This window comes from Paenibacillus sp. Y951 (genome assembly GCF_056786395.1).
On sequence record NZ_JBXCIY010000010.1, the window covers coordinates 115,343 to 173,013 of the forward strand.

General features: G+C 38.7%; 52 protein-coding genes (2 of these 52 running past the window's edge). 51 read left to right on the top strand and 1 reads right to left on the bottom strand.

The genetic code is table 11. From position 1 onward, the window contains the following. From AC1TPB_RS15565 to AC1TPB_RS15800, 48 genes are all read left to right on the top strand, one after another. Positions 1-66, top strand: partial view of a TDP-N-acetylfucosamine:lipid II N-acetylfucosaminyltransferase family protein gene (locus tag AC1TPB_RS15565; protein ID WP_482077340.1) — the 3' end only. 1,614 nt of this gene lie to the left of the window's left edge; only the last 66 of its 1,680 coding nucleotides appear in the window; its start codon lies beyond the left edge, outside the window; it ends in the stop codon at positions 64-66. A gap of 3 nt (positions 67-69) precedes the next feature. Next, the gene (gene rfbA / locus AC1TPB_RS15570; protein WP_482077341.1) at positions 70-945 is read left to right on the top strand and encodes a glucose-1-phosphate thymidylyltransferase RfbA; all 876 of its coding nucleotides are present in this window, start codon (positions 70-72) and stop codon (positions 943-945) included. Further along, positions 938-2,083 carry a dTDP-4-amino-4,6-dideoxygalactose transaminase gene (rffA, locus tag AC1TPB_RS15575; RefSeq protein ID WP_482077342.1) on the top strand — a complete coding sequence of 382 codons (1,146 nt, stop codon included), beginning with the start codon at positions 938-940 and terminating at the stop codon, positions 2,081-2,083. Before rfbA ends, rffA begins: the two co-directional genes overlap by 8 nt. 129 nt (positions 2,084-2,212) lie before the next feature. Then, on the top strand, positions 2,213-2,971 hold the full coding sequence (locus AC1TPB_RS15580) for a GNAT family N-acetyltransferase (protein ID WP_482077343.1): 759 nt from the start codon (positions 2,213-2,215) through the stop codon (positions 2,969-2,971). A gap of 1 nt (position 2,972) precedes the next feature. Continuing rightward, the gene (locus AC1TPB_RS15585) at positions 2,973-3,971 is read left to right on the top strand and encodes a TylF/MycF/NovP-related O-methyltransferase (protein WP_482077344.1); all 999 of its coding nucleotides are present in this window, start codon (positions 2,973-2,975) and stop codon (positions 3,969-3,971) included. 57 nt (positions 3,972-4,028) lie between these two features. Next, entirely contained in the window at positions 4,029-6,101 is a 2,073-nt protein-coding gene (locus AC1TPB_RS15590; RefSeq protein WP_482077345.1) for a glycosyltransferase family protein, read from the top strand. Between the two features lie 22 nt (positions 6,102-6,123). Further along, a complete protein-coding gene (locus AC1TPB_RS15595; RefSeq protein ID WP_482077346.1) occupies positions 6,124-7,392 on the top strand; it encodes a nucleotide sugar dehydrogenase in 1,269 nt (422 codons plus the stop codon). 74 nt (positions 7,393-7,466) lie between these two features. Further along, positions 7,467-8,441: a glycosyltransferase family 2 protein gene (locus AC1TPB_RS15600; RefSeq protein WP_482077347.1), complete on the top strand. Its 975-nt coding sequence runs from the start codon at positions 7,467-7,469 to the stop codon at positions 8,439-8,441. Positions 8,442-8,489: 48 nt separating this feature from the next. Further along, complete coding sequence (locus tag AC1TPB_RS15605; RefSeq protein ID WP_482077348.1) at positions 8,490-9,641, top strand: glycosyltransferase; 1,152 nt, start codon at positions 8,490-8,492, stop codon at positions 9,639-9,641. Between the two features lie 47 nt (positions 9,642-9,688). Further along, positions 9,689-10,429 (top strand): SDR family NAD(P)-dependent oxidoreductase, encoded by a 741-nt coding sequence (locus AC1TPB_RS15610; RefSeq protein ID WP_482077349.1) that lies wholly within the window; start codon positions 9,689-9,691, stop codon positions 10,427-10,429. Between the two features lie 29 nt (positions 10,430-10,458). Further along, positions 10,459-10,998 carry a UDP-4-amino-4,6-dideoxy-N-acetyl-beta-L-altrosamine N-acetyltransferase gene (pseH, locus tag AC1TPB_RS15615; RefSeq protein ID WP_482077350.1) on the top strand — a complete coding sequence of 180 codons (540 nt, stop codon included), beginning with the start codon at positions 10,459-10,461 and terminating at the stop codon, positions 10,996-10,998. A 22-nt stretch (positions 10,999-11,020) separates the two neighbouring features. Then, entirely contained in the window at positions 11,021-11,257 is a 237-nt protein-coding gene (locus AC1TPB_RS15620; RefSeq protein ID WP_482077351.1) for an acyl carrier protein, read from the top strand. Positions 11,258-11,367: 110 nt separating this feature from the next. Next, on the top strand, positions 11,368-12,354 hold the full coding sequence (locus tag AC1TPB_RS15625; RefSeq protein WP_482077352.1) for an acyltransferase: 987 nt from the start codon (positions 11,368-11,370) through the stop codon (positions 12,352-12,354). 95 nt (positions 12,355-12,449) lie between these two features. After that, the gene (locus tag AC1TPB_RS15630) at positions 12,450-13,799 is read left to right on the top strand and encodes an AMP-binding protein (protein ID WP_482077353.1); all 1,350 of its coding nucleotides are present in this window, start codon (positions 12,450-12,452) and stop codon (positions 13,797-13,799) included. Continuing rightward, the gene (locus AC1TPB_RS15635; RefSeq protein ID WP_482077354.1) at positions 13,796-14,863 is read left to right on the top strand and encodes a LuxE/PaaK family acyltransferase; all 1,068 of its coding nucleotides are present in this window, start codon (positions 13,796-13,798) and stop codon (positions 14,861-14,863) included. Before AC1TPB_RS15630 ends, AC1TPB_RS15635 begins: the two co-directional genes overlap by 4 nt. Next, positions 14,863-16,062, top strand: coding sequence for an acyl-CoA reductase (locus tag AC1TPB_RS15640; RefSeq protein ID WP_482077355.1), 1,200 nt, complete (start codon positions 14,863-14,865; stop codon positions 16,060-16,062). The genes AC1TPB_RS15635 and AC1TPB_RS15640 overlap by 1 nt, the downstream gene beginning before the upstream one ends. Positions 16,063-16,076: 14 nt before the next feature. Next, positions 16,077-16,799, top strand: a complete 723-nt coding sequence (locus AC1TPB_RS15645) for a cytidylyltransferase domain-containing protein (RefSeq protein WP_482077356.1) — start codon at positions 16,077-16,079, stop codon at positions 16,797-16,799. Further along, complete coding sequence (gene pseG / locus AC1TPB_RS15650) at positions 16,799-17,785, top strand: UDP-2,4-diacetamido-2,4,6-trideoxy-beta-L-altropyranose hydrolase (RefSeq protein ID WP_482077357.1); 987 nt, start codon at positions 16,799-16,801, stop codon at positions 17,783-17,785. Before AC1TPB_RS15645 ends, pseG begins: the two co-directional genes overlap by 1 nt. Further along, positions 17,778-18,824 (top strand): pseudaminic acid synthase, encoded by a 1,047-nt coding sequence (pseI, locus tag AC1TPB_RS15655; RefSeq protein ID WP_482077358.1) that lies wholly within the window; start codon positions 17,778-17,780, stop codon positions 18,822-18,824. Before pseG ends, pseI begins: the two co-directional genes overlap by 8 nt. Then, positions 18,821-20,002: a UDP-4-amino-4,6-dideoxy-N-acetyl-beta-L-altrosamine transaminase gene (gene pseC / locus AC1TPB_RS15660; protein ID WP_482077359.1), complete on the top strand. Its 1,182-nt coding sequence runs from the start codon at positions 18,821-18,823 to the stop codon at positions 20,000-20,002. Before pseI ends, pseC begins: the two co-directional genes overlap by 4 nt. Next, positions 19,995-21,341 carry a DUF4910 domain-containing protein gene (locus AC1TPB_RS15665; protein WP_482077360.1) on the top strand — a complete coding sequence of 449 codons (1,347 nt, stop codon included), beginning with the start codon at positions 19,995-19,997 and terminating at the stop codon, positions 21,339-21,341. Before pseC ends, AC1TPB_RS15665 begins: the two co-directional genes overlap by 8 nt. Then, positions 21,338-22,141 (top strand): formyl transferase, encoded by an 804-nt coding sequence (locus AC1TPB_RS15670; RefSeq protein WP_482077361.1) that lies wholly within the window; start codon positions 21,338-21,340, stop codon positions 22,139-22,141. Before AC1TPB_RS15665 ends, AC1TPB_RS15670 begins: the two co-directional genes overlap by 4 nt. 143 nt (positions 22,142-22,284) lie before the next feature. Next, a complete protein-coding gene (locus AC1TPB_RS15675) occupies positions 22,285-22,869 on the top strand; it encodes a hypothetical protein (RefSeq protein WP_482077362.1) in 585 nt (194 codons plus the stop codon). Between the two features lie 22 nt (positions 22,870-22,891). Then, complete coding sequence (locus AC1TPB_RS15680; protein WP_482077363.1) at positions 22,892-23,275, top strand: hypothetical protein; 384 nt, start codon at positions 22,892-22,894, stop codon at positions 23,273-23,275. A gap of 1 nt (position 23,276) precedes the next feature. Further along, positions 23,277-23,714 (top strand): protein-export chaperone SecB, encoded by a 438-nt coding sequence (locus AC1TPB_RS15685; protein ID WP_482077364.1) that lies wholly within the window; start codon positions 23,277-23,279, stop codon positions 23,712-23,714. A 226-nt stretch (positions 23,715-23,940) separates the two neighbouring features. Next, positions 23,941-24,138 carry a cold-shock protein gene (locus AC1TPB_RS15690; RefSeq protein ID WP_482064228.1) on the top strand — a complete coding sequence of 66 codons (198 nt, stop codon included), beginning with the start codon at positions 23,941-23,943 and terminating at the stop codon, positions 24,136-24,138. A gap of 199 nt (positions 24,139-24,337) precedes the next feature. Then, entirely contained in the window at positions 24,338-24,886 is a 549-nt protein-coding gene (gene hpf / locus AC1TPB_RS15695) for a ribosome hibernation-promoting factor, HPF/YfiA family (RefSeq protein WP_482064227.1), read from the top strand. A 210-nt stretch (positions 24,887-25,096) separates the two neighbouring features. After that, positions 25,097-27,607: a preprotein translocase subunit SecA gene (secA, locus tag AC1TPB_RS15700; RefSeq protein WP_482077365.1), complete on the top strand. Its 2,511-nt coding sequence runs from the start codon at positions 25,097-25,099 to the stop codon at positions 27,605-27,607. A 42-nt stretch (positions 27,608-27,649) separates the two neighbouring features. Continuing rightward, a protein-coding gene (gene prfB, locus AC1TPB_RS15705) for a peptide chain release factor 2 (protein ID WP_482077366.1) occupies positions 27,650-28,757 on the top strand; the annotation gives its coding sequence in 2 pieces (ribosomal slippage) (positions 27,650-27,721 and positions 27,723-28,757; 1,107 coding nt in all). 83 nt (positions 28,758-28,840) lie between these two features. After that, complete coding sequence (locus AC1TPB_RS15710; protein WP_482077367.1) at positions 28,841-29,719, top strand: YitT family protein; 879 nt, start codon at positions 28,841-28,843, stop codon at positions 29,717-29,719. 233 nt (positions 29,720-29,952) lie between these two features. Continuing rightward, positions 29,953-31,002 carry an N-acetyl-gamma-glutamyl-phosphate reductase gene (gene argC / locus AC1TPB_RS15715; protein WP_482077368.1) on the top strand — a complete coding sequence of 350 codons (1,050 nt, stop codon included), beginning with the start codon at positions 29,953-29,955 and terminating at the stop codon, positions 31,000-31,002. Between the two features lie 20 nt (positions 31,003-31,022). Then, positions 31,023-32,264: a bifunctional ornithine acetyltransferase/N-acetylglutamate synthase gene (gene argJ / locus AC1TPB_RS15720; protein ID WP_482077369.1), complete on the top strand. Its 1,242-nt coding sequence runs from the start codon at positions 31,023-31,025 to the stop codon at positions 32,262-32,264. Between the two features lie 20 nt (positions 32,265-32,284). Next, positions 32,285-33,073 (top strand): acetylglutamate kinase, encoded by a 789-nt coding sequence (gene argB / locus AC1TPB_RS15725; RefSeq protein WP_482077370.1) that lies wholly within the window; start codon positions 32,285-32,287, stop codon positions 33,071-33,073. Positions 33,074-33,149: 76 nt separating this feature from the next. Continuing rightward, positions 33,150-34,340, top strand: coding sequence for an acetylornithine transaminase (locus tag AC1TPB_RS15730; protein WP_482077371.1), 1,191 nt, complete (start codon positions 33,150-33,152; stop codon positions 34,338-34,340). Positions 34,341-34,622: 282 nt separating this feature from the next. After that, a complete protein-coding gene (locus AC1TPB_RS15735; RefSeq protein ID WP_482077372.1) occupies positions 34,623-34,880 on the top strand; it encodes a hypothetical protein in 258 nt (85 codons plus the stop codon). A gap of 139 nt (positions 34,881-35,019) precedes the next feature. After that, complete coding sequence (gene argF, locus AC1TPB_RS15740) at positions 35,020-35,979, top strand: ornithine carbamoyltransferase (RefSeq protein ID WP_482077373.1); 960 nt, start codon at positions 35,020-35,022, stop codon at positions 35,977-35,979. A 28-nt stretch (positions 35,980-36,007) separates the two neighbouring features. Then, complete coding sequence (locus AC1TPB_RS15745; protein ID WP_482077374.1) at positions 36,008-37,240, top strand: argininosuccinate synthase; 1,233 nt, start codon at positions 36,008-36,010, stop codon at positions 37,238-37,240. Positions 37,241-37,254: 14 nt separating this feature from the next. Then, complete coding sequence (gene argH, locus AC1TPB_RS15750) at positions 37,255-38,670, top strand: argininosuccinate lyase (protein ID WP_482077375.1); 1,416 nt, start codon at positions 37,255-37,257, stop codon at positions 38,668-38,670. Between the two features lie 368 nt (positions 38,671-39,038). Then, positions 39,039-39,725: a cell division ATP-binding protein FtsE gene (gene ftsE / locus AC1TPB_RS15755; RefSeq protein WP_482077376.1), complete on the top strand. Its 687-nt coding sequence runs from the start codon at positions 39,039-39,041 to the stop codon at positions 39,723-39,725. Next, complete coding sequence (ftsX, locus tag AC1TPB_RS15760; RefSeq protein ID WP_482077377.1) at positions 39,715-40,632, top strand: permease-like cell division protein FtsX; 918 nt, start codon at positions 39,715-39,717, stop codon at positions 40,630-40,632. Before ftsE ends, ftsX begins: the two co-directional genes overlap by 11 nt. 12 nt (positions 40,633-40,644) lie before the next feature. Continuing rightward, entirely contained in the window at positions 40,645-41,859 is a 1,215-nt protein-coding gene (locus tag AC1TPB_RS15765; protein WP_482077378.1) for a murein hydrolase activator EnvC family protein, read from the top strand. Positions 41,860-42,027: 168 nt separating this feature from the next. After that, positions 42,028-43,482, top strand: a complete 1,455-nt coding sequence (locus tag AC1TPB_RS15770) for a S41 family peptidase (protein WP_482077392.1) — start codon at positions 42,028-42,030, stop codon at positions 43,480-43,482. A gap of 100 nt (positions 43,483-43,582) precedes the next feature. Further along, on the top strand, positions 43,583-44,899 hold the full coding sequence (locus AC1TPB_RS15775) for a PDZ domain-containing protein (protein WP_482077379.1): 1,317 nt from the start codon (positions 43,583-43,585) through the stop codon (positions 44,897-44,899). Positions 44,900-44,903: 4 nt separating this feature from the next. Further along, positions 44,904-46,106, top strand: a complete 1,203-nt coding sequence (locus AC1TPB_RS15780) for a response regulator (protein WP_482077380.1) — start codon at positions 44,904-44,906, stop codon at positions 46,104-46,106. Between the two features lie 253 nt (positions 46,107-46,359). Further along, complete coding sequence (locus tag AC1TPB_RS15785) at positions 46,360-46,503, top strand: hypothetical protein (RefSeq protein ID WP_482077381.1); 144 nt, start codon at positions 46,360-46,362, stop codon at positions 46,501-46,503. A gap of 61 nt (positions 46,504-46,564) precedes the next feature. Next, the gene (gene uvrB / locus AC1TPB_RS15790; protein WP_482077382.1) at positions 46,565-48,547 is read left to right on the top strand and encodes an excinuclease ABC subunit UvrB; all 1,983 of its coding nucleotides are present in this window, start codon (positions 46,565-46,567) and stop codon (positions 48,545-48,547) included. 258 nt (positions 48,548-48,805) lie between these two features. Then, entirely contained in the window at positions 48,806-51,667 is a 2,862-nt protein-coding gene (uvrA, locus tag AC1TPB_RS15795) for an excinuclease ABC subunit UvrA (RefSeq protein ID WP_482077383.1), read from the top strand. A 213-nt stretch (positions 51,668-51,880) separates the two neighbouring features. After that, positions 51,881-52,105, top strand: a complete 225-nt coding sequence (locus AC1TPB_RS15800) for a hypothetical protein (RefSeq protein WP_482064210.1) — start codon at positions 51,881-51,883, stop codon at positions 52,103-52,105. Between the two features lie 59 nt (positions 52,106-52,164). Here AC1TPB_RS15800 and AC1TPB_RS15805 read toward each other — a convergent pair whose 3' ends face one another. Beyond that, entirely contained in the window at positions 52,165-53,133 is a 969-nt protein-coding gene (locus AC1TPB_RS15805) for a sugar phosphate isomerase/epimerase family protein (RefSeq protein WP_482064209.1), read from the bottom strand. 383 nt (positions 53,134-53,516) lie between these two features. On the opposite strand from AC1TPB_RS15805, the gene AC1TPB_RS15810 reads away from it, so the two are divergent. From AC1TPB_RS15810 to AC1TPB_RS15820, 3 genes are all read left to right on the top strand, one after another. Beyond that, the gene (locus AC1TPB_RS15810) at positions 53,517-56,033 is read left to right on the top strand and encodes a U32 family peptidase (protein WP_482077384.1); all 2,517 of its coding nucleotides are present in this window, start codon (positions 53,517-53,519) and stop codon (positions 56,031-56,033) included. A gap of 175 nt (positions 56,034-56,208) precedes the next feature. Continuing rightward, positions 56,209-57,417, top strand: coding sequence for an ATP-binding protein (locus AC1TPB_RS15815; protein WP_482077385.1), 1,209 nt, complete (start codon positions 56,209-56,211; stop codon positions 57,415-57,417). Continuing rightward, positions 57,417-57,671, top strand: partial view of a PD-(D/E)XK nuclease domain-containing protein gene (locus tag AC1TPB_RS15820; protein WP_482077386.1) — the beginning only. It continues 555 nt past the right edge of the window; only the first 255 of its 810 coding nucleotides appear in the window; its start codon is at positions 57,417-57,419; the stop codon falls past the right edge of the window. Before AC1TPB_RS15815 ends, AC1TPB_RS15820 begins: the two co-directional genes overlap by 1 nt.

Sequence of the window (57,671 nt, forward strand, 5' to 3'; positions counted from 1 at the left end):
TTAAGAAGGCATACGGAGGACATAGTAGAGATATATCAAAATCTATTTTTTAAAGAAAAGAGGTAAGACATGAAGGGAATTATTTTAGCAGGGGGTAGTGGTTCGCGCTTATACCCTTTAACTACAGCAACCTCTAAGCAACTGTTACCTATATATGATAAGCCAATGATATATTATCCATTATCAGTATTAATGCTTGCAGGAATAAGAGAGGTTTTGTTAATTAGTACCCTGCATGATATTCCTCGCTTTGAGAGCTTATTGGGTGATGGATCAAGATGGGGGATATCAATTGAATATGAAGTGCAAGAGGAGCCCAATGGGTTAGCAGAAGCCTTTATTATAGGGGAGAAGTTTATTGGTAAAGATTCTGTATGTCTTATTCTCGGTGATAATATCTTCTATGGCCAAGGTTTTACCCCTGTATTAAAACAAGCTGCTTTACTACAAGAAGGGGCAGTTATATTTGGGTATCAGGTAAGGGATCCACAGCGTTTTGGCGTTGTAGAATTTGATGAAAAAATGAATGTAGTTTCTTTAGAGGAAAAGCCAGTAAATCCAAAATCTAAATATGCAATAACAGGTCTATATTTTTATGATAATAGGGTTGTAGAAATTGCGAAAAAAATAAGTCCTTCTGCTAGGGGAGAAACAGAAATTACCGATATTAATAATGAATATTTGAAAATGGATTGTATAAAAGTACAATTACTCGGAAGAGGATTTGCTTGGCTTGATACAGGTACTTTTGAAAGCTTATTAGCAGCTGGGCAATTTGTTGAAACGATAGAAAAACGACAAGGATATAAGATTGCTTGTTTAGAAGAGATTTCTTTTAATCAAGGGTGGATCACAAAAACTGAAGTTTTATCAAAAGCATTACAATATAAAAATAATAGTTATGGAGAATATCTTCGCATGTTAGTAGGTGGAATAATTGATTAATTTTAATGTGCCTTCTGTAACCGGTAAAGAAATAGAGTATCTTAAGGATGCAATTAATTCAGGACACTTAAGTGGCGACGGTAAATATTCAAAACAGTGCCATCAATGGTTAGAGAAAACAGTAGGAACAAAAAAGGCATTGCTGACAACAAGTTGTACACATGCTTTAGAAATGGCTGCTTTGTTATTAAACATTCAGGCTGGTGATGAAGTAATTATGCCGTCATATACATTTGTATCCACTGCAAATGCTTTTGCCTTACGCGGGGCCAAAATAATATTTGTAGATATTCGACCAGATACAATGAATATTGATGAAACGAAAATCGAGGCAGCAATTACAAATAAAACGAGAGTGATAGTCCCTGTTCATTATGCAGGCGTTAGTTGTGAAATGGATACTATTATGGAACTTGCAAATAGATATAAAGTATTTGTTGTGGAAGATGCTGCACAAGGGATAATGTCAACATATAAAGGGAAAATGTTGGGTTCAATTGGACATTTAGGAACGTATAGCTTTCATGAAACAAAAAATGTTATATCTGGTGAAGGCGGAGCATTACTAATTAATGATGAGCGTTTTATAGAACATGCTGAGATTATTCGTGAAAAGGGAACAAATCGATCAAAGTTTATTAGGGGACAAGTTGATAAATATACGTGGCAAGATATAGGATCTTCCTACTTACCAAGTGAGTTAAACGCTGCATATTTATTTGCACAATTAGAAAATGCACAAGACGTTTTGCTAAAAAGACAATACTTATGGAACATATATTATGACAATTTGAAAAATATTAAAGAAATTGAGTTGCCGTATATTCCAAAAGAAATGACTCATAACGGTCATCTATTTTATTTGAAACTTAAGAATATTGAGAAACGCACTCAATTCATTAACTTATTAAACTCTTGTCATATACAATCTGTATTTCATTATATACCTTTACACAGCTCCCCTGCTGGAAAAAAATATGGTGAATTTAAGGGCGACGATATTTATACCACTCGTGAAAGTGAAAAACTGGTTAGATTACCACTATTTTATTCCATGACGAATGAACAAATTTATTGGATTATTGACAAAATAAAAATGGTTTTTGAAAATTTGCATGATATGAAAAATAAAGAGTGAGATTTCTGTAAAAGACAAAAATGAAAGAGATTGGTGAACAAATTGTTTTATTTTTCTGTAAGTATGGCTTTGAAAAGGTTGTTTTAGAATGAAGCTATAACATAGTTCTTAAATCATGGGAGGGTATCTATGATTACTAAATATATAGATAACAAGAGTTATTTCAAATGGAGACGAACTCCCTGGGATGAAAAAGCTTTTGGAAAAAAAACCTTGGAAATTACTGAAATTATGTACGAAAATATTGTGACTCTGAAAGAAATTTTTATGGAAATCTATGATCTAGTAGAGCTTGAGAAAATAGAACTTGTCTACTTCAGGTATAGTACATCAGATAATGATATAAAACGTGAAGCTTTTTTAAATGGATTTCAAATTGTGGAACACTCCTATCGTGTTAAACATTCCAATATAAGTAAACTTGCTCAAAGCGGAAAACGATTAGACTTCAGAAAAGTAACGCCGGAAGATACAGAAAGTGTTATAAGAATCGTAGCAGATTCTTTTTTACATGGTAGATTCCATGAGGATCCGAACATTGACCTAGAGATGGCTAAAGAAAGATATAAACAATGGATCTTACAGTTAATGAAAGAAACTGATTTTTTTGTATTAGAACTGAAAGGTGAAGTTGCAGGTTTTTTTAATTATGTAATTAATAATGATGTTATCGATTTGCCCTTATCAGGACTCAGTAAAAAGTATTCAGGTTTGGGTGGATTTATGTGGAAAGACATGTTTAAAGTTATTGATGAGCATGAGGATGTCAAGCAAGTAGAGATAATGATTTCGGCGGCTAATTTAGCTGTTTTAAATTTATATACTTCACTTAATTTTAAAATAACAGATTCTTTATTTGGTTATCATAAACATATTAGGAGAAATTAATATGGAAAAAATCTTTCTTTATGGAAATGGAATATTAAGTGCGACAATACAGGGATTACTTGATAAAAATAAGGTGGATTTAATCGGTATTGTTGTCGATAAAGAATATTGGCCTACTGAATATCAAAGCGATACACTAATGATTTCACCAGAAGAACTTATAAACTATGATTTTGATTACATTGTGATAGCTTCCAATTTTTACGATGAAATGAAAGGAAAACTGCTAAGTAACGGGATTAGTGACAAAAAAATTATTGCGACTGAAATACATAAAAGTAAGCAATATAAGAAATTTATAGATGAGGTACGAATTGATTTTGAAGATTGTTTCAATCAATCAAAGTTAAATCAATTTTTAATAAGTGATATTTATGAACCTATTAATTTAGCGTATACGAATCCATCTAACCGTGAGGGAAATATTACAATTAATAATCCTGACTATGTAAGATATGCTACATTAGAGCTAACAGCTAGCCGGATAAATGAAGCGGAAATCAAGGGTGAGGTTGCCGAAGTAGGTGTCTACAAAGGTGAGTTTGCTGCTTATATTAATCAGTTATTTCCTAATAAAAAGTTATTTTTGTTTGACACATTTGAGGGTTTTCCGCATGAAGATGTGGACATAGAAAATAAGTTTGGTTTCTCTAAAAATGTTAGTAAACAATTTAGTGACACTAGTGTTGAATTGGTTCTTAAAAAGATGTTAAATCCAGAAAATTGTATAGTGAAAAAAGGATATTTTCCTGAAACAGCTAGTGATATTAATTGTGATTTTGCATTTGTTAGTTTAGATGCTGATTTGTATCAACCAATTTATGATGGATTGCATTATTTTTATTCTAGGCTGAGCCAAGGTGGAGCCATCTTTATACATGATTATCTGAATAATAATTTTAAAGGTGTCAAGGCTGCGACGGATCAATTTTGCAGTGAAGAAAAAATAACTTTACAAATTTTAAGCGATTTTTATGGAACTGCAGTATTAGTGAAATAGAATGAAGTTTTTCGATTTTTATGCTAGAAGACGAATTTACAATTTACGGAATAAAGTGTGAAAGCTATTGGAGGTGGAAATTTGAATAGAGTATCAAAAGTTAAAGTAGCTTGTATATTGGATGAGTTTAGCTATGAATGCTTTAAATACGAGTGTGATTTATTGTATCTATCAAAGTCAACTTGGAAGGAACAGGTAGAACAATTCCGGCCTGATTTTTTATTTGTAGAGTCATTTTGGAAGGGACTAGACGGTAGCTGGGAAGGAGAAATCATTAAGTTTACAGAAAAAAAAAACTCGGAATTTATTGAATTACTAGCTTACTGTAAACAGGATAAAATACCTTTAGTATTTTGGAATAAAGAAGATCCACCAAACTTTTATTCGTTTATTGATGCCGCAAAATTATTTGACTACATTTTTACTACGGATGAAAATTGTATACCATTATATAAACAAATTGTTAACCATAATCGTGTTTACTCTCTTCTATTTGCAGCACAACCGAAAATTCATAATCCAATCGGAAAGCGAAATTCAGGTAAAATTTCTTTTGCAGGATCATGGTATCAGAAGAAACACTTTCTCAGACAGGTTGAAATGAGATATCTTTTAGATGGAGCAAAAGATTATCAATTAGATATATTCGATAGGCACTATGAAAATACTGAACATAAGTTTCCGAATGAATATAAGGAATATGTTCGAGGTGCTTTAGAATATGGTGAAATGGTCGAGACGTATAAGAGATATACTATCTTTTTAAATACAAATATTGTGTTTGATAGTCCGACCATGTTTTCGCGAAGAGTATATGAAATTACTGCATGCGGAACTAATATAGTAAGTGCTTATTGCCTAGGGATTGAGGAACAGTTCCCACATATTATTCCACTAGTTACTTCTACTGAAGAAACGAAGGAATGGATTTATAGGTTATTAAACGATGAAAGGCTCAGTAAGGAATTAAGTATATTGGGCATTAGAGAAGTTTATAATAAACATTTATATTCACATCGATTAGAAAAAATATTATATCACATAGGGTTAAATGAAAATGAGGGAAATGAATATAAGGTTCTCGTATTTGCAATTATAGCTAACTTTGAACAATTAGAAATTATTATTTCTAATTATAATAGACAGTCTCTAAACAAAAAGGAATTAGTAATACTAACAAACTTAATAGTCGATGAAGAGATAATCAAAAAATATAATATTACTCTTATAAGTGATCTTTCAGACTTATTAGTTCTGGTACAAGGTTTTCACTATTTGTCTATAATGTCTTCTAATTGTTACTATGGTGAACATTACTTATTGGATATGTACCATGCATCAATATATTCTGAAGCAGATATAGTGGGAAAACATTCGTATTATAAATATGATCAGGGTGAATTATCAACAGTTAATTTAAATAATGAAAATCTCTATACCTCATTAAATGATCTAGATAGAGATACTATTTTTATTAATTTACGGAAAAATCAACATATTCTAAACATAGAGGCCATGAAAGAGTGTTTAGATTTGACAGCTGGGAACAAGGGTTTGAATTTCAAATGTTTTTCAATTAATATGTATAGTTTTATAAAGGTAATAAATGAAAATGAGATGAAGAATCTTGATGGAAATACAATTTCCAAGGTTAACATTGAGAATGTGAAGCTTAAAACACCGATAATAACCCCGAAACAGTATAAAAATAGACTAATGGAAAACTTATATACTGAGGGTTACCCAGGCTTTATATCATTGTTTTCATCGAAAGTAACTGATAAAAGTCAACCTATTGTTATATACGGCGCTGGAGTTCATACTTTAAAAGCGATGCCTTTATTAATTAATGGTGGTTATAATATTATTGGAATTTCTGATCGTAATCGAGAACTGCACGGTCAATTTGTCTTAGACAAAGAAATTCAATCAATAAAGTATTGGGAGAAAATTAATGGGTTAGCAATTTATATTTCATCGTATGACTTTGAAGACATTATTTATGAAGAGTTAAGTTATGTCAAGAATAATGGTGTTAAATTAATTAATTTATATCATTTATTCAAAAGTTATTCAAAAGATATTTTTAAAGAACTATATTTAGAAGAGTTTACGATCGAAAATGCTTAATATAGAGCCTATGAGGTGAATTATGAAATCTAAAATATGTGTAATTGGATTGGGTTATATAGGATTACCTACTGCAGCAATGCTAGCTAAGGTGGGTTGGGATGTAACGGGTGTAGATATAAATCTGGATTTAGTTCGCAATCTAAATAATGGAATTATTAGTATTGATGAAATTGGTTTGAATGATTTGGTATGTGAAGCAATTAATAGTGGTTCCTTAAAGGCAGAAGGGATTCCTAATCATGCTGATTATTTTATTGTTTCGGTACCAACTCCGATCACAAGTGAAAAAAACGCAGATATGACCTATGTCATTGATGCTATTGATGCTATAATACCGTTTCTAGAAGAAGGAAATACGATTATTATTGAATCAACAATACCTCCCAATACATTAGATAAATTAATCGCACCACTTATTGAACAGGCGGGGTATAGTCCGGGTATTGATGTTTTTCTAGCCCATTGTCCTGAAAGGGTGCTTCCAGGAGATATTTTGAAAGAATTAGTTTATAACAATAGAATTATTGGAGGAATTAATGAGGAATCAACATTTAAAGCTGCAGAAGTTTATAAAAGTTTCGTGAAATCTGAAATTATCAATACTAGTGCCTTAACCGCAGAAATGTCTAAACTAATGGAGAACGTATATAGGGATGTAAATATTGCGTTAGCTAATGAACTAGTGAAAATATCGGAGCAGTTGTCAGTTAATGCTTTAGAAGTCATTAGGCTTGCTAATTTACATCCCAGGGTAAATATACTTGATCCAGGACCTGGAGTTGGTGGTCACTGTATTGCCATAGATCCATATTTTATAATAGAAAAGGCGCCACAGCAAGCAACATTAATATCCACTGCAAGAAAAGTTAACGATTCGATGCCAGCATTTGTAGTAGAACAGGTGAAGAAGTTACTACCAAAACGAAGTGAGAAAATTGCTGTTTTTGGATTATCATATAAAGGTAATGTAGGTGATATTCGCGAAAGTCCCGCGATTAAAGTGTTAGAAAAATTAAAGCAATTAGGCTATAGTTATAGCGTTTATGATCCATATGTTGATTCCAAAATGTATCCTTTAGACACGTTTGAAAAATGTCTTAATCAAGCTTCATTATTGTTAGTGTTAGTTGATCACAATGAATTTAAAAACATTGATGAAGACAAAATTATAAGAAATATGAAAAGTCCAACGGTTTTAGATACAAAAAACATTATTCGAGTGAATTCTAACGATATTAGAGTGTTTAACTTTTCGAACTTAGAAAACTCCAATGGTAATATTATTTGAACATGGAGACAATCAGCCAAATTTGAGACGAGATTCAAAGCCGACTACAACAGCTATAAGCTAAAGGAGGAGCAATGATGAAAGAAAAAAAAGTATCAATAATATTGCCTACATATAACAGAGGTTATCTATTATCAGACGCAATTGAAAGTTGTTTATCTCAATCACATAAAAATTTAGAGTTAATAATAATTAATGATGGATCTACCGATAATACAGAAGAAATTGTACAAAGGTTCTTGTCTGATAATCGAGTTAAATATTATGTGAAATCCAATGAGGGGTTACCTGTTGCATTGAATTTTGGACTTGATCAAGTTACTGGAGATTTTATTACATGGACTTCCGATGATAATTTATATAAAGAAGATGCAATTGAAAAGCTTATCGAAGTATTAAATGGAGTTGGGACTCCGGCTTTTGTATATTCTAATATGTCTTATATTGACGATGAAGGTAGCATAACATCCCTATTTGATTCAAATTGCCAAAATAGAATTTATATGCATAACTATATTGGTGGATGTTTTTTATATCATTACGAGGTGTTTAAAGAAGTAGGTTACTATGATTTAGATCTGAGACTTGTTGAAGATTATGATTATTGGATTCGTGTTTACGAAAAGTTTCCAATGTATCATCTGAGTGAAAAATTATACTTGTACAGATTACATGATAATAGCCTATCCTCAACGAAGAAGCAAGAAGTTCAAAATATGTTTCAATTAATATACGAAAAGCATCAAGTCTTTTCTAAAATAACGAAAGATATAACGGAAGAGTGCAATTTAGAAAACAAAAAGATATATATTTGGGGAACTGGTAGTTTAGCGAAACGAATGTACGATCATTTAAATCTGGATATTTTCGGATTCATTGAAGGGGTTAACAAGGAGATGACATTATTTTTGAATAAACCGATTACTTTTCCAGAGGAGATCGAGCATTTGAGAGATGATGTTTTTATCATTATTGCTTCTACATATAGAGCAGAAATTGAATTTATCTTGCGTAACTTGGGATGGAAGCCTAATCAAAATTACTACTAATCGATGAATATCACCATCAACTTGACGAAGGTAGCTGGAGGTAGCGACATGAATATTACCGCAGTAATTCCACTATACAATGCAGAAACATACATTAAAGAAGCATTGTATAGCTTAATAAATCAATCTCACCCATTAGATGAAATATTAGTTATAGATGACTACAGTACGGATCGTTCTCTAGAGCTAGTGAAGGAAGTTAGTAGACAGAGTTCTAAGATAAAAATTATAGAACTCCCATATAATCAAGGTGTTTCCGCAGCACGTAATCGTGGAATCATGGAATCAAGAAACGATTGGATTTTAATGATGGATGCAGATGATACAGTCCATTCAGACCTCATCCAATCTCAGATTACAAAATTAATGGAATATGCCACTGTTCAACCTAACCCTGTTTGTGTTCATCCAGCATATGCTCAGACAGATTCAAAGGGAAATGTATTGTCAGGCGGTGAATATTATGGTCAGCAATTACCGTTTAATGAAACCTTTGGCGCGTTATTAGTACGCAATTACATCATCACTGCTTCAGGGTTATTAATCAATCGTGAAGTAGCATTAAAAATAGGTGGTTACAATGTTAATATTAATTTATCGGAGGATTACGAGTTTCTTTTACGTTTATCTCGACAAGGAACCTTCGTTTATCTAGAGAAGCCATATGTATATTATCGTCGTCATATAAGTAATGCTTCAGCGAATTCAGAAAAAATGATGGTGGCAGGAAAAACAATTCTGAATATGTGTACTATGGATGTAATAAAAGAAGCTATCTTTTGTCGAAACTTTAGCGGGCAGAGGAACTTAATAGATTTTGTGACGCTTCTTTTTCAATATCAGCAATATGATGAGGGTTTTCGTCATCTGGCTGACGTTACAGCGGAAGAACTTAGAGGAACTAAATTATTTTACCAATCACTGTATTATATTGAGAAAAGTCAAACAGACGAGGCTATAAACTATTTAAACAAGTTAGTTGCAGTGGACGATGGGCATGGCGCAGCATTTAATAACCTGGGTGTGTTATATGCAAAGATGGGAAATAAAATCGAGGCAAATATTTTATTTGAGAAGGCGTTAACGCTGTTTCCAGGTTATATGGATGTAACCCACAACTTTGCTGCATTAAAAGAAGGAATTAATGATTATCATTTTACAAAGCGAGAATTACGTAAGAATCTTCTAAGATATTCTTAATAGGTGTGACACTAGAAAATATATTTAATAGACAAGGTGAGATCGATATGTTAAAGGACAAAGTTGCCTTTATTACAGGTGCTACGCGTGGGATTGGTTATGCTACAGCGCTTAAGTTTGCTAAGCATGGCGCTACGCTTTTATTGAATGGTAAGGATCAGCAAAAACTAGTAGATATCCAGCAATTTATTACAGAAACTTATAAAGTAACTGTTCATATATTAGCCTATGATGTGCGAGATATAAGCGAGATCAAAAATGCCTTTGTCTGGATTAAGAAAAATGTTGGTCAGCTTGATGTGCTTGTTAACAACGCAGGTGTGTTGGAGGGAGCGCTGCTTGGAATGGTCAATGAGCAACAGATGTCGAATACATTTTCAATTAATATTGAGGCAGTTATTTATCATATGCAATATGCTTCGAGATTAATGACTCGGCAGAAGAAAGGATCAATTATTAATGTGAGCTCTGTTATTGGGAGATCAGGTGATATTGGTCAAGTCGTATATGGTTCTAGTAAAGCTGCTGTTATTGGAGCAACATATTCAGCGGCCAAGGAGCTAGGATCACATAATATTCGTGTTAATGCGGTAGCTCCAGGTTTTATTGATACCGATATGACGAAGGAGCTATCGGAAGAAAAGTATGCACAACGCTTAAGCGGGATTACAATGAAGCGTTTTGGTAAGGCTGAAGAAGTAGCGAATACGATTCTTTTCTTAGCATCTGACCTTTCATCATACGTCACAGGGCAAGTGATTGGTGTTGATGGTGGAATTGAGATGTAATCGAAAGCTTTTCGAACGGTGGTGGAGTAATGTTAACTTTCCGAAAAATAACTGAAAACGATTTGGAACTAATATTGGAATGGCGTACAAGTGAGCATGTCACCAAATATATGTATACCAATATGGATAAAAATATAGATAACCAACGAAGATGGTTTAATAAAATCTCTCAAGACAGTTCGCAATGTTACTGGATGATTCATTATAAGGAACATCCGATTGGTATTATTTCAATGAGTAATATTGATCTTCACAATAAGAAGGCAAGTCTTGGGTTTTACATTGGGGATTTGGAGTATTCGATTATTGCTGGACGGATTCATCCCTATCTATATAATTTCGCATTTTTTGAATTAGGATTGAATAAGCTTTGTGCTGAAGTTATGAGTGGCAACGATGGTATTATGAAAATGCATCTTTATTATGGTTTTTCACATGCGGCAACGTTTAAGGATCATATTTATAAAGATAATCAATACCATGATGTCGAGTACTTTGAACTACTTTCTGCAGTATGGAAAGAAAAGTGTATAAAGTTTCATAAGCATAAAGCAGAATTTATATTATAATAGATTGTAAGGTGGGAAAGATATGAATGAAGAAAAGCTACGCACAATTTTCGCAGAGGCATTAGCAATTGAGCTTGACCAAGTAACGGATGAGTTATCTTATAACTCCATTCCGCAGTGGGATTCCCTCGCTCATATGGCACTAATCGCTGAGATTGATGATCAATTCGACACGATGCTAGATACAGATGATGTCCTAGATATGAACACATTTGCTAAGGCAAAAGAAATATTGGCAAAATACGATGTGCAATTTTAATTAAGGCTACATTAATACATGGAAGTTGATACATGTTACGCTAATGTATCAACTTCTTATTAATGTATATGGGGGTGAATGATATGCTTACTGAGTTGACGAAAAGCCGAATGGATCAACATTTATCCGAAGTCGGAGACAGGGAAATTGTTATATGGGGAGTAAGTCAATTTGGAAACCATATCTTTAAGTATTTAGTTGAGCATGGTTACAATGTTTCATGTTTTATAGACCGTGATCTTAATAAACAAGGTGGTAAATACTGTGAACGACCTGTATATGATCCCGTAGCTACTATTTCTAGCACTCAAAAATATTATATCATTGTGGCGTTGACGGTTGTCCATGAAGATATAAAGGATAAATTGGCGACTTACAATTATATAAAGGGCGAGGATTACCTTTACTTTTTCGATGTTAACTTAACTATATCTGAAATTAAAGATTATAATGATTCATTAGGTAACCAAATTATAGGGAAACCTAACAATATAAATAGTAAAGTAATCTTTAAAGGAAATAATAATAAGCTAGTTTTTGAAAAAGACGTACATTTAGAAAATGTGTTGATACACTTTCTGAATGATGATGGGTATTGTTATATCGGGGAAAAATCTCAATATCGAGGATCAATTGTTATCGGTATAGGTTGCAAAGTAATTATTGGGCACTCTATGTGGGTAACAAATAGTTGCAATATTAACGCCGCAGAATATACCGAGGTTCACATTGGTAATGATTGCATGTTTGCAAATAATAATAAGATTTGGACAACTGACTTCCATCGTATATACGATGTTTCAACTGGAGAAAGAATTAATAATAGCAAATCAATCTCAATAGGGAATCATGTATGGCTTGCACAAGATGCTACCGTCTTATCTGGGTCTCACATAGGAGAGGGTAGTGTGATTGGATACGGAAGTATAGTGAAATCTAAAATACCTAATAATTGCATTGCAGTAGGTAATCCTGCTCGTAAAAAAAAGAGTAATATTGCTTGGGATAAGAAGTATGTACATGTCAACAATCCATATATATCTCCAGATGATGAGATCATTGGGGATAGAAAGTATTGGAATGACACAGAAGAATGATGTCAGTCTGCACAATACGATGTGCAATTCTAATGACAGGGGTGTGGTACTGATACCATGCCCTTTTCTTATATAGTGTTGAACGGAGGGTGTTTATGTTTTTTGAAAACTTCAAGAGTAATAATAAAGTGGCCATTATCACGAAAGATGCACAATATACTTATGAACAATTACAACAATTAACGAAAGAATACCAACTACACTCCACGCAAAAAGAGTTAGTTCTATTACTTTGTGAGAATAATATACAAATAATCATTGCCTACATTGCTGCATTGCAGGATGGTCATGCTGTAATGCTTATGGGCGCAAACACCGACAAGCAATTACTGGATATCATTGTTACAACTTATCAACCAAAATGGATCGTGGGAGCAATCTCATTTGAAAATTATGTTCAAACAGGAAATATTCAAGAGAGAACAGCATTTGCATCGTATTTCATTCATCCAGACTTGGCGCTGTTATTAAGCACTTCAGGCACAACGGGGAGTCAGAAGTTTGTTCGCTTATCGTATGCCAACTTGCAAGCAAATGCAGAATCGATTGTTGCATATCTACAGATCGATCAGAATGAGCGAGCGAGTTTGAATTTTCCATTGTCATATTCATATGGGCTATCCATATTGAATAGCCATTTGCAAGCAGGGGCAACCATATTATTAACAGATGAAAGTGTTATGGCTAAGCCCTTCTGGCAATTTGTCGAGGAGCATCAGGCGACTTCATTGGCGGGTGTACCCTTCACCTATCAGATGCTACGTCGAATCGGCTTCTTAAAGATGGAGTTGCCTCATTTGAAGACATTGACGCAGGCGGGGGGACATTTGGATGAACGGTTGGTCAATTTATTTGGAGAATATGCGGAGAATAATAATAAGAAGTTTTATATTATGTATGGTCAGACGGAGGCAGCTCCACGTATGTCGTATATCCCTGCCGATCAGTTGTTAAGAAAAGTAGGAACTATTGGTATTGCCATTCCTGGAGGACGATTCGAGCTAGCTCCAGAAACGAATGAATTGATCTATAAAGGGGCTAACGTCATGCTCGGTTATACTGAGACATTAGACGATTTAGCTAAAGGAGATGAGAATAACGGTATCCTATATACTGGAGATGTCGCTGAAGTAGACACTGATGGTTATTATACAATTACCGGTCGGATGAAGCGATTTGTCAAATTATTCGGTTTGCGTATTAATTTGGATGATGTAGAGCGCAAGCTAGTGTCTGTATTAGAGCAACCAGTCGCATGTACTGGTAATGATGATAAATTACTAGTCGTAATCGAAGCTGAATCTGCTTTAGCTGATGTGAAGCAATGTTTGGAAACGATGTATAAGTTGCATCATTCTGCATATAAAATTATCGTTGCAGATGCTATTCCAAGAATGGCGAATGGTAAGACGGATTACAAAGCGATAAAGGATGAGATGTTATGATCTATCCGTACAATGAAGAGAAGAAACTGAAGCAGCAAACATTAGTGCACGAGCTTAACCAATTAACGGAGCATCACATTGAGCATAGCGCTGCTTATCGCGCAATGCTTGCTAAGACGGGAGGCTTTCAAGCAGCGACCTCACTAGATGAAGTGCCTTATTTGCCAGTGCAATTATTTAAGCTTATGGACTTATTATCTATAGCAGCAGAAGATATCGTGAAGGTGTTAACGTCAAGCGGTACCTCAGGACAGCAAGTCTCAAAAATATATTTGGATAAAGAAACTTCTGTTAGTCAGACAAAGTCTTTGGTCGATGTGATGAAGCCGATACTTGGCGCCAAGCGGTTGCCAATGGTTATTTTGGATGCCAAGTCGGTGCTGAAGGATCGTCGTTCTTTCAGTGCAAGAGGAGCAGGGATTTTAGGCTTTGCCAATTTTGGAAGACGTCATTTTTATGCTTTGCATGATGATATGACTGTAGATTGGGCAGGCTTACAAAGCTTCTTAGAAGAGCATAAAGGTGCTAAAATTCTATTGTTTGGATTTACTTTTATGGTATGGAAGCATGTTGTTCAAGAGGCAAAGCTTCAAGGAATTAAAATAAATTTTGGAGATAGTGTACTCATTCATGGTGGCGGCTGGAAAAAGCTGCAGGATGAAGCTGTCGATGCGCGAACATTTAATGCAGAAATGAAGCAAGTGCTCGGTATTAAGCAAGTACACAACTATTATGGGATGGTTGAACAGGTTGGTTCGATCTTTGTTGAGTGTACGCATGGACATCTGCATACGCCTAACTTCGCGGATGTTTTAATTAGAGACCCGATTACGTTTGAACCGCTTGCCTATGGTGAGCAAGGCTTAATTCAAGTCGTAAGTTTATTGCCGCGAAGCTATCCTGGTCATAGCTTATTGACGGAGGATCTAGGAACGATTCATGGTGAAGATGAATGTGCCTGCGGATGGAAGGGCAAATATTTCAGTGTAGCAGGACGTATTCCGAAGGCGGAATTAAGAGGCTGCAGTGATACATTTGCCTATGGAAAAGGAGGCGTGAAATAATGCGTTTTTATTGGCCACAACAACATGGAGAATTAGTATTAGAACAGCTACAGCATCAAAAAACGTTAGCTGCTTTTAATAACGAAGCTCTAACTTTTATCCAAGCATTGTCGAAGCGCTTTGTGAAGTTACGACAGTTTCCAGAAATCGTTGCACTCGGGTTTTGGATGCGAAAAGCACATATGAAACAGCTGCAAACGACATGGGAACAAGAAATAATGGATCGTGTTGTAAAGGCGAGAGGAACGGTATTTCATTTGGCCCCTTCTAATGTAGACACGATCTTCATATATTCGTGGATACTATCGTTACTAGCAGGTAATCGCAATATTATTAGAATTTCTAGTAAGGAGCAGTTACAGACTAATAGATTACTTACGGAACTTTTGGCGGAGCTTGCAAATTCGGAGCATCAAGAAATTTCCAAAAGAACGATTGTCTTATCTTACCCACATCATGATGCAACGACCGAGAAGCTGAGTCAGCTATGTCATACTCGTGTCGTATGGGGTGGAGATGCTACTATAAAGGCAATTCGCAAGATTACATTAGCGCCGATGGCCAATGAACTTGCATTTTCAGATCGTTTCTCCATGTCAGCCATTCGTGCTGAGGCTGTTAATAGGCTGGATAGTGGAGAACTACAGCAATTAGCTGAACGATTTTATAATGACTCCTTCTGGTTTGATCAGATGGCCTGCTCTTCACCGAGATTAGTGGTGTGGACGGGTACCCAGCAAGTAGTTGAACAAGCGCAACAAAAGTTTTGGTCACAGGTTGCACAAGTTATCGAAGCAAAAAATTATGAAGTAGCAGCAGCTACGCAGGTGCAAAAGCTGGCAACTGGATTATGGCTAGCAACAGAACAGGCAACGATTAAAGTAGACCATCAAAACATGTACTCACGAATTCAGCTTAATGGAATAACGGCCGATCTGCGAGAAAGACATTGCGGTGCAGGTCTCTTTTATGAAGTTGCTCTTGAGAACCTTGCACAAATATCCGATATTATTATAGATAAAGATCAGACGCTTTCTTATTTTGGCTATACTAAGGAACGGTTAAACGAGATGGTCGATCTGATCACTAATCGAGGGATTGATCGCATTGTTCCGATCGGGCAGGCGTTAGATTTCCAAGCGGTTTGGGATGGTCAAGCATTTTTGCGCTCATTTACAAGAGAAGTCGTTATTTTATAATGGGATGTGTATAGATGAAAATAATTCTAATTATCCAGGCACGAATGGGATCTTCTCGTCTTCCTGGGAAAATTCTTAAACCATTAGGACGTGTGGATAGTTTAACCTATGTCACAGAACGATGTCGAAAAATAGCAGGTGTCGCTGAAGTGATTGTTGCCACATCTACACTCCCGCAGGATGATACAGTTGAAACATGGTGTATCGCTCATAATATTGCCTACTATCGAGGTTCAGAAGACGATGTGCTCGATCGCTATATACAATGTGCGAAGCAATACAATCCTGATTATATTATGCGGGTAACTTCAGATTGTCCGTTTGTTGATTATGAGCTGGCTTCGGAAATGGTTGCTTTAATGCAAGAGCAGCAGGTTGATATTATAGATTTGGCGAGTGATCTACCGCGAGGGCTCGCTGTGGAAATTATTTCCTACAAAGCACTACAATACATTGATAAGCACGCTCATGAACAGCGTCATCGTGAGCATGTCACTTATTACGCATATGAATATAAAGAGAAATTTACAAGGGTAGACTATACAGCTCCGACTAGTCGCCACTATCCAGAGCTTCGGATTACACTGGATACTGTAGAAGATTATTCCTTAATATGCAATATAGCCGATCATTTTTCTGCAATAGATGTTTCTAGTAGTGATGTTATTCAATATTTATTAGCTCATCCCGAAGTTGCGCAGTTGAACGCATATATTGAGCAAAAGCCGGTGACGTAATGGATATATTAATTCGCACAGACGCATCCAATGAGATCGGTAGTGGACATGTTATGCGCTGTTTAACGATAGCCTATCATCTCCAAAAGCTAGGGCATCATGTAACGTTCTGGATGGAGCCGTTACCAGGCAACATGATTGATCTTGTAGAAAAACAAGGTTATGTCGTTATTCAGCAGGAGCAAGCTGTCGATATATTAATAGTAGATCATTATCAACTAGATATAATGTGGGAGCAGCAGATGAGAAAGTTAGCACGGAAAATTATTGTTATTGATGATCTAGCCAATCGTAAGCATGATTGCGATCTTTTATTAGATCAAAATGTGATAGCTAATTATGAACGCCGTTATGATGAACTTGTTCCAAAGCATTGCAAAAAGCTACTTGGACCAAAATATTTGATTATGCGCGATGAATTTATTGAAGAACGAGCAAAGCAGACGCTACGTACAGGTGAAGTAAATCGTTTACTTGTATTTATGGGGGGCAGTGACCCAACCAATGAAACGATGAAAGTGTTACATGCATTGATGGAAACGACAACGAAATTCCAACATGTTGACATCGTTGTTGGAATGAGTAATGTTTATCGAACAGAAATCGAAGAGATTTGCCGTAAGCATCATTATAGCTACCATTGTCAAATTGATTACATGGCGCAATTAATGAGCAAAGCTGATTTTTCAATAGGTGCTGGTGGTTCTACTACCTGGGAAAGATGCTATGTAGGTCTTCCTTCAGCAAGTACAATTGTCGCTCATAATCAATTAGCATCAACAGAGATGGCGGAGCAGCTATCTGCCATAATTAATTTGGGATGGCATGAACAGGTGACATCGCAAACGTATGTACAACTATTAGATTCCTTGCCGAGTCAGGGTGAGAGAATTCAACATATAAGTGAGCAGGGATTGAAAATAACGGCGAGCCAAGATCAACCGAACCCTTGGCTGCAAGAAATGGTGGAAAGTCATTATGATTAAAATTGGAACGAGAGAAATAGGGAAGCATGCGAAGCCGTTCATTATTGCGGAAATGTCAGGAAACCATAATCAGTCATTAGAAAGAGCATTGCATTTGGTAGAATTGGCTGCAGAGGCAGGTGTTGATGCTGTTAAGCTACAAACCTATACTCCAGATACGATTACATTAGATGTTCATACCGATGAATTTTTCATTTCCAATGAGAAAGACCTATGGAAAGGACAATCTCTATATAACTTGTATGAGAAGGCATATACACCATGGGAATGGCATAAAGAAATATTCGATAAATGCAATGAGCTTGGCATACTTGCATTCAGTTCGCCATTTGACGAGACAGCAGTTGATTTCTTGGAGAATTTGAATGTACCTGCTTATAAAATAGCTTCTTTCGAAAACGTAGATATTCCATTAATCCGTAAGGTTGCTAGAACAGGTAAACCTATTATTATCTCTACAGGAATGGCATCAGCAGCTGAACTAGACGAAGCAGTACGAGCAGTACGAGCAGAAGGAAATGAACAAATTGTACTTCTCAAATGTACAAGTACATATCCAGCCTCCGCAGCTAACTCAAATCTAGCAACGATTCCGCATATGAAGGAGCTTTTCCAAACGGAAATTGGCTTATCCGACCATACGATGGGGATAGGAGTATCGGTAGCTGCTGTAACATTAGGTGCTACTGTTATTGAGAAACATTTCACAACATCTCGTGAAGAAGGTGGAGTTGATTCTACATTTTCAATGGAGCCGCATGAACTGAAATTATTAGTAGAAGAAACGGAAAAAGCGTGGCAAAGTATTGGACATATTCAATATGGTCCAACCGAAGCAGAAAAACCTTCAGTTAATAACCGTCGATCCCTTTATGTTGGTGAGGATATGAAGGCTGGAGATGCATTCAATGAAACGAATCTTCGCAATGTTCGTCCAGGCTTAGGTTTGGAAACGAAATATTACGATCTAATTATAGGTAAGCAAATTAAAGCTGATGCAGCTAAAGGGACAGCAATAAGCTGGGATCTATTATTATGAGTAAGAGTACTATAAGTAAGAGAGAGCAATTTCTACCCTACGGGCAACAATGGATCGATGATGAAGATATTGAAGCGGTCATTACAACATTACGCTCTCCGTATCTAACAACAGGACCGAATATTCAGCAATTTGAAGAAGCAGTAGCAGCTTATGTAGGTGCGAAGTATGCGGTAGCCTTTGCCAATGGAACAGCGGCACTACATGGAGCCTGCTATGCTGCAGGTATAACAGAAGGCGATGAAGTGATAACTACGCCAATTACTTTCGCGGCTAGTAGCAATTGTGCTAGATATATGGGCGCAGATGTTGTTTTCGCAGATATTGATAAAAATACGTACAATATTGATCCTGCAGATGTCGTGAGTAAAATTACGAGTCGGACAAAAGCGATTATCCCTGTAGATTTTACGGGACAACCCTGTGAGATTGACGTTATTATGGAAATCGCTAGAGAACATCAACTCGTCGTCATTCAAGATGGTGCACATTCGCTTGGAGCTGAATATAAAGGTGAGAAGATCGGCTCTCAAGCTGATATGACGATGTTCAGTTTTCATCCAGTCAAACCTGTTACTACAGCAGAAGGCGGCGTAATCGTTACGAATAGCGAGCAATATTATGAAAAACTGAAGTTATTCCGAAGCCACGGTATCACTCGCACCCCTTATGCAGAAGAGCAAGGCGAATGGTATTATGAAATGGTTGATCTAGGCTACAACTATCGCATGACTGATTTACAGGCATCACTCGGTATCTCGCAAATGAAAAAGCTAGATTCATTTATGAAACGTCGCCGTCAGTTAGCGGCAATCTATACTGAACTACTGAAGGATATTCCATGTGTACGGGTGCCATTTCAGCTAGCAGTTACGAATTCCGGCTGGCATCTATATTCGATCCAGATTGATCAAGAAGTGATTGGCAAGAGTCGCAAGCAGATTTTTGAGGCAATGCGTGCAGCTAATATCGGTGTACATGTGCATTATATTCCGGTATATTGGTTTCCCTATTATGAACAGCTAGGATATGAGAAAGGGCTATGTCCAATCGCTGAGCAATGGTATGGACAGGCGTTAACATTACCTCTTTATCCGAAGATGACCGATGAGGATGTAAGGGATGTCGTTGATAGATTAAGTACGGTATTGCTAGATAGGATGAATACAGATGAATGAATTACAGCAGATGGACGAATTGTTTGATCGATTGTTTCCTTTGTTTAGAAGTATTACAGGGGAAGGAGTTAGGCAAACGCTAGATATTCTTGGCGAATATTTACCACTAACGGTAGAAGCAGTCCCATCAGGTACAGAAGTATTTGATTGGACAATTCCGCAGGAATGGGTTATCCGTGAGGCATGGATCAAAGATTCCCAAGGGCGGGAAATTATTAATATTACAAATAGTAATTTGCATATATTGAATTATAGCGAACCTATTGATCAAATTATATCTTTAAGCGAATTGAAAGAGCATGTATTTACTATTCCTCATCAGCCAGACGCGGTGCCTTATGTTATTTCTTATTACAAGGAGCGCTGGGGTTTTTGTATGTCGCACAACCAGTTAACTACTCTTGAGGAAGATCAATATCATGTCTATATCGACAGTGAAAAAATAGATGGCGTCTTAAATTATGCCGAGGCCATATTGCCAGGGAAATCGAATAAGGAAATATTGATTACTTCGTATATTTGTCATCCCTCAATGGCAAATAATGAATTAAGCGGACCTATTGTGGCTGCCTTTTTATATAATCGCTTGAAAAATTGGGAGCAACGTGAATTTACGTATCGCTTTGTGTTTCATCCAGAAACGATTGGTTCTATTGCGTATTTGGCGAAGCATGGTCAACATTTACGAGACAATCTCTATTCCGGGATGGTACTTACCTGCTTAGGTGGTAAAGATAAACCGTTAAGCTATAAAATGGCTCGCAACGACAAGGCACCATTGAATGAATTGGTACAGTTTCTCGTACAGCATGAGAAACGTGATATGACAATTCGTCGCTTTTCGCCTTTGAATGGATCAGATGAACGACAATATTGCTCTCCAGGCTTTAATTTGCCGATAGGGCAATTTTCGCGGATGATATATGGTCAATATGCTGGATATCATAATTCGCTTGATACGAAGGAAGCGATGACCATTGAAGCTTTGCTACAAAGTGTAGACGAATTAGAAGAGATTTTGTTATTACAGGAGCTTAATGGTTATTACCATAACCTCAAGCCTTTTGGTGAGCCAAAACTTAGTAAATACGATTTGTATCCCGATATTAATTCACCACTCAACAGGCATGGTTCAACCAACACATTAATGGATAATCGTCAGCATTTGAATCAAGTATTAATGATTTTGAATTATTCTGATGGTGAACATACTCTAGTCAATATTGCTGCCAAGATGCATTATCCGTTAAGAGATTACCGAGCATCTATAGATAAATTAAAAGAAGTTGGATTACTTGCTGGTCCATTTCGTAATAAGGAAGGAGTTGCTTGGAGATGAAGGTAGTATTGTTGACAGGATCACATCCTAGACATTTATATGTCGTCAATCAATTAATGAGTACGGGTTTTGTGGTTGGACATGTAATCGAACAACGTGGAGAGCTTGTTCCGCAACCACCTGGTGGACTCGAAGAGCAGGATCGACTTAACTTTATTCGACATTTCGTTGATCGTGATAGCTCTGAGCGTACACTTTTCTCAGGAAGCAATGTTGTACTAGATGATATCGCTACGTTGAAAGTAACGATGGCCTCATTGAATGCTCAATCAACAATAGATTGGGTGAAGTCATTGGATGCAGATCTCATGATTAGTTACGGCGTACATAAATTAAGTGATGAACTGCTAGCGGCTGGTCCGGCACATGCTTGGAATATTCATGGTGGCTTATCGCCATGGTATCGTGGCAATACGACATTATTTTGGCCGTTTTATAATTTGAAGCCGAATTGGGCAGGTATGACGATCCACAAATTAACTTCACGCTTAGATGCTGGCGATATTCTTCATCATTCTGTGCCAGAGCTACAATATGGCGATGGCATACATGATGTGGCTAATCGAGCTGTTATACAAGTAGCGGAGGATTTGAAAAATATATTATCAACATTTGAGTTGTCTGAGCTAACATATAGCAAACAAAAAAGCTCAGGCAAGCTCTATGTCACTACAGACTGGCAGCCACAGCATTTGCGAGTTGTATATCAGCTATTCGACAACGACATCGTCGATCAATTTCTAGATGGGAAATTACCGAACGTCCAGCCGCCACTAGTTAATGTTTTTGCAAGTGAATAATAAGACAAAGCAACCAAACTTACTTTAGTAGTGAGTTTGGTTGCTTTGACGTAAGGCTATTGTATATCTTAGTGAAAGGGTTGTCATAATAGGAATAATTATGTAATATGTAGGGTAACAATAACGGTGGTGAAATTAAAAAAATGGGTTATGAGAAGACTTATCATTGTTTCCATGGCACTACGTTGGACAAGTACGAGAGTATACAAGCAACGAGACGATTTATTTATGAAGAACGGAAAAATCATTGGTTAGGCAATGGTGTTTATTTTTTCTTGGATGATTACGCTAAAGCTCAATGGTGGTCTAGGATGGCTGTTAAAAAACAAAAACAACAAGATCCGAAAGAATACTTTACCCCATGTGTGTTATATTTAGAGGCCAAAGTGGATATAGATAAAGTGATTGATCTTAATATAGAGTCTGGTGCTGAAAAGTTGAACAATTTCATAACCTTCTTGAGGGACAATGGAATGGAAATTGAGGCTGAAGCTAATCCGAACTTATCTGAAAAGGAAAGACAGCATTATTTTAGATGCACTGTCATGGATTTGTTGGTTAAAAGTAAAGACTATATGGCAAGTTGTTATTTGTTCCCGGATGAAGAACATAAGCCCTACAAGTTTAAAGAGTTGACTAATTATGGTATAGTAGCTAATAAGGGTAATCAGATATGCATATATGATCAGTCTGTATTAGATTTTTCAACAATAAAGATATATGACTAGATTATTTTATTGAGGTGAGAACATGTTTGATATTAATAAAGTCAAAGAGGCGGCTAATGAATTAGGATTGAAGATTACACTAAACTCTCCTACTCCTGGTATGAGATTTTTAGCAAGTGATGGTGCAATAGACTTTGTAACTTTTGATGAGTTACAGGAATCTTTGATGCTAGAATTTAAACAAAACTCTTGTAAAGAAGAACTACGTTATGAAATAAAACCCCAGCCATCGTTTACGATAAATATTTCATCCACTAAAGAAATGACTACAAAAGTATATGATGTTGAAGAAATTAAACTCAATGTATTAGGTCATAACAAAGTGTCCCATAAAATGGAATTACCGAAGAAAGATAAAGATGCCGAGAAAAATCACTATCCAGATTCAAACACGGAGGCAGCATAAAATGGCAGCAATCAGTTTTGAAGATTATTATGTTGATGAAATCACGTATAAAAAAAATAAAGACTTCCAAGGCAATGGAGCAATCGAATTAAGTACTGAGTTTGAATGCACCATAGATATTAAATCTGTAGATGAAGCAGAAGTTTTACTTAGTTCCCAAATTGGCAATCTAACAACAGATAAATCGCCTTTTGAAATTAAAGCAAGCATCGTTGGTAGTTTTACCTTCAATGAAGAGGAAAGTAATGGTGAAACATTTGAGAAGTTTTTATCTCAAAATGCAATAGCTATATTGTTCCCATATTTAAGAAATCTTGTTTCAGACGTTTCGTCTAAGTCTAATGAATTCCCAACATTATTATTACCTGTAGTTAATGTTGTAAAATTATTGGAACAAAAAAAAGCCATCACTATTAATCGCATAAATCCTAATGAATAAGAAACTTTTATCAAATATAATTGATAAAGGTTTCTTATTTTGTAGTATACTAATTTCTAAAAAAATTAATGGCGGTAGTTGTTTCAATAACATTTATATATTATTCGGATAAATATGTATCCGTTTACAAAAACACATTGACAATTTCAACCAACCTATTGTATATTCAAATAGTGGCTCATTAATGAGCCTATACAGTATTTGAATACGAAGGGAATGTTTGCACATGCAAGGAAAAGTTAAATGGTTTAATGCAGAAAAAGGTTACGGTTTCATCGAATCAGATCAAGGTGGCGATGTATTCGTACATTTCTCCGCTATTCAAACAGAAGGCTTCAAAACGCTTGAAGAAGGCCAAGAAGTAGAATTCGATATCGTTGATGGCGCTCGTGGTCCACAAGCTGCTAACGTCAACAAACTGTAATTATACGGCTGCATAGCCCTTTTTTATAGTTATAAAAGTGAGAAGGGACTTCCTACGCGGAAGTCTCTTTTTGTATGACTTATTATGTAATAATTAGAAATCTATAATATTATCAGAATATTCACAATAAACTAAAATCTATTTTACTAAACGTAATTGCATATGATATAATAAGAATATGTTAAAGGAGGAGTGCCACATGAACTACAATATCCGAGGACAACGCGTTCCAGTTACCGATGCACTAAGGGACTACACTGAGAAGAAACTCAGCAGATTGGAGAAATATTTCGATCCTTCGATCACCTCCGAAGTAAACGTTACACTTTCTGTTACAAAGGGACAACATACGGTGGAGGTTACGATACCGGCATCTGGATTAATCCTTCGAGCAGAAGAACAAAGCGAAGATATGTACGCTTCTATAGATCTTGTTATTGACAAATTAGAGCGTCAAATTCGCAAACATAAAACTAAATTGAATCGCAAATTCCGTCAAGCTAGCGGATCAAAAGCACTTTTCCGTGAAAATTCTACTTCAGTATCTACATTGGAGGATGAGGAGGAAGATTTCGAACTTGTCCGTACAAAGAGCTTTACATTTAAGCCAATGGACATAGAGGAAGCGATACTTCAGATGAATATGTTGGGTCATACATTCTTCGTATTTTCTAATTCTGACAGTAAGTCAGTTAGCGTTGTTTACAAGCGTAACGATGGGAAATACGGATTAATAGAGCAAAGCTAAATTTAACTTGAGGTTCAAAAGCAGGCTTTTTGAACTTCCACTGAATAAATGATACAGGTATCTCGGCGTGCTACATAGGTAGCAACGACTGAGATACCTGTTTTAGCATTCCCTTTTTAATGGTTATTACCAAAGGGAGATACATTGCGATTACAGCAACAAACTGTTACAATCTTTAACATAAAGACGTACAATCGGAAGGGGAAAGTCATGCTCGGATTTGTAAAAAAGATATTTGGAGATTTTAATGAGAAAGAAGTAAAACGATTAACGAAGATCGTTGAGCAAATAAACGAGATGGAGCCGCAGTATGTGGCATTGTCCGATGAACAACTTCAAGCGAAGACCGGCGAATTCCAAGATAGAGTTGCGAAAGGCGAGGAACTAACTGCTATATTACCTGAGGCTTTTGCAACAGTACGGGAAGCGTCCAAACGCGTATTGAATATGCGCCATTTTGACGTTCAATTATTGGGTGGTATGGTTCTTCACGAAGGCAAAATCGCAGAGATGAAAACAGGTGAAGGTAAAACTTTAGTTGCTACTTTACCCGTTTATTTGAATGCTCTTGCTGGTAAAGGTGTACATGTTATTACGGTCAATGGTTATTTAGCTGAGCGTGATAGTCTTCTTATGGGAGAATTGTATAATTTCCTTGGCTTAACGGTTGGTTGTAACTTGCATGGTTTGACGCATGCACAGAAGCAAGAAGCTTATGCTTGTGATATTACTTACGGAACGAACAATGAGTTTGGCTTCGATTATTTGCGTGATAATATGGTGCTGTACAAAGAACAGATGGTGCAACGTCCATTATTCTTTGCGATCATTGATGAGGTGGACTCCATTCTAGTCGATGAAGCGCGTACGCCGCTTATTATTTCCGGACAAGCTGCGAAGTCTACAGAATTATATGATTTGGCACAACGACTTGTGACTCGTATGGTACCTGAAGAAGACTTCACCATCGATATTAAATTAAGAAGTATCATGCTTACTGAAGCTGGTGTTACGAAGGGTGAACGTGCTTTCGGGATCGATAACCTATTCGATCATGCGAACGTAACGATCAACCATCATATTCAACAAGCTTTGAAAGCTAACAATATTATGAGACGTGATGTTGATTACGTTGTTGAGAATGAAGAAGTTGTGATCGTCGATGAATTTACAGGTCGTCTAATGGCTGGTCGTCGCTATAGTGAAGGACTGCATCAAGCTATTGAAGCGAAAGAAGGCTTGAAGGTTCAGAACGAAAGTATGACGCTTGCTACCATTACGTTCCAGAACTACTTCCGGATGTATCGTAAATTAGGTGGTATGACAGGTACAGCGAAAACAGAGGAAGAAGAATTCCTGAAAATCTATGGATTAGACGTTATTCAAGTGCCAACGAATCGTTCGATGATTCGTAAAGATCTTCCCGATGTTGTCTACAAAACGATCAAAGGTAAGTTCAAAGCAGTTGTTGATGAAATTGTTGAACGTCACAAAACGAATCAGCCTGTACTAGTAGGTACGATTTCTATCGAAAACTCCGAAGTGCTTGCAGAAATGCTAAAGCGCCGCGGTGTACAACATAAAGTGTTAAATGCGAAGTTCCATGCTGAGGAAGCGGAAATCATTACTCGCGCAGGACAACCAGGTTCAGTTACGATTGCAACGAATATGGCTGGTCGTGGTACCGATATATTGCTAGGTGACAGTGTTCCTGATATTGGCGGTCTACACATTATTGGTACAGAGCGTCATGAGAGCCGTCGTATTGACAATCAGTTGCGTGGTCGTGCTGGTCGTCAAGGTGATCCAGGTTCTTCTCAATTCTATCTATCGCTTGAAGATGAGTTGATGCGTCGTTTTGGTGCTGAAAATATTATGACGATGATGGATCGTCTTGGTCTTGATGAAGATCAGCCGATTGAAAGTCGGATGATTTCAAAAGCGGTTGAATCCGCACAGAAACGTGTAGAGGGTAATAACTTTGATACTCGTAAAGTTGTCCTGCAATACGACGATGTGATGAACCAACAGCGTGAAGTGATCTACAAGCAACGCCGTGACATTCTAGAATCTGAAAATATTCGTGAAGAAGTTATGAATATGATCAAACCAGTCATTGAACGTACGGTTGATGCTCATTGCTTAGAAGATATTCCAGAGGATTGGGATCTACAATCCGTTATTGAGTTCGTGCAAGCGAACTTGCTTGATGAAGGTGTTCTAACGCGTGATGATATTTGGGGCAAGGAAAAATCAGATATTGTCGATATTATCTACAATAAAGTTGCCGCAGCATATGATGTGCGTGAGGAGCAATTGGGTGAAGTAACGATGCGCGAATTTGAGAAGGTAGTTGTACTTCGCGCGGTTGATTCCAAATGGATGGATCATATTGATGCGATGGATCAATTGCGTCAAGGTATTCATTTACGAGCATATGGCGGTACTGATCCACTTCGTGAGTATCAATTCGAAGGCTTTGAGATGTTCCATGGAATGGTTGAAAGCATTCAAGAGGAAGTTTCCACGTATATTATGAAGGCTCGCGTGGAAAGTAATCTTGAGCGTCAAGAAGTTGTGAAAGGTCAGACCTCATCAACAAATGGTGGCGGTGAAGATACTGTCAAAAAACCAGTCCGCCGCGATGATCGTGTAGGTCGTAACGATATTTGTCCTTGTGGTAGTGGTAAGAAATATAAGCAATGTCATGGTATGAATTAATATCATACGTATAAGACGATATTTTGAGATGAAGGTGTTTCTATGTTAGATATTACATTAAAACAAGATTTGCGCGAAATAGCTAATCGATTACAGACGCTTAGGGGGTCTCTTTGACTTAGAGATTAAGCATGATATTATTGCTAACTTTGAGGAAAAGATGTCCATGCCAGATTTCTGGGATGACAATATGCGCGCTCAAGGCGTAATCGCTGAATTAAATGCTGTCAAATCGGTCGTTGACGACTACAATAGCTTTGAAACGAGTCATCAAGAGTTAATGATGATACTGGAGCTTGTTGAGGAAGACGAAGATGAGGATATGGTTGCTGAACTTACACAAGGATTAGCTACCCTGCAGAGTAAGCTGTCCGACTATGAGCTACAGTTATTGTTGAACCAGCCTTATGATCGATTGAACGCTATTCTTGAATTGCATCCAGGTGCTGGTGGCACAGAGTCACAGGACTGGGGACTAATGCTTTACCGTATGTACACTCGTTGGGCTGAGAAACGTGGTTTCAAAGTTGAACTGCTAGACTATCTTCCAGGTGATGAAGCTGGTATTAAAAGTGTAAGTATACTGGTTAAAGGATTTAATGCTTACGGATATTTGAAGGCGGAGAAGGGTGTGCATCGCTTGGTGCGAATCTCACCATTCGATTCTGCTGGTCGTCGACATACGTCATTTGCATCTTGTGATGTTGTTCCAGAAATTGACGATACGATCGAAATAGAGATTCGTTCTGATGATTTGAAGGTTGATACGTATCGTGCGAGTGGTGCGGGCGGTCAGCATGTCAATAAGGTCGAATCAGCTGTTCGTATTACGCATATCCCTTCTGGAATTATTGTAGCTTGTCAACAGGAACGCTCGCAAATTGCGAACCGTGATCGTGCGATGAAAACATTACGATCCAAATTATATGAGCGTAAAATTGAAGAACAGCTGAAGGAGCTTGCAGAAATTCGCGGCGAGCAATCCGAAATCGCCTGGGGAAGCCAAATTCGTTCCTATGTATTCCATCCCTATAGTATGGTCAAAGATCATCGTACATCTGTAGAAACTGGGAATGTTAATGCAGTAATGGACGGCGATATTGATATGTTTGTAGATGGCTACTTACGCAATCAAATTCGCCAAAAGTAAGAAGTTTATTTGCGAGGGAGAGTTTTTACACAGTTGTGTAGAGACTCTCCTTTTTTTACATCAGAAAGGTTGGTCCACATATTATGAAGCAACGATTAAGACGTGTAACGAAAGATTCACTATCACCTTCTATCCAAATCGCTTGGAACATTGTGCAAGTTTTGATTGGCTCTTGCATCTTGGCGCTAAGCTTTAATTTGTTTTTGCTACCACATGGCATAGCTTCAGGTGGTGTATCTGGTATTTCTATACTTGTCGAGAGACAACTACAAATACCGCCTGCAGTTACACAATGGTCATTGAACATACCACTATTCATTGCTGCGATCTGGCTGATTGGCAAGAAATTCGGCGTAAAATCGATATTAGGTTCGATCGTGTTCCCATTGTTTGTACTGCTGACCTCACATTTCCCTATACCGACGAATAATCCATTACTTGCCGCTATTTATGGTGGTATTGGCGTAGGAGTTGGGCTTGCGATCGTCTATCGAGGTGGAGGTTCCACGGGCGGGTTAGATCTTGCTGCTCAAATGCTGCATCGATTAACGGGTATTCCGTACAATCTGGCTGTTGTTTGTTTTGACGGGGCAGTTATTATCGGAGCGGCTATTATCATTTCTCCTGAGCTATCCCTCTATGCTCTGATTTCATTATTTGTAACGAGTAAGAGTATCGACTTTGTACAAAATGGACTTCAGCTCTCTAAAGTAGCTTTTATTATAAGCGAGCAAACGGAAGCGTTAGAACAAGCGATATTGCATGATCTTGATCGTGGTTTAACGAAGCTAGAAGGAACTGGTGGCTATACTGGTAATCCCCGTAATGTACTGATGGTTGTCGTTGCTCAGAATGAAGTATCGAAGTTGAAGAGAACGGTCGCTAAGCTGGATCCCAAAGCATTTATAATTATTAGTAATACTGGTGAAGTGCTTGGTAAAGGGTTCAAATCGTATCAATGATGGTATAAAATTCACGGTTTATACTCATTAATGCACATTGTATTTTTATAAGTATAGATGTATAATAATACAATAATATGCATATTCTCTTTCACACCTATATATTGTAAAATGAAGTAATAGGACAAATAAGCTAGCCTTATAGATGAGGCTTACATAAATGAATACTCCGGCCATTAAAGAAGAGGGAGTCCTCTTGGCGAAAAAAAAGAACTAGAAGGGAAGCGATCAATATGAGTAAGAAGCTAGGTATTGCAATTGTTGGTTCTACAGGATATGGGGGCGTTGAATTAATGCGCCTACTACAATCTCACCCCAATGCTGAGGTAACATCTGTCATTTCTTCGTCCAGTGCAGGTACGAAAGTGACGGAAGGATATCCTCATTTGCAAGGCATTCGTGAAGAGTTGCTTGATGATGTTAACCCAGAGCTAGTTAAGCAAAAAGCAGATATTGTATTTTTGGCGACGCCAGCAGGAGTTGCTTCTAAGCTAGCTCCTCAATATTTGGAGGCAGGTTTGAAAGTAATTGATCTATCCGGCGATTTCCGTCTGAAAGATCGTGCTGTATACGAGCAGTGGTATCAGAAGCCAGCAGCAGAGCAAGAGCATCTTGATCAGGCAGTATTTGGACTTTGTGAAATATATGGCGAACAAGTTAAAGATGCGCCGTTTATCTCTAATCCAGGCTGTTTCCCAACTGCAACATTATTAGGTCTTATTCCAGCGCTACAAGCAAACTTAATTGATCATTCTACTATTATCATTGATGCCAAAACAGGTGTCTCTGGTGCTGGTCGTGGTACGTCCTTAACTAATCATTATGCAGAACAGAATGAGAACTTTAAAGCTTATAAAGTAAATAAACATCAACATGTTCCAGAGGTTGAGATGGTACTTAGTCAAATCGCGGATGAGCCTGTTACGGTTACATTTACGACGCATCTTGTACCGATGACTCGTGGTATTATGACAACGATGTATGCGAAGTTGAAAAGTGATGTTACAGAGCAAGATCTTGTCGATCTATATGGACAATATTATGAAGGTCGTCCATTCGTACGTATTCGTCCGGAAGGTAACTGGCCAGCAACGAAAGAAGTATGGGGATCTAACTATTGCGATATTGGCTTCTCTATTGATAGACGTACGAACCGCTTAACGATTATATCTGTTATCGATAACTTGGTTAAAGGTGCAGCAGGTCAAGCGATTCAAAATATGAATTTAATGATGGGTTGGGATGAGCAGCTAGGACTGCAATTCGTTCCAACATACCCGTAATTTAGGAGGATTAGAGCGAGATGGCAGAAGATCAGCAAGCGGCTTTATTTACAATTGTTCAAGAAGGCTCCGTAACATCGCCACAAGGTTTTTCAGCAGGGGGTCTGCACTGTGGTTTGAAAAAAACTGATCGTCATGATCTGGGTGCTATTGTCTGTGAAGTTCCAGCAACGGCAGCGGCAGTATATACAACGAATGTATTTCAAGCAGCACCTATTAAAGTAACGCGTGAAAGTATTGCTAGTAAAGGTACACTTCGTGCGATGATCGTGAACAGCGGCAACGCTAATGCTTGTACGGGGGATCAAGGCGAAGCAGATGCTTATGCAATGCGTAATCGTTTTGCCGAGCAAATTGGTGTAGAAGCAGATCAAGTTGCGGTAGCTTCTACTGGTGTTATCGGTGAGCTATTGAAAATGGATAAAGTGCTTTCTGGCATTGAGCAGCTTCCAGCGCTACTAGAGAAAAGTGAAAAAGGCGCAGAAGATTTCAGCCAAGCCATTCTTACAACTGATCTTGTGAAGAAAACGATTTGCGTCGAGCTTGAAATTGATGGCAAGTTAGTGAAAATTGCGGGAGCAGCCAAAGGATCTGGTATGATTCATCCGAATATGGCAACGATGCTTGGTTTTGTAACGACGGATGCGAATATTAGTGCAGCAGCGCTACATCAATTGTTAGGTGCGGCTACTAATTTGAGCTTCAATATGATTACGGTTGATGGCGATACATCTACGAATGATATGTTAGTTGCAATGGCAAGTGGTCTTGCAGCGCACGATGAACTTACGGAAGCTCACCCTGCATGGGCAGCGTTCAAGGCAGCACTTACGCATGTATGTGTTGTACTAGCGAAAGCTATTGCACGCGATGGTGAAGGGGCTACAAAGCTAGTTGAAGTTCGCGTCGAAGGCGCTGTGAATGATTTTGCAGCACAAGCGATTGCGAAAACAGTCATTGGTTCCTCTTTAGTGAAATCTGCCGTATTTGGCGCAGATGCGAACTGGGGACGTATTATTGCAGCGGTAGGTCGTGCAGGTCAGCCCGTTGATCCTGCGACAGTAGATATTGCACTTGGTTCTATCGTTACATTAGAACAATCACGTCCGGTAGCGTTCGATGAGGATGCTGCCCTGCAATATCTTCAAGGAGACACTGTGGTGATCTCTATTAATTTGAATATGGATAACGGTACAGCAGTAGCATGGGGTTGTGACTTAACGTACGATTATGTACGTATTAATGCTGCTTACCGCACATAATAGTGCTGGAGGCTAATCGGATGACTAAGCAACGTTTTGTAATGAAATGCGGGGGTAGTACGTTAGCGGCTCTACCAAATCGGTTTTTCGAAGAATTGCGTGAACTACAAGCTTCTGGAGTAGCACCTGTTATTGTTCATGGCGGCGGCCCAGCAATTTCTGAAACACTTGAAAAGCTAGGGATTGAGACGGAGTTTGTTGAAGGATTACGCAAAACGAGCGATGAAGTACTTGATGTCGTTGAGATGGTGCTAGCAGGTCGTATCAACAAAGAAATTGTGCGTAAGATGGAAATGAACGGTGCAAGGACATTAGGACTTTCTGGTGTGGATGGTATGCTAATTCAAGCGAAACCCGTTGCCAATAGTGCCGAAGTTGGATTTGTTGGCGATGTAACCGATGTTAATGCTGCTCTTATCGAGGGCGTGATGGCTATGGGCTATATTCCTGTTATTGCTCCGATTGGTATTGATCGAAGTGGTCAACGCTACAATATTAATGCTGATACAGCAGCAGGAGCAGTTGCTTCTCATCTAGGAGTAGAGCGAATGATCGTCGTTACTGATGTGCCAGGTATTATGAAAACTGTTGATGGACAGAAGGTTACACTTCCGTCTGTAACGGTAGCAGAAATAGAAGAAATGATTGCTACTGGTGAAATTTATGGTGGCATGATTCCTAAAGTGCGTGCGGCAATTCAATGTATTCAAGGTAAAGTGCAGGAAGTTGTTATCGTAAGTGGACAAATTGAAGGCGTACTTACTCAGGCGGTTACCGCTGGCGGAGTCGGGACTGTTATTAAGCAATAGGGGATGCTTTCGATGCTACTTTTTATAGCAGCGAAGTATTCCATGTAGTTAATAAAAAGTTTTAGGAGTGTTGAATATGAGTCAAAGTACGGTAGAAGTAGCGGGTGAATCTGTATTTCCGACCTATGCGAGATTTCCACAAGCGATTGTAAAGGGCGAAGGCAGCTGGCTATGGGATAGTGAAGGCAATAAATATTTAGATTTCATGAGTGGTATTGCAGTAACTAACTTGGGGCATGTACCACAGCGTGTGAAGGAAGCACTAGTAGCGCAACTAGATCAGCTATGGCATATTTCAAATTGGTTCCACATTCCTAACCAAGCAGAGGCGGCTAAGCTAATTACAGACAATAGCTGTGGTGATGCTGTATTCTTCTGTAATTCGGGTGCTGAGGCGAATGAAGCGGCGATTAAGCTAGCTCGTCGTTATCAACAGCTTGTCGCATGCAATGGACGCTATGAAGTTATTACGTTCAAGCAATCGTTCCATGGGCGTACGCTAGCAACATTAACAGCAACGGGACAGGATAAGGTGAAGGAAGGCTTTTTACCACTACCTGGCGGCTTTACTCATATTGAACTTAATGATTTTGATTTGTTGAAGGCTACTATTAGCGACAAAACAGCGGCAGTGATGCTAGAGATGGTGCAAGCTGAGGGCGGTATCCTCCTTGTTGATCCAACATATATCAAACAAGTTGCTGAGCTGTGTAAGGCAGAAGGCGTGTTATTAATTGTAGATGAGATCCAGACGGGTATGGGTAGAACTGGTAAAATGTTTGCGTATGAGCATTTTGGCATTGAGCCTGATATTTTCACACTTGCTAAAGGTCTGGGTAGTGGCTTCCCTGTTGGTGCTATGGTAGCGAAGGAAGCGTTGAGAGAAGGCTTCACAGCTGGTAGTCATGGCTCTACATTCGGCGGTACACCTATTGCAACAGCTGCAGTGAAAGCAACAATTGAAACGATCGTTGAAGAGAAGGCAGTTGAGCATGCAGCCAAACAAGGTCAATACTTAATGGAACAGCTGCGTGAGCAGCTTAGTGATTGTTCTTTCGTCAACGAAGTACGTGGCTTAGGCTTAATTGTAGGGATTGAATGTAAGGAGTCGATAGCTAGTCTAGTTACGGAAGCACAAAGCGAAGGCTTGCTTGTCATTTCAGCAGGACCGAACGTCATTCGTCTACTTCCCAATTTGCTAGTATCGAAAGCAGAGATAGATCAGGCAGTACAAATACTAACGAAGCTAATTAGCAAACGTAGATGAAACTCTAAACATCCGACTGTGATCACGATGTGATTGTTCGTTGCATGAGCTGTACCGAGAAGTTAAATTTATAATGAAGTTACTACTTAGCCCGTTCACCAACGAAATAAAGCAAAAAGTTTCGTTAAAATGCTAAAGTAGGTCGTCCGTCAATGAAATAAAGCAAAAAGTTTCGTTAATATGCTGAAATAGGTCGTCCACCAACGAAATAAAGCAAAAAGTTTCGTTAATACGCTGGAACAAGTCGTCCACCAACGAAATAAAGAAAATAGTTTCGTTAAAATGCTGGAACAGCCTGTTCACCAACGAAATAAAGCAAAAAGTTTCGTTAAAATGCTGGAACAGGCCGTCCACCAACGAAATAAAGAAAATAGTTTCGTTAAAATGCTGGAACAGGCCGTCCACCAACGAAATAAAGAAAATAGTTTCGTTAAAATGCTGGATCAGGTTGTTCACCAACGAAATAAAGAAAATGGTTTCGTTAAAATGCTGGAACAGGCCGTCCACCAACTACGTGGTATCTTTTATCCAGGGATCTAAGTATTAGCGATGTAACTTTTCATTGCAGGAGGTTACATCAAAAAGTCATGAAAAGTTAGGCTTACGCTTCCGATGTAACTTTTCATTTACAGGAAGTTACATCAAGAAGTTAATGAAAAGTTTTAGGAGGTTTGAATATATGTTAGTTAGAACAAAGGAAGAAATCGCTCAAAGTATGAAGGGCCGCGATTTTCTAATGATGGTTGATTTCTCACAGGAAGAAATTATGTATTTGATCGATCTAGCTATTGATTTGAAGCAAAAACAAAAAGCTGGCATTGAACATAAAGTGTTGCAAGGAAAAACGATAGGTTTGATTTTTGAAAAATCTTCTACGCGTACGCGTGTTTCTTTTGAAGTGGGTATTTATCAACTAGGTGGTCAAGGTCTGTTCTTAAGCGGCAATGATCTGCAGATCGGTCGCGGCGAGACGATTCTTGATACCGCTCAAACTTTATCTCGTTATCTTGATGGAATTATGATCCGTACGTTCGAGCATCGTAAAGTAGTTGAGCTAGCTCGTGGCGCAACGATTCCTGTTATTAACGGCTTGACTGACCTATCGCACCCTTGCCAAGCACTTGCAGACTTCCAAACGATTTATGAGCAAAAGGGTACGTTTGAAAATGTGAAACTTGCATATATCGGCGACGGTAACAATATGGTACACTCTCTAATGATGGGTGCTGCCAAGCTAGGTGTTCATATGTCAATCGCAACACCAGAAGGCTATGAACCAGATGCAGATATTGTCGCACAAACAATGGCTGTCGCAGAAGATACAGGCGCAAAAATTGTTGTTTGTCATGATCCCAAAGAAGCAATGGAAGGCGCAGACTTCGTGTATACTGATGTATGGGCGAGTATGGGCCAGGAACAAGAGCAAAAAGAACGTGAACTTGCATTTGCTAATTATCAGATCGATGATAAACTTGTTCAATTTGCTAAGCCAGAATTTAAGTTCATGCACTGCCTACCGGCACATCGCGGTGAGGAAGTAACAGAGAGCGTAATTGATGGCGAACACTCTATTATTTTTGATCAGGCTGAAAATCGTCTACATGCTCAAAAGGCGATTATGGCTGCAATCATGTCCTAATAAATGAACGATGAAGGGAATCAATAACATGGCTAAAGATAAAATTGTATTGGCTTACTCAGGTGGTTTGGATACTTCAATCATCTTGAAATGGCTTAAAGAAACATATGACGCGGAAATTATCGCATTTACTGCAGATATCGGTCAAAAGGAAGAATTAGATGGATTAGAAGAAAAAGCTTTGAAAACAGGCGCTTCTAAAGTATACATCGATGATCTTACAGAAGAATTCGCAAAGGATTTCATCTTCCCAATGTTCCAAGCTGGAACAATGTATGAAGGTCAATACTTACTAGGTACTTCTATTGCACGTCCGCTAATAGCAAAACGTATGGTAGAAATCGCTCGTGCTGAAGGCGCGAAATATATTGCTCACGGTGCAACAGGTAAAGGTAACGACCAAGTTCGCTTTGAACTAGGCGTAGCTGCATTAGCACCAGAAATCGAAATTATTGCTCCTTGGCGTTCTGAGCAATTCCGTAACGATTTCCCAGGCCGTGCTGAGATGATTGCTTTTGCTGAGAAGCATGATATTCCAGTATCAGCGTCTGCGGCAAAGCCTTATTCTACAGACCGTAATTTGCTTCATATTAGTTTCGAGAGCGGTGTGTTAGAAGATCCTTGGTTCGATCCAAGCACGGAAGAAAATGAGCCAATGTACGTACTAAGCGTCTCTCCTGAGCGTGCTCCGGATCAAGCTGAATACGTTGAGCTTTCCTTCGAGCAAGGTAACTGTACAGCTATTAATGGTGAAGCAATGTCTCCACTTGCAATTATGGAGAAATTGAATGAGCTTGGTGGCAAACATGGTATCGGTCGCGTTGATATGGTCGAAAATCGCTTCGTAGGTATGAAGAGCCGCGGCGTATATGAAACACCAGGCGGAACTATTCTATTTACAGCACATCGCAAAATGGAATCACTAACAATGGATCGTGAAGTTATGCATCTGCGTGACTCTCTGATCTCAAAATATAGTGAGCTAGTATACAATGGTTTCTGGTTCGCTCCTGAACGTCTTGCATTGCAAGCACTAGTAACAGAGTCTCAGAAAAATGTATCGGGTGTCGTTCGTCTGAAATTGTATAAAGGTAATGTAATCGGCGCTGGCGTACAAAGCCCAGTAAGCTTATACAATCCTGATATTGCTACAATGGAAGCTGATCCATCACAAGCATATGATCAAGGTGATGCAACTGGATTTATCAATTTGAATGCATTGCGTTTGAAAGTTTCTGCTGGCGTAACTCAGAATAAGTAGGGAGTGCTGAAGAAGTGAGTAAGCTTTGGGGTGGCCGTTTCACGAAAAAAACGGATCAATTAGTTGAAGAATATACAGCGTCTATTACATTTGATAAGGCGCTTGCTGAAGAAGATATTCAAGGTAGTTTAGCGCATATAACGATGCTTGGTAAGCAAAACATCGTGCCGCAAGAAGATGTTGATACGATCAAAGCGGGTCTATTACGAGTATTAGAACGTATTAAAAATGGTGAGCAACAGTTTACGATTGGTGATGAAGATATTCATATGAATATTGAAAAAGCATTAATTGATGACGTTGGCGCTGTTGGTGGTAAGCTGCATACGGGACGTAGTCGTAATGACCAAGTGGCTACAGATATGCATTTATGGCTTCGTAAACGTGTCGTAGAGTTCGTTGAACTACTTCGTAAGCTACAAGAAGCATTGATCGGACAAGCTAAAGCCAATATTGATACAATCGTGCCAGGCTATACGCATTTGCAGCGTGCGCAACCGATTCTATTTGCACATCATATGATGGCTTATGTATCGATGTTCGGTCGCGATATTGAGCGTCTACAAGATAGCTACAAACGTATTAATGTACTTCCGCTTGGTGCTGGTGCACTTGCAGGTACGACATTCCCGATTGATCGTCATTTCGTGGCAAGTCAATTGAATTTTGATCGTGTATATGAGAATAGTCTTGATGCAGTAAGTGATCGTGACTTTATTCTAGAGTTTCTAGCAGATGCATCGATCATTATGATGCATTTATCCCGTCTAAGTGAAGAATTAATTTTGTGGTCTAGCACAGAATTTAACTTTGTCGAGCTTGATGATGCTTTCTGCACAGGCAGCAGTATTATGCCGCAGAAGAAAAATCCTGACGTACCAGAACTTGTTCGTGGTAAAACAGGACGTGTCTACGGTAATTTGATGGGCTTGCTAACTGTATTGAAATCTTTACCGCTAGCGTATAACAAAGATATGCAAGAGGATAAAGAAGGTATGTTTGATACGGTAACAACGATGCAGGGCGCACTTCAATTGTTTACACCGATGATCGCGACGATGACAGTTAATAAAGCTCGTATGCGTCAAGCCGTTAATCAAGACTTCTCTAATGCTACGGATATTGCTGACTTCTTAGTTAATAAAGGTCTACCATTCCGTCAAGCACATGAAGTTATCGGTAAAACTGTTCTATACTGCATCGAAAACAATAAATATTTGCTTGATCTAAGTATGGAAGAATTTATTCAGTTCTCAGATTTGTTCGACGAACGTATATATGAAGTGCTTCAGCCTGAACAGGTTGTTAATGCACGTAATGTATATGGCGGAACAGCTAAGCCACAGGTTGAAGCTGCCATCGGCCGTGCTGAAGAAGCAATGTCTACGACATCTGTGTGGGTTGCTGAATATATGGAGCGCAGCCAATAATTTTATTCAAACTTACAATAAATGAACAATTCGCCTCTCTGAACAGGATATGCTGTAGCATATCCTGTTCAGAGAGGCGTTTTAAACATATCGGAACAGTGGGAACTTATCGCAGCGTGCATCCAATCATGATGTGCCTATGCGAAATTGATATTTAACGCAAGTAAGCGATATAAGCGCGAGGCAGATAGCTTGCATATAGTATTAGGAAGAGGATTTCACTTATACTATTATGACAGCATACAACAGCATACAACGTTATTGAAAAATGAGAAAAGTGAAAATTGACTCATAATAGCGATACATTGAAGGAATTAGCTGTAAACTGTCGAATTTGTAATATTGAACTTTCTACAGGATGTGATAACGTGATTGAAATGGAAAAGATAAGAAAAACGTATGTTGATGGTACTATAGCGCTCGATAATATATCCGTAAAAATAGATCGCAATGAATTTGTCTATTTGGTTGGTCCATCAGGAGCGGGTAAATCTACATTTATGAAGCTGATATATCGCGAAGAAATACCTACAACAGGTCAGATTTTCGTGAATGGCTTTAATATTGGTAAGTTAAAGCAACGTAAAATTCCGTATGTTCGTCGTAATATTGGGGTTATTTTTCAAGACTTTAGATTGCTTCCCAAGCTAACGGTATTCGAAAATATTGCCTTTGCGATGGAAGCCATTGAAGCACCCCGTAAAGTGATTAAGAAACGTACGATGGAAGTGTTAGAGCTGGTCGGATTGAAGCATAAATACAAAAACTTCCCGTCCCAATTATCAGGCGGCGAACAACAAAGGGTGTCGATTGCCCGGGCAATAGTGAATAATCCGTCAGTTATTGTGGCTGATGAGCCGACAGGAAATTTAGATCCAGATACATCGCTAGATATTATGAATTTGCTCGAAGAAATTAATTTCCGTGGTACAACAATTGTTATGGCAACTCACAATAAAGAGATTGTGAACTCTATGCGAAAACGCGTCATTGCTATTGAAAATGGCAGTATTGTACGCGATGAGCAAAGAGGGGAGTACGGTTATGAAATTTAGTACGATGACTCGACATATGCGTGAAGGGTTCAAAAGCATTATTCGTAATGGCTGGATGTCTTTCGCGTCTATTAGTTCCATTTTTATTTCTTTATTTATACTAGGTGTATTTATTTTATTAGCATTGAACATGAACTATATGGCTGCTCAAATGGAGAGCCAGGTACAGATTCGCGTATACTTTGAAACGGATGCAACTGATGAAATGATTACAGATGTGCAAAATAAAATCGGAAAAATTAACGAAGTGAGCAAGCTTACATATGTATCTAAGGAAGAAGGGCTTGCATTTTTACGAGATAAAATGGGGGAAGACAATAGTGATTGGTTAGAAGGCTATGATGATGAAAACAATCCGCTGCCAATCTCCTTAACAATAGAATTATCCGATACACAGCTCGTAGATTCTATTGCGCAACAAATTGATATTCTTAATGGTACGTTCGATCCAAAGCCGATCAAAGAAGTGAAGTATGGTAATGAGACGGTGGAAACATTGTTTAAAATTACGAATGCAATCCGCAACGCTGGTTTTGCTATCGTTGTGGCATTAGCAGTTACGGCCATGTTACTAATTTCTAATACTATTAAAATGACAATTGTAGCAAGAAAAAGAGAAATTGGCATTATGAAGCTAGTAGGTGCGACCAATGCATTTATTAGATGGCCGTTCTTTATTGAAGGTGCATTAATCGGTATTATAAGTTCAATCGTAACAACGGTAATCATATTAATTGGTTATGATCAAGTTATTCATATTTTCCAGTATGATCTTTCTCTTATGTTGATCCAATTATTGCCACTGGAACAGGTAATTACTTTAACTGCGACGATAATGATAACGCTAGGCTCACTTATTGGTATTTGGGGTAGTGTCATGTCGGTACGTAAGTATTTGAAAGTGTAGGTGAACGCCGTAATGAAAAGAATGGTATTATATCTAACTTCATTTGCTTTACTTGCAACGATTATAGTAGGTTCTGGAAGCAGTAGTGCTTCAAAGCTTTCTAAAATTGAGCAAGATATTAAGGCTGCCAATGAGCAAATTAGAGCGGCCGAGAAAATAGCAGCTGCAGCTGCTGTTGAAGCACAGCAGGCTGAAGAAGAAAAAGCTACGATTACGAATAAAGTTGTAAATCTTGAATTAGAGCTTCAAAACCTAATGTCCGAAATCGAAAAAGTTGCACAAGATAAACATAAAACAGAGCAAGAAAAAAGTGATAAAGAAGAAGAAGTATATGTAACGGGCCAGGAGCTTGATGCTGCAATTGCCCAAGTAGAAAAACGGGATGAATTGCTGCAAAAGCGTACTAGACTTATGTACTCTAATGGTGCAGTATCTTATCTTGATGTACTATTAAGCGCAACAAGCTTTACAGATTTCTTGGATCGTTTCGATGCGTTGCAAATCATTTTACAATCAGATCGCGAAGCATTGGATCAGTATAGGGTTGATCAAGAATTAGTTGAACAGAAAAAGATTGAAGTAGAGGAGCAGCTAGATGAGCTTCAAACATTGTATGCAAAGCTAGAGGCAGAGCAAGCTTCTCTCATTCAGAAGGAAGCTGAAAAGGAAACATTAGTTGCTGCTTATAACGCGCAGGCTAATCAGTTAGAGGAGCATATTGAAGAATTAGAGGTCATTAGTGAAGAGCAAGAACAATTGCTTGTCGGATTGGCTTCGGAAATTTCAAAACTGAATGCCGAGAAGAAACGTATTTCTAATCCATACAGTGGCGGGAAACTTGGTATTCCAATTGCAGAGGGATATCGCCTTTCATCTAACTTCGGTGTTCGTATTCATCCGATTACAGGAGTGAAGAAAGCACATAACGGAATAGACTTTGCTGCAGCATCAGGAACATCTATTTATGCAGCTGAGGATGGAATTGTTCTTATATCGAAATATTGGAGCGGATATGGTAACTGTATTATTATTGACCACGGTAACGGTATTTGGACATTGTACGGTCATATCAAAAATGGCGGGCTGCTTGTAAGTGCAGGAGACTCTGTCAAACGTGGCGATAAGATTGCGCTAGTTGGTAGCACCGGAAACTCTACAGGACCGCATTTACATTTCGAAGTACGTAAAAATGAGGTTCCAGTTAATCCATCAAGTTACTTAAAGTAATATATAATCATCATCAATGGGCTCTCTATTGCAAAATAGATAGCCTATTGCTATTCTAAGTTCAAGTTCTATTTTGTGAACGACTTATCTAAAGTAAATAATTTCACAACAAATGTCATATACTATAGTAGACGAGCTTAAGCAAACTAGGATAGGTGGTGTAAGTTGATGCAATTTAAGGGACGTACAGTTTTTGCATTCGTTGTTATGACGATTGTAGCTTCAGTGTTCGTCACGATGATCGTTACGGACAAGTTGGATGGAAATCCAGTAGTTGCTTCTACATCTTACGTATCAGCTGCTACTGATGCAAAGAGTCAATTAACAGCTGATGAGCTAGAACGAATTAATACAGTGATTAAGTTGGTAGAAACAAAATATGTGTCAGACATAGAACGTGATGAGCTTGTTAATGGCGCAATATCAGGCATTATGAATGCTTTGGATGATCCTTACTCCGTATACATGGAAAAAAGTATAGCGAGTCAGTTCTCACAATCTATTGAAGGTTCTTTCTCAGGAATCGGGGCAGAGGTAAGTAGTGAGAAGGGTCAAACGGTCGTAGTGTCACCGATTAAAGGTTCTCCTGCTGAACGTGGTGGTTTATTAGCGAAAGATATTATTATCTCTGTTAATGGCGATAGTCTTGCTGGCTTGACATTACAAGAAGCGGTTAATCTAATTCGTGGCGAAAAAGGAAGTAAAGCTAAGCTAGAAGTGCTTCGGACAGGTAATTCAGAGCCAATAACTGTTGTACTTATCCGTGATGATATTGATATTGAAACGGTATATTCTACGATCGATAAACAAGGTATTGGTACCATTGAAATTACACAGTTCTCCATGCACACGGCAGAACGCTTTGCTGCAGAATTAACTGCACTAGAACAAAAAGGGTTGAAAGGATTAGTTATCGATGTTCGTAACAATCCTGGAGGTGTGCTACAAGGTGTAGTGGAAATTGCGCAGCTAATGATGAAAGAAGGCAACGTTGTCGTTCAAGTGGAAGACCGTGCTGGTAAGAAGGAGAAAACGTTTGCTCAAGGTGGCAAGCAGAAGGACTATCCAATTGTTGTGTTAACGAATGGCGGTAGTGCTAGTGCCTCTGAGATATTAGCAGGTGCGCTACAAGAAGCAGCGGGCGCAACGGTTTTAGGACAGCAAACCTATGGAAAAGGTACAGTTCAGGTTAGCTTTAACGAAGCACTATCCGACGGCGGATTAATTAAGTTAACGATTGCCAAGTGGCTGACTCCTAAAGGGAATTGGATTAATCAAAAGGGAGTCACTCCAGACATTGTCGTTGAACCTCAAGCTGTGTACAGTGTCGCTCGGTTGAACTTAAGCGATGATTTGAAAGCTGATCAATGGAGCGAACAGGTTCGCAGTTTGCAAGTGATGCTAGAAGCGTTAGGCTATAAAGTTGATCGCACCGATGGTTATTTCAGCGAGCAAACGAAAGCGGCTGTTGAAGTGTTCCAGAAAGAGCAACAACTTCTGGATACAGGCATCGTTGACAGTGAAACGGCAACAAAGCTTGAAACAAAGGTGATTGAATATATCCGTGATGCTCAGCATGATGTGCAACTTCAAAAAGCATTAGATCATGTAGGCAGGAAATAGTTGATTTTCGTCGAATTATTTAAAGGTTGGTTTCTCTTTCGTGAGAGGCTAGCCTTTTTCTTATTTTGTTACTATGAACATTCGAAGGGGTGTATGAGCGGTGGGCGATATAGAACTTTGGCTTCAAGTAGTAGGGAAAGCCCTGGTTTCCTTATTGATACAACCGTTTTTTTATATTTCAGTGTTATTATTACTTGCGATGTTTTTGTATCGCGTACGTATGGAACGTTCAATGTTTTCAGTGAAATTGAAGGAATGGAAGCTTTCCATGTTTTTTATGATATTAGGTGGGATCATAGCTGCAATCATTGTTTCTATTATTGCTGCAGTATTGGGCTTTACATTAACTGTCTCAACCGTTTATTGGCTATGGTCTATCATGATTATACTGATGATGTTCAAAGTTCGCTTTTTGACAATATCATACGGTGCAGGAATTGTGTCCCTACTTCATCTTATTGCTTCAGCTATAGGTCCGCTTTCTTTACAGAAGGATATAGCATTCATCTATGAAACGTTGCTCGATATTAACGTCATCAGTGTACTTGTTATAAGCGCATTACTTGGAGTAGCACAAAGTATATTAGTACGTATTCAACATAAATATATGGTCAGTCCTGTCTACATGTCAGGCAAACGCGGTAAAGTCATTGGTGGTTATGTTTTGCAAGGCTACTGGCCTGTCCCATTACTATTATTTATGCCAGTATCAGCAGAACAATCTGGAGCATTTTTATTTAATACGGCATATGGACAACCATTTTTTATGGCTATGTCGGGCGAAGCGTGGTTATTACTTGCCTGTCCACTAATGATTGGGGTAACCCAATTAACGAAAGTGATGACGCCCAAGCAGCTTGCACAGCGAGTGTCTCGACAAGGCTTAGTAGTTTCTATTATCTTATTACTATTAGCTGTTGGAGCATGGTGGTTCAATGCCCTTATATGGGTAGCTGCAATACTAACCGTGCTAGCTACAGAGTTATTAAGTTGGTATAATCGCTCGCAGGAATCGAAGCAAGCTCCTTTGTACGCTCAGGATGACAAAGGCTTGAAAGTATTAGCTGTCGTGAAAGATTCCCCTGCCCAGCAAATGAATATTGAAATAGGCGATATTATTGTTAAGGCGAATGGGCAGGATGTCAATTCCTTGGAACAACTGTATGATGCGATGTCTATTAACCCTGCCTTTTGTAAATTAGCGTTACTTAACCACAATAGAGATTTGAAGTTTGCTCATCGGACGCGCTATGCCGATGAACATCATCAACTTGGTATTATTTTGGCACCAGATGAACAAGCCAAATATTTAGCCAAATATATGGAACCATCTCTGTTCACTTGGTTAAGTAGAACGAAGCTACAACGACAGAGCGGCATGAATAAAGCTGAATCAGCAGCACCATCTATAACATAAGGGCATGGCAATAACTCTGAAAGTATTAGAACTGGCGGTGCTTAGCTTGCAGCTACTATTAGTTGATGATGAAAAATTAGCTTTAATGCAGTTAGAACGGATGGTAAAAAGAGTATTCGCTGATCGAGATGAACAAGACATTGTCATTCATAGCTTTCAGTTAGTAAGCGAAGCTATCCAATATGCCAAAGCGAATAAGTTTGATGTTGTCTTTCTTGATATTAATATGCCAGAGATGTCAGGGCTTGAAGCAGCTGATTTACTACAACAAATGACACCAAACATTGAAATTATATTTGTAACTGCATATGATGAATACGCTGTACAAGCATTCGAATTAAATGTGATGGATTATTTGTTAAAGCCGTTATCAATGCAACGTCTAGAGAAAACAATGGAGCGACTATATAGTAAGATGGAAATTACTGTACCACAACGGGATATTACAAATACAACATATCGACAAAGCATATACTGCATGAAGAAAATTCGATTTCAAGCGGCACATGGTGATATCGTCTATCCCAAATGGAGAACGGCAAAAGCACAAGAGTTATTTGCCTATTTGCTACATCGTCGTGGTGAATTTGTACCTAAATATAAAATTATGAATATGTTTTCTCCCGAGCTAGATAAGAAACGCGCGATGACGCAACTATATACCGTTGTCTATCAAATAAGAAAATGCTTGAAGGATTCGGGGATCGATGTGAAAATCGATAACGATAGTATTCAGGAAGGCTACTGTTTGCGCATAGACAATATTGATTTGGATGTTGAAGTATGGGAATCATTAGTTAACGAATTAGACGAAACGGATCCACACTATTATGAGAAGCTAGAATATTGTCTGGTGAAATATGATGGCGATTATATGGAAGATTATGATTATTTATGGGCTGAAAGCGAACGTGAACGGCTACGGCAGTTGTGGGTCCATCATGCAAGGCAATTACTTCTGTATTTATATAACGAGAGCGAATGGGCAAAAGTATTGAAGCTAGGAGATCGTTTCAATCAGTTTAGTCCGTATGAATTCGAATATGGTGTCTATGTGCTTGAAGCATATCATCGACTAGGTCAGTATGATAAGCTTAAGCAATATTATGAGAAACAAGCGCAAGAACTGTTGGATGAATTAGATATGCCGTTACCTGATAAAATGGTGAAATGGTATGAAGATTGGACGAATAGCCGCAAGTGTTAAACCAATATTGGTTTAGTACTTGCGGCTGTGGCTGTTTGGGGGATATAATAAGAAAGGGAACATACATTCCCCTGTAGAGGATGCTCTAAATATCCGACTATGATCACAATGGTTCGCTTATTTCATAATCTACATCATTAATGATGATAGAAAAATTTAGAATTTATAACTTTAATCAGTAGTTGAACAACATACATTTTGACTATACTAATAATATAAGTTCAACAAGCTTAATTTTGAACGACCTATTCAAATGAAAGTTCAACAAGCGGGCTTTCAGAACCGAGAAGATGGAGCGCTACTTGAGAAAGGCGGAAGCGCAAGTGTACGTGTTTGGTACACGCGAACCGTACTTTCCAAGTTCGCTTCATATTCGATGTCGAGTATGCTACGTTAGTATACTCATCGTTATCAAAGCCCGCTTTTTGAACGACCGCTAAATGTGGTGGGAGGAAATCATGTCACAATTTGAAATAGTATCGAACTATGAGCCTAGAGGAGATCAACCACGAGCAATTGAACAATTAATCGAGGGTTTGCAGGAAGGCAAGCGGCATCAGACATTACTAGGAGCAACAGGTACCGGTAAAACGTACACGATGGCTAATGTTATTGAACGTGTCAATCGTCCAACACTCGTTATTGCCCATAATAAAACACTTGCTGCACAATTATGCAGTGAGTTCAAAACTTTCTTCCCTAACAATGCGGTTGAATATTTCGTAAGTTATTACGATTATTTTCAACCAGAAGCCTATATTCCATCTACAGATACATTTATTGAAAAAGATTCTAGCATTAATGATGAGATAGATAAGCTACGACATTCAGCAACAAGTTCGTTATTCGAACGTCGCGATGTCATTGTTGTAGCCAGTGTTTCTTGTATATACGGCTTAGGTTCACCAATAGAGTATGGAAGTATGGTTGTGTCATTGCGAGTAGGGATGGAAAAATCACGTAATGATATTCTTCGTGCTCTTGTTGACATTCAATATCAACGTAATGATATCAGTTTTACTCGTGGTACGTTTCGTGTTCGTGGTGATGTGGTTGAGATTTTCCCAGTTGCTAATAATGAACGCGCAATGCGCATTGAATTGTTTGGTGATGAGATTGAACGGATATGTGAGATGGATGTTCTTACGGGTGAAGTGTTAGGAGAACGTGAGCATATTGCGATATTCCCTGCTTCCCACTTCGTCACACAAGAAGAGACAATGAAGCGAGCGATTGTCAATATAGAGCAAGAGCTTGAAGAGCAACTAGCTAATTTCCGAGAACAAGGAAAATTACTGGAAGCGCAAAGATTAGAGCAACGAACTCGCTATGATCTTGAAATGATGGCTGAAATGGGTTTTTGCTCCGGTATTGAGAACTATTCAGGTCCACTGACATTTCGCGAGCGGGGGGCAACGCCCTATACACTATTCGATTATTTTCCAGATGATATGCTCGTTGTTATTGATGAATCGCATGTATCGCTACCACAGATTAGGGCGATGTTTAATGGCGATAAAGCAAGGAAAGAAATGTTGATTAATCATGGCTTCCGCTTACCTTCAGCATTGGATAACCGCCCACTGCGCTTTGAGGAGTTTGAAGGGAAAACGAATCAATTAGTTTATGTTTCAGCAACGCCTGGTCCATATGAGATGGAACATTGTCCGACAATGGTTGAACAAATTATTCGTCCAACAGGCTTGCTTGATCCAGTCATTGAAGTGAGACCTTCAAAAGGACAGATCGATGATCTACTACATGAAATCCATTTGCGTATTGCTAGAAATGAGCGTGTGCTCGTTACGACATTAACGAAGAAAATGTCAGAGGATTTAACGGATTATATGAAGGATATTGGTCTTAAAGTTCGTTATCTGCATTCTGAGATCAAAACATTAGAGAGAATCGCAATTCTTCGTGATCTACGGCTTGGCGTATTCGATGTGTTAATTGGAATCAACTTACTAAGAGAAGGGCTTGATCTACCCGAAGTAAGCTTAGTAGCTATTCTCGATGCTGACAAAGAAGGATTTTTACGTTCTGAGCGCTCACTTATTCAGACGATTGGTCGAGCAGCACGTAATAGTGAGGGCTTTGTTATTATGTATGGAGATAAGATTACGAATTCTATGGATCTTGCATTGAAGGAGACATCTCGTCGTCGCGATATACAGATTGCACATAATGAAGCGAATGGTATAGTGCCTCAGACGATCCAAAAAGATATTCAAGGTGTTATTGAAGCGACGAAAGTTGCAGAATCGAAGGCGGATTACTTAACAGATGCAGCAAATAAGAAACTTACGAAGAAGGAATTGGCAACAGTTATTCAAAGGCTGGAAGTGGAAATGAAAGATGCAGCGAAAAACCTGCAGTTCGAACGTGCGGCAGAGCTGAGGGATGCGTTGTTGGAACTAAAAGCAGAACAACTAGGATAGGGAACTCTAGTTATCCAACTGTGATCACGATGATTATGCTAACGTAGCATATTCGGCATCGAATATGCCCTCCATCGAAAGCCTGTGTGTGCTCGTGTACCAATAACGTACACTGTGCTACTCGTTTCCGCTGGAGTGCATCTTCTCGATGCTGACAGCTGAATAACTAGAGCTTTCATTGAAAGGTAACTCTAGTTATCCAACTGTGATCACGATGCAAATTTTCATATAGTATGAAAAGTTTTAGGGGGAAATGATGTGGCAATTGACAAAATCGTCGTAAAAGGTGCTCGCGCACATAATTTGAAGAACATTGATGTAACGATTCCTCGAGATAAGTTTGTAGTATTGACTGGTCTAAGTGGATCAGGGAAATCTTCACTCGCATTCGATACGATCTATGCAGAAGGCCAACGTCGCTATGTTGAGTCATTAAGTTCCTACGCAAGACAATTTCTTGGACAGATGGATAAGCCCGATGTTGACTCGATTGAAGGTTTATCTCCTGCAATTTCGATCGATCAGAAGACAACTAGTCGCAACCCACGTTCTACAGTTGGAACGGTAACTGAAATTTATGATTATTTGCGACTATTATTTGCTCGCATCGGCAAACCGCATTGTCCAACGCATGGTATTGAAATTACTGCTCAGACGGTTGAGCAAATGGTCGATCGTATTATGGAGTTTGAGGAACGTACTCGCTTGCAAATATTGGCGCCTATCGTTTCAGGTAGAAAGGGCGAGCATACGAAGCTGCTGGCTGATATGCAAAAGCAAGGTTATGTACGCGTAAGAGTAGATGGTGAAATTAGAGAGCTTACTGAAACAATTGAGCTTGATAAAAATAAGAAGCATAGTATCGAAGTTGTTATTGATCGGATTGTCGTCAAAGCAGATGTCGAATCAAGACTTGCTGATTCATTAGAAACAGCACTTAATCTTGGCGAAGGTAGAGTGCTAGTAGATGTGATGGGTCAAGAGGAATTGCTATTCAGTTCTAACTTAGCTTGTCCTGAATGTGGCTTTAGCATTGAAGAGCTTGCTCCACGTATGTTCTCCTTCAACAGTCCTTATGGAGCTTGTCCTGAATGTGACGGACTAGGCTCAAAAATGATTGTGGATCCTGAGCTACTCATACCTGATTTTTCAAAGTCAATCGCAGAAGGAGCATTTCTAGCATGGGCGGGGAGTACTTCTAATTACTACCCACAATTTTTGAAGTCAGTTTCAGAACATTATAATATTCCACAGGATGTACCGGTAAGTGAGCTCAATAGTGAACAGATGAAGAAATTACTTTATGGAACGAATGGAGAAAAAGTTCGTTTTCTATATGAAAATGATTTCGGAGCTAGAAAAGAAGCATTTGTTCCCTTTGAAGGAGTCGTTCATAACCTTGAACGTCGCTATCGTGATACGGCATCGGAGATGATGCGTGAACATATTGCGGGGTATATGAGTGCTAAGCCGTGTAATTCCTGTAAAGGACAGCGTCTGCGCAAGGAGACATTAGCTGTAACGATTGATAATGTCAATATCGCTTATGTAACGGGCTTATCGATTGGAGATGCGGAGCAATACTTTGCACAGCTACAATTAACAGATAAGGAATTTACAATAGCTAATCTAATTCTGAAGGAGTTAACGAATAGATTAGGTTTCCTCGTTAATGTTGGGCTTAATTATCTTTCACTTGGCCGTGCAGCAGGTACTTTGTCTGGTGGCGAAGCACAGCGTATTCGTTTGGCAACGCAAATCGGCTCTAGTCTCATGGGTGTATTATATATTCTCGATGAGCCAAGTATTGGTCTACATCAACGAGATAATGATCGCCTCATTGAAACTTTAATTCATATGAGAGATCTAGGTAATACGTTGATCGTTGTTGAGCATGATGAAGATACGATGCTGGCCGCGGATTATATTATTGATATTGGTCCAGGAGCGGGTATTCATGGTGGGCAAATTATAGCTCAAGGTACACCAGCTGAAATTATGGCTGACGATAATTCTATTACAGGCCGTTATTTAAGTGGTAAAGATTTTATAGAAGTACCAGTGGAGCGCAGAGCAACAAGTGATCGTTGGATTGAAGTTGTCGGAGCAAAGCAAAATAATTTGCGTAATATTACGGTTAAAATTCCATTAGGAATATTTGCTGCAGTGACGGGAGTATCAGGCTCAGGCAAATCAACGTTTGTGAATGAAATTCTTTATAAAGTACTTGCCCGTGATCTGAATCGTGCGAAAACGCGGCCAGGCGAACATAAAGAGGTTCGTGGTCTAGAGCATATCGAAAAAGTTGTTGAAATAGATCAATCTCCAATTGGGCGAACACCACGCTCTAATCCTGCAACTTATACAGGAGTTTTTGATGATATTCGGGATTTATATGCATCGACGAATGAAGCGAAAGTGCGTGGCTATAAGAAAGGTCGGTTCAGTTTCAATGTGAAGGGCGGTCGCTGTGAAGCTTGTCGTGGCGATGGTATTATCAAAATCGAAATGCATTTCTTGCCAGATGTATACGTTCCGTGCGAGATTTGTAAAGGTAAACGTTATAATCGTGAAACGCTTGAAGTGAAGTATAAAGGGAAAAGTATTGCTGAAGTACTTGGTATGACGATCGAGGATGGTTGTGCGTTCTTTGAAAACATTCCGCGAATTCAACGTAAATTAGTTACTTTGTTTGATGTTGGATTGGGATATATGAAGCTTGGTCAACCTGCGACAACACTTTCTGGTGGTGAAGCACAGCGTGTGAAGCTAGCCGCTGAATTGTATCGTAGAAGTACAGGCAAAACATTATATATTCTGGATGAGCCGACAACGGGATTACATGCGCATGATATTGCGCGATTATTGGATGTATTGCATCGTCTAGTTGATTCAGGAGAATCTGTGCTAGTCATTGAGCATAATCTTGATGTCATTAAGACGGCAGATTATATTATTGATCTTGGTCCTGAGGGTGGTAATGGCGGTGGAATGATCGTTGCAACAGGCACACCTGAAAAAGTTGTGCAGGTGAAAGAATCGTACACAGGCAAATATCTTGCACCAATTCTTGAACGTGATCGACTTCGCTCGCAGCAAAGGCTTGTTAGTCAAAAGTAATAGAAAGTGCTATGCAGGGATAAGATATGTAAGATCAGCTATGATGGGATGCGCTAAATAAGATTAATCCATCATAGCTTACATAATTCAGCTCTAATTGTGAACATTACGTGACAATGCCCCCAACATTTACTATTCACACTTGCTTGTTGGCGGCATACGAGATACGATATATAAATAATAGGACAGCTGTGAATAAAGGGGGTATTCTTCATGTTTTTGGCAACAGAAGTAACAGAAGAGGTAACAAAAGTAGCGATAATTGATCCATTTGATTGGTTCATGCTAGCATTTACAATAGTTATTGGAATTGGGTTTATTCGTTTGCTTAAAGAGAAGAAAAAGAATAAATTTGCCTTAGGTTTTGCAGTTGTTGCTTTAGCGGTATTCCTATTGATTGATGTTATTATGATTTCTCAATGGATAGCTAAGGTTTGATGAAAAAAAGTTCCACCGTTATCGGTGGAACTTTTTTTCATGATCTATAGATGTAACAATTATACCCACCACATATCGCCTAGCGGCTCACGGATAAGTACTTGCTGTAGATTTTCTACTGCTTTGGAGAATCCTTCTTCAACGGACATCAAGCCATCTTCATGCTCGATACTAACAACGTAGTCATAACCTACTAGACGTAGAGCACTCATAATGTCAGCCCAAGTTTTCAGATCATGTCCGAAACCTACGCTGCGGAATTGCCAAGCGCGATCTAGCATATTGGCATAGCTTTGCATATCAGTTAGACCATAACGGTTAACGTTAACAGGATCAATAGTTGTATCTTTGGCATGGAAGTGATGAATCGCACCTTCACGTCCAAGAATATGAATCGCTTGAACAGGGTCAATACCTTGCCACCACATATGGCTTGGATCAAGGTTAGCGCCGATTGCTTTACCAGTTGCTTCACGTAGACGAAGCATTGTTGCAGGGCTATGAACAGAGAAGCCGCCATGTAATTCAAGACCGATATTAACACCAGCGTCAGTAGCTACATTGTTAATGTCAGACCAATAAGGAATAACCTTTTGCTCCCATTGCCATGTTAATATCTCTTGGAAGTCATTTGGCCAAGGAGCTACAGGCCAGTTTGGATATTTTGCATCTTCATGGTCACCAGGGCAGCCAGAGAACGTATTTACAACGGGAACTTCAAGACGATTAGCAAGCTCGATTGTTTTACGAATGACCGCATCATCTGCTTGCGCAAGATGTTTTTGCGGGTGAAGTGGATTGGAATGACAGCTAAGTGCACTAATCATTAGTCCGCGAGATTCCACCGCTTGTTTAAACGCTTTCAATTTACCAGCATCAGCAAGCAATACATCTGGATCACAATGTGCGTTGCCAGGATAACCGCCTGTACCAATTTCAATAGCATCTAGCCCTTTTGCTGCAATATAATCTAAAGCTTCTTCAAATGGTTTTTGCGAGAATAATACCGCGAATACGCCTAATTTCATCTAAAATAACCTCCTAAAATTTTTCGTGGGCATCTTGTTGTACTTCTCGTAAATGAACAATCACTTCGGAAGTATTAACTAATTATGGTTGAAATTTTTTATGATGTGAATCATAAGACTATACTACTATAATGCCTTTAATAGAAGGTAACTTCAAGTGTAATGACAAAATCACATAATAAGTAGACAAATACGTTACAAAGCTTACTTTTTGAATTACCTATTAAAGTAAATATGCCAGTAATGTCTTGTGGAATAAATGGCTAAGCTTTGTTACACTATTAACTAGAAAAAAGATAGATTGGACTAATGCCACTTTTATCATATATCGCATCAAAGATCATCGTAATCCATGAGATTACGATAATGAGAGGACTATAAATATGACTTTAACACGATCGGATATTGAACTATTAGCGCCTGCTGGAGATTGGGATTGTATGCGTGCTGCCGTTGCTAACGGCGCAGATGCGATTTTTTTCGGGGTGGAGAAATTTAATGCACGTGCACGTGCCAACAACTTTAGAAGTGAAGAGCTTCCAGAAATTATGTCCTTCTTGCATACGTACGGGGTGAAGGGCTTTTTGACTTTCAATATTCTTGTATTTGAAGATGAATTAAGAGATGCTCAAAGCTTAATCGAAATGTGTATCGATGCAGGTGTAGATGCTGTTATCGTACAAGATCTAGGTCTTGTTAAGCTCATTCGTGAGCTTTCACCTGATTTCCCAATTCATGGCTCAACACAGATGACTATTACATCGCCAGAAGCAGTGGAATTTACGAAGCCATTCGATTTGGAACGTGTTGTACTTGGTCGCGAAAATAATTTGAAACAAATTAAAACAATCGGTCAACAAGCGAAGCTACCAATGGAAGTATTCGTCCATGGCGCACTTTGTGTATCTTATTCGGGACAATGCTTAACATCTGAAATGTGGGGCGGTCGTTCTGCCAATCGTGGTGAATGTGCGCAAGCTTGTCGTTTGCCCTATGATCTTATCGTTGATGGCGAACAAAAACCAATGGGAGCTGTAGCTTACCTATTATCTCCGAAAGATTTGGCAGCGATCGAAATTGTCCCTGAGTTAATTGAAGCAGGAGTAACTTCTTTCAAAATAGAAGGTCGTTTGAAAACACCTGAGTATGTAGCAAACGTAGTAAGTAAATATCGCAAAGCGATTGATAAATATTTCGATGGAGATTCCTCCAAACCATCCAAAGAAGAAGTTCGTGAGTTACAACAAAGTTTCTCTCGTGGATTTACGCATGGTTTCCTAGATGGTACGAATAATAAGGAACTAGTTGATGGTACTTTCCCGAAAAGTCGTGGTGTATACCTTGGTAAAGTAGAACGCGTCATGCGTGATGCCGTAACCCTTCGTCTTGAAGCTCCACTTAAGCGTGGGGATGGTGTAGTATTTGATGCTGGAGATCCGACGCAGAAAGAAGAAGGCGGACGTGTATATGATGTCCGTCGTCAAGGTGTGAAGTTAGAAGAAGAAGCGCCGGAAGGTATTCTTATTGAGCTTGTTCCTGGTCGTAATGATGTAGATTTACGCAAAGTTCATGTAGGCGATCGCGTTTGGAAAACGAATGATCCTGCACTTGATAGAGCGCTACGTGCTTCATTTGAAACGGATAAGCCTTATCGTGTATTCCCGCTTCATGTTAAAGTAACGGGGGCAGTCGGCGAACCACTACGCACGTGGTGGACAGATGTAGAAAAAGGAACGACTGTAGAAATTGCTTCTGAGCTATTGCTTGAGGAAGCAATGAAACGTCCGATGGATGCTGCACTACTAGAGGAACAGCTAGGGCGTCTAGGTGGTACGGTATATCAGCTCGATCAATTAGAAGTGTTACTGCAAGGTGATCTTATTATTCCGATGCGTGAACTGAATCGTTTGCGTCGTGAAGCTGTAGAGCAATTGGCAGGAGAACGTCCGAAGCCGCCTATCTATATTAAACGTGAAGTGAATGCGCAAGATGATGCATTCGATAATAAAAATCAGCCTAAACCAATGAGTAATGGTCGTGATGCGAAGCTAACTGCATTATGCCGCACATTGGGGCAGGTCGAAGGTGCAATTGCTGCTGATGTAGATTTCATTTATGCTGATTTTGAATTTATTAAGCAGTTCCCAGCAGCGATAGAGTTAGCTCGCAATGCTGGCAAGAAAATCGCATTAGCAACGCCTCGTATTCATATGCCGAACGAGAACGGCTATCATGCGAATATATTGAAGCTAAAGCCAGATGCGGTGCTTGTCCGTAATACAGGTGCGCTATATTATTATTTGCGCGCTAAAATGGCCAATCCAGATGTACCTTTCCCGAAATTGATCGGTGACTTCTCGTTAAACATTGCCAATCATAAAGCAGTTAATCTATTCCTTGAAAGTGGACTAGATGCAGTAACGCCGTCGTATGATTTGAATATTCAACAAATGGTTGATCTGTTGGAGCGTTCCAATACGAGTCAGATTGAAGTCGTTATCCATCAGCATTTGCCGATGTTCCATACGGAGCACTGTGTATATTGTACTTTCTTAAGTGAAGGAACAGACTTTACGAACTGTGGTCGCCCTTGTGAAACATCAAGAGCATCACTACAAGATCGTATTGGCATGAGTCATCCTGTTCGAGTGGATGAAGGCTGTCGTAACACGGTATACAATGCAGTTGAGCAATCTGGTGCAGAATATTTGAAAAACTTTATTGAACTGGGCGTAGAGCAATATCGCGTAGAGTTCTTGGAAGAAGATGCGGATAAGGTGCAAGAGGTAATACAATTGTATCGTGATGCACTTGATGGCAAGATTACGGGCACGCAAGTATGGAGAGGTTTGAAGGCGACGAATCAGCTGGGGGTAACTCGCGGCTCACTTGTGAAGTAACTAATAGCCTCGTGGGTGGGCTCGCGGAAGTAGTAGCAGATTATTGTTATAGGGTTTTATGGTTTTCTCTTTATTAAGGTGTAATATTAATGATTTAGTTGTATAGCCCTCTAAATACTTATGTAATTCTAATTTTAGGTATATACTATAATTAAGTGAGATTTAGGGGGTAATTATGATGGGTTTAAAGTCATATCAAGTATTTATACCGGGCGCTTTCCCAACGTATACGTATGTTTCAAGAAACACGCCGGATTCTTCTTATTCATACGAATTTAGATTAAGTCAATCACTTCATACTATTGGATATTTAACGTCGATTATCGGACCTTCAAAAACGGGGAAAACAGTTCTGTGCGAGAAGGTAATAGGATTAGATAAGATTGTTGATTTGACAGGTAATGATTTTAGATACTCTGAAGATTTTTGGGTAACGGTTGCCAAAAAAGTAGGTTTATCGTTAGAAAGTAATCAGACAGAACATAGTGGTTTTGAAGGAGAAGGGACTACGGGTCTTTTGGAAAAAAGATCAACAGCAATCACTACTTCATTTCGTTCTGGTAAAGATAAAATTATTCAGTATTTTCTTGAAAATGATTTGGTTCTTATCTTAGATGACTTTCATTACGCACCGGAACTTATGCAATTAGAAATGGCTTATCAATTAAAGGATGCCATTCGGAAACAATTCCGCACAATTGTAATATCTTTACCTCACCGAGCAGACGATGCGATTCGAAAGAATCCCGATTTAAGCGGAAGGTTGAATCTCATTAATATTGAACCTTGGCAGTTAGAAGAACTACGCGAAATTGCGATAACAGGTTTTCATTCATTAGGAATGGAAATTGACACGAAATATGCTAATGATATGGCTCTTGAAAGTCTTGCTTCTCCTCAGTTAATGCAATCGATATGTTTGAACCTCGCTATCTTACTAGATATTGATAATAACCGAGAAAATGCCCAAATAAATAGTGAATCTCAGCTCATAGAAGCTTATAAAATGACGACAATTAATCTTTCATATAAAGATGTAGTAAGAAAACTAAAGGCAGGACCTTATACTAGAGGGCAACAGCGGAAAACTTATCGACTTGTTACTGGTGAGGATGCGGATATCTACGAGTTGTTAATTAAGGCGATTGCGCTAGATCCCCCAAAGATTAGCATCTCTATTGATGAAGTGAAGAAGAGAATTGATGAACTTATTAGCAATGCTGAGGATAAGCCTGACAAACCCAAGGTAAAGTCCACGATAGATCAAGTACAATCAATTATGCAGAGTAGTGAGAGTATATACCAGGTCTTCGAGTATAAGGACGAGGAGATTTATATTTTGGAGCCTCATTTTCTATTCTATTTACGATGGGGGTTGCATTAATGGTGGAAAGTATGGTCGAAATGATCGGGACTATAAGTGAGACATCTCAAGCTATACAGACCCAGATTAGTGAAGCGCAACTATTAACTAAATCCGAGAATAACGCAGCGGAGAAATTCGAGACTTGGAGGATTTCAACGAGTAGAGTCCTTCAACATATTTTTTCAAATGCTTCAGTTGCTCGTGAATTTTTGTTGAGAACAGCTAATGGACATTATGATATAGCTATTTCTTATTTAGGGGATTTACAATCC

Excerpts from the sequence above, each read along its gene's own strand:
- rfbA (WP_482077341.1), top strand. The coding sequence starts at position 70 with ATGAAGGGAATTATTTTAGCAGGGGGTAGTGGTTCGCGCTTATACCCT.
- AC1TPB_RS15580 (WP_482077343.1), top strand. The coding sequence starts at position 2,213 with ATGATTACTAAATATATAGATAACAAGAGTTATTTCAAATGGAGACGA.
- AC1TPB_RS15585 (WP_482077344.1), top strand. The coding sequence starts at position 2,973 with ATGGAAAAAATCTTTCTTTATGGAAATGGAATATTAAGTGCGACAATA.
- AC1TPB_RS15595 (WP_482077346.1), top strand. The coding sequence starts at position 6,124 with ATGAAATCTAAAATATGTGTAATTGGATTGGGTTATATAGGATTACCT.
- AC1TPB_RS15600 (WP_482077347.1), top strand. The coding sequence starts at position 7,467 with ATGATGAAAGAAAAAAAAGTATCAATAATATTGCCTACATATAACAGA.
- AC1TPB_RS15605 (WP_482077348.1), top strand. The coding sequence starts at position 8,490 with ATGAATATTACCGCAGTAATTCCACTATACAATGCAGAAACATACATT.
- AC1TPB_RS15610 (WP_482077349.1), top strand. The coding sequence starts at position 9,689 with ATGTTAAAGGACAAAGTTGCCTTTATTACAGGTGCTACGCGTGGGATT.
- pseH (WP_482077350.1), top strand. The coding sequence starts at position 10,459 with ATGTTAACTTTCCGAAAAATAACTGAAAACGATTTGGAACTAATATTG.
- AC1TPB_RS15620 (WP_482077351.1), top strand. The coding sequence starts at position 11,021 with ATGAATGAAGAAAAGCTACGCACAATTTTCGCAGAGGCATTAGCAATT.
- AC1TPB_RS15625 (WP_482077352.1), top strand. The coding sequence starts at position 11,368 with ATGGATCAACATTTATCCGAAGTCGGAGACAGGGAAATTGTTATATGG.
- AC1TPB_RS15630 (WP_482077353.1), top strand. The coding sequence starts at position 12,450 with ATGTTTTTTGAAAACTTCAAGAGTAATAATAAAGTGGCCATTATCACG.
- AC1TPB_RS15635 (WP_482077354.1), top strand. The coding sequence starts at position 13,796 with ATGATCTATCCGTACAATGAAGAGAAGAAACTGAAGCAGCAAACATTA.
- AC1TPB_RS15640 (WP_482077355.1), top strand. The coding sequence starts at position 14,863 with ATGCGTTTTTATTGGCCACAACAACATGGAGAATTAGTATTAGAACAG.
- AC1TPB_RS15645 (WP_482077356.1), top strand. The coding sequence starts at position 16,077 with ATGAAAATAATTCTAATTATCCAGGCACGAATGGGATCTTCTCGTCTT.
- pseG (WP_482077357.1), top strand. The coding sequence starts at position 16,799 with ATGGATATATTAATTCGCACAGACGCATCCAATGAGATCGGTAGTGGA.
- pseI (WP_482077358.1), top strand. The coding sequence starts at position 17,778 with ATGATTAAAATTGGAACGAGAGAAATAGGGAAGCATGCGAAGCCGTTC.
- pseC (WP_482077359.1), top strand. The coding sequence starts at position 18,821 with ATGAGTAAGAGTACTATAAGTAAGAGAGAGCAATTTCTACCCTACGGG.
- AC1TPB_RS15665 (WP_482077360.1), top strand. The coding sequence starts at position 19,995 with ATGAATGAATTACAGCAGATGGACGAATTGTTTGATCGATTGTTTCCT.
- AC1TPB_RS15670 (WP_482077361.1), top strand. The coding sequence starts at position 21,338 with ATGAAGGTAGTATTGTTGACAGGATCACATCCTAGACATTTATATGTC.
- AC1TPB_RS15675 (WP_482077362.1), top strand. The coding sequence starts at position 22,285 with ATGGGTTATGAGAAGACTTATCATTGTTTCCATGGCACTACGTTGGAC.
- AC1TPB_RS15680 (WP_482077363.1), top strand. The coding sequence starts at position 22,892 with ATGTTTGATATTAATAAAGTCAAAGAGGCGGCTAATGAATTAGGATTG.
- AC1TPB_RS15685 (WP_482077364.1), top strand. The coding sequence starts at position 23,277 with ATGGCAGCAATCAGTTTTGAAGATTATTATGTTGATGAAATCACGTAT.
- AC1TPB_RS15690 (WP_482064228.1), top strand. The coding sequence starts at position 23,941 with ATGCAAGGAAAAGTTAAATGGTTTAATGCAGAAAAAGGTTACGGTTTC.
- hpf (WP_482064227.1), top strand. The coding sequence starts at position 24,338 with ATGAACTACAATATCCGAGGACAACGCGTTCCAGTTACCGATGCACTA.
- secA (WP_482077365.1), top strand. The coding sequence starts at position 25,097 with ATGCTCGGATTTGTAAAAAAGATATTTGGAGATTTTAATGAGAAAGAA.
- AC1TPB_RS15710 (WP_482077367.1), top strand. The coding sequence starts at position 28,841 with ATGAAGCAACGATTAAGACGTGTAACGAAAGATTCACTATCACCTTCT.
- argC (WP_482077368.1), top strand. The coding sequence starts at position 29,953 with ATGAGTAAGAAGCTAGGTATTGCAATTGTTGGTTCTACAGGATATGGG.
- argJ (WP_482077369.1), top strand. The coding sequence starts at position 31,023 with ATGGCAGAAGATCAGCAAGCGGCTTTATTTACAATTGTTCAAGAAGGC.
- argB (WP_482077370.1), top strand. The coding sequence starts at position 32,285 with ATGACTAAGCAACGTTTTGTAATGAAATGCGGGGGTAGTACGTTAGCG.
- AC1TPB_RS15730 (WP_482077371.1), top strand. The coding sequence starts at position 33,150 with ATGAGTCAAAGTACGGTAGAAGTAGCGGGTGAATCTGTATTTCCGACC.
- AC1TPB_RS15735 (WP_482077372.1), top strand. The coding sequence starts at position 34,623 with ATGCTGGAACAGCCTGTTCACCAACGAAATAAAGCAAAAAGTTTCGTT.
- argF (WP_482077373.1), top strand. The coding sequence starts at position 35,020 with ATGTTAGTTAGAACAAAGGAAGAAATCGCTCAAAGTATGAAGGGCCGC.
- AC1TPB_RS15745 (WP_482077374.1), top strand. The coding sequence starts at position 36,008 with ATGGCTAAAGATAAAATTGTATTGGCTTACTCAGGTGGTTTGGATACT.
- ftsX (WP_482077377.1), top strand. The coding sequence starts at position 39,715 with ATGAAATTTAGTACGATGACTCGACATATGCGTGAAGGGTTCAAAAGC.
- AC1TPB_RS15765 (WP_482077378.1), top strand. The coding sequence starts at position 40,645 with ATGAAAAGAATGGTATTATATCTAACTTCATTTGCTTTACTTGCAACG.
- AC1TPB_RS15770 (WP_482077392.1), top strand. The coding sequence starts at position 42,028 with ATGCAATTTAAGGGACGTACAGTTTTTGCATTCGTTGTTATGACGATT.
- AC1TPB_RS15780 (WP_482077380.1), top strand. The coding sequence starts at position 44,904 with ATGGCAATAACTCTGAAAGTATTAGAACTGGCGGTGCTTAGCTTGCAG.
- AC1TPB_RS15785 (WP_482077381.1), top strand. The coding sequence starts at position 46,360 with ATGAAAGTTCAACAAGCGGGCTTTCAGAACCGAGAAGATGGAGCGCTA.
- uvrB (WP_482077382.1), top strand. The coding sequence starts at position 46,565 with ATGTCACAATTTGAAATAGTATCGAACTATGAGCCTAGAGGAGATCAA.
- AC1TPB_RS15800 (WP_482064210.1), top strand. The coding sequence starts at position 51,881 with ATGTTTTTGGCAACAGAAGTAACAGAAGAGGTAACAAAAGTAGCGATA.
- AC1TPB_RS15805 (WP_482064209.1), bottom strand. The coding sequence starts at position 53,133 with ATGAAATTAGGCGTATTCGCGGTATTATTCTCGCAAAAACCATTTGAA.
- AC1TPB_RS15810 (WP_482077384.1), top strand. The coding sequence starts at position 53,517 with ATGACTTTAACACGATCGGATATTGAACTATTAGCGCCTGCTGGAGAT.
- AC1TPB_RS15815 (WP_482077385.1), top strand. The coding sequence starts at position 56,209 with ATGATGGGTTTAAAGTCATATCAAGTATTTATACCGGGCGCTTTCCCA.